Source organism: Sphaerisporangium album (genome assembly GCF_003323745.1).
Classification (GTDB): domain Bacteria; phylum Actinomycetota; class Actinomycetes; order Streptosporangiales; family Streptosporangiaceae; genus Sphaerisporangium; species Sphaerisporangium album.
On sequence record NZ_QOIL01000036.1, the window covers coordinates 1 to 53,732 of the forward strand.

Below are 53,732 nucleotides of genomic sequence, written 5' to 3' on the forward strand. Positions count from 1 at the left end.
TCCGCCTGCGCGGCCCGAGCGGGACCTACTACACCGTCAAGAGCAGCGGCGGCACCTCCTGCACCTCCTTCGGCACCCGCAACTACTCCGTCCCCGTCAGCCAGACGGCCGCCGGAACCTGGACCCTCGAAGTCGCCGACCAGTACAGCCTGGACACCGGCTTCCTGGACTCCTGGAGCATCACCCTCTGAGTCCCGTTCGGGGCGCCTGCCCAAAGCGCCCCGAACCAGGCCATAGGCACACACCCCCCGGGACCCGGCACCTCCGGTCCCGGGGGGTCGCGTTTCCGGGGCGGGCGGCGCGCGGTCCGCTTGTTCAGGCGGGCGGCGCGACCTCGGTGCGCGAGCGCACGCCGAGCTTGCGCAGGACGGTCGCGACGTGGCTCTCGACCGTGCGGGTCGACAGGAAGAGCACGTCGGCGATCTCCCTGTTGGTACGGCCGAGCGCGACCAGCCGGGCGACCTCCGTCTCGCGCTGGGACAGCGCGGTGGCCTTGCCGCGCGGGGAGAGCGCGGCCGCCCTGCCGCGCCGTCCGCGCGGAAGCTGGAACTCCACGCCGATGTCCCGCAGCACGCGGCGGCACCGGGCGGCGTCATGGGTGGCGCCGAGCTCCCCGTACCGCTCCGCCACGTCGGCGAAGGCCGTCGCGGCGCCGGGATCGCCGACCGCGAGCATCGCCCGCGCCTCACCCTCCCCCGCCCGCGCCGCCGCGTACGGCTGGGGGATGACGGCGTACGCCTCGCGGGCGCGGGCGAAGTGCGCGGCGGCCTCGGCGTGACGCCGCTCAGCGGAGGCGAGCGCGCCGCGCGCGGACTCCAGGGCGGCGTGCGCGGCCGGCGAGATCTTGTCGGCGACGCCGGCGGCGTACTCGGCGACCAGGGCGGCCGCCTCCTCCGTCCGCCCGGCCCAGGCCAGCGCGTTGACGGCGGACGGCGCCAGGTAGGCGCCCCACACCCACACGCCCTTGCGGCGCAGCCGGGCGACCGCGCGCTCGGCCTCGGCGACGGCCTCGTCCAGCGCGCCCCTGGCCAGGTGCAGCTCGATCAGCCCTCCGGCGGCGGCGTCCACGACGGGCGCGTACCGGCTGTCGGGCGCGTCGAGCCCGGCGGCGTGGAAGTGCCGGGCGGCCTCCTCCCATTCGCCGGTCGCGAGCGCGAGCATGCCCAGCACCAGCCAGACGTCCACCGCGATCTGCGGGGTGTCCGCGACCAGCTCGCTCATCGCGATGGCGCGCTCGCGCAGTCCGGCCCAGCGTCCGGTCAGCCACTCCATGCGGATCGCCGAGACGTCGACGATGTAGGCGCTGTACTCCGCGCCGGTCTCGGCGGCCAGGCGCCGTCCCTCGCGGGCGATCTTCTCGGCCTCGGGATATAGCCCGAGCGTGATCAGCGAGTCGTAGAGGTTGGCGTACCCCCGGGCGGCCTCCCGGCGGACCGCCATCCGCGTGTCGGCGATCGGCAGCGTGTCCGCGACCGCGAACGCGTCCGGGGCGCCGATCGCCATCTGTAAAGAGGCGCGGTTGGCCAGGACGGCCGCGGCGACCTCGGGGTTGTCCGCGCTCGCGACCAGCTTCTCGGCCCTGGCCATCCATTCCGTGTGCTGGGCCAGCGACTCGGTGCCCCACGCGGGCATCGCGAGGCAGGCCAGGCCGCGCGCGGCCAGCGTCGGCTGGTCGGTGAGCTCCTCGACGGCGGCCTTGATCTCCGGACGGCCGCCGACGGTGTCGCCCGCCTGGTTGGACAGCAGGAGGCCCAGGTGCAGCCGCGCCTCCGCGCGGGCGTCGGGCGACAGGAAGTCGTCGCGCAGCACATGGCGCAGCAGCCGTACCACCCGCTGGTGAGACAGGCCGCTTCCGGCGAACTTGCTCAGCTTCAGAGCCAGCGGCCCGCGCTCGGGCTCGGGCAGGTCCGGGTCGTCCAGCATGCCCTCGACCACCTCGATGGCCAGGGCCGTGTCGCCGAGCGCGGCGGCGCGGTGGGCGGCGGCCGATCCGTGACGCAGCCACGCCTCGATGTCGCCGGCCTGCCGGGCGTGGAAGGCGAGCTGGACGAGCGGCGGCGAGTCCATGGCGGCGAGCGCGCCCACCACCCGCTCGTGCGCCGAGCGCCGCTCGGGCCCGGGGATGGCGTCGTACACCGCCTGCTCGGCCAGCGCGTGGCGGAAGCCGTACCGGCCGCGGGAGTCCTCGTGCAGGACGCCGGCCCGCAGCGCCTCGCCGAGCCCGGCCGAGTCTCCCCCGGCCGCGGCGATCAGTTGCTCCCCGGCGGGGACCCGCAGCACGGCCGCCACCTGCACGGTGCGCACCGCCGCCGCGGACAGGGACGCCATGCGCTCGGCCATCGCCTCGCGCAGCAGCAGCGGCACCCCGGCGCGGTCGAGCGCCTCCGGCTCCCCCGGGTCGCGCAGGGACCGCACGACCTCCTCGACCACGAACGGGATGCCGGCGGTGCGGTCGTGCAGCCGGGCGACGAAGCCCGAGGACAGGTCCGAGCGGTTCAGCAGCGCGCCGGCCAGGTTGCCGACGTCGGTCACGTCCAGCGGCACCAGCGGCACCACCACGCTGGTGGTGTCCGGGTGGTGCCGGTAGGCGCGGCCCAGGGACGCCCGGGTCGCGCCGTGGTCCTCCCTGCGGTAGGTGATCACGAGCGCCAGCCCGGCGGGAGGCTGGTCGATGAGGAAGCGCAGCAGGTCGCGGGTGCCGTCGTCGGCCCAGTGCAGGTCCTCGATGACGAGCACGGCCGGTCCGACGGCGGCCAGCAGGGCACGGATCGCCCGGAACACCCGGTGGCGCTCGGCCCGGGGGTCGTTGAGCGGCGGGGGCGCCGGGGGAAGAGCGCCCGCCAGCTCGGGCAGGTAGCCGGCCAGCGCCCCGGTCACCGGGTTGAGCGTGCCGGGCTCGGGGAGCCGGCCGCCGACGTCCCGGAGCGCCTCGAACACGGGCCCGTACGGGAACGGCTCACGGATCTGATGGCAGTAACCGAGGAGGACCGCCCGGTCGCCGGGCACGTGGCCGAGCGCGGCGCGAACGAGACGGGTCTTCCCTATGCCGGCCTCCCCCTCCACCAGCACGACCGCCGGAGGGCGGGCTATCACATCGATCACTGTCCGTAGTTCCGAAGCACGTCCGACCAGTGCGAGCGAAGGCACGCTGCTCATCGACAGCTCCCAGGGTAGGGATTTCGGGACTCCCCGGGACAGTTATCCCCATACCTTCGGCGAAGGTCAACCCTTCCCTGTAACAGCCTTGTTGCGGATCACGTCAAGTCGGGCGCGGAGGTGTAAGACATCCGGACACGGAGGGTGGCGCCACGTTCGGCCGCCGCCCCGAACGGGTCAGGCGCCGGGCGTGAAAACGTGGTCGACGAGGCGGGCGGTCGCCTTGCCGTCGTCGCGGGGGACGTAGGTGCGGACGAACTCCTCGTAGCGGTCGGTGTAGTCGCCGGCGAGGGCGTCGATCAGGCGGACGGCCTCGATGACGTCGGCCGCCTCGGCCAGCAGGGGGCCGGGCGCCTCGGTGCGCAGGTCGAGGTAGAGGCCGCGCGAGTTGCGGTAACGCTCCAGGTCGTAGCCGAAGAAGATGATCGGGCGGCGGGTGACGGCGAAGTCGAAGATCACGGAGGAGTAGTCGGTGATCAGGACGTCGGCGATCAATAACAGGTCCGCCATATCCGGATAAGTCGTGACGTCGATGGCGAACGGGTACTCGTGGGTCATCGGCCCCGGACGCACCAGCGACGCCGGCCCCGGAACCACCAGCCCCGTGGACGCGGGCGCCGCCTGCATCGTGTGCCCCCGGACCAGCAGCACATGATCACGGCCGAGCACCCGCCTGGCCTCCGCCAGGTCGAGGCGCACCGAACTGTTCCTGCGGTCGTGGTCGCGCCACGTCGGCGCGTACAGCACGACCCGCTTGCCGGCGGGCACGCCGAGGTCACGCCGCACGGCCGCCGCCAGCTCGGCCTGGTCGGACGAAACCAGCACGTCGTTGCGCGGGTACCCCGACTCCAGGATCTCGCCCCCGTACCCGAACGCCCGGCGCAGGATCTGCGACGCCCACGGGCTCTGGGTGACCAGAAGATCCCAGTTGGCGACCTCGGCGGCCTGCCGGTACCACGCGGGCGGCCGCGGCTCACGGGTCATGTGCCGCTGGTCGCCGCCCACGCGCTTGAGCGGGCTGCCGTGCCACATCTGGACGCACAACTGGTCCTCGCGGGCGCGAAACCACTGCGGCATCAGCGTGTTGGTGAGGATGTGCCGCGACCGGGCCAGCGCGGTGTAGTGCTCGCGGCTGCCCTCGCGGACCACCCTGGGCGTGATGCCCGGGCCGAGGCCGAGCGCGGCCGAGTCCGGCGGGACGAAGGCGCCGTCCTTGACCACCCAGATGTGCTCGCGGTCGTCGCCCCGGCGCAGCCGCTCCTCGTACACCGCCCGCGCGCTGTCGGAGTACGACCTGCCGTCGAAGGAGACGTACACCGTGGCGTCGCGCAGCTCGCGGCGGCGCTCGGCGGGGTAGTGGACGCGGCGCATCGACCACAGGCCGACCGCGCCCTTCTCGTCGTCGGGCACGTGCTCGGCCGCGACCAGCACGGGCACGTCGAAGCGGGTCGCGACCAGGCGGTACTCGCGGTCGCCCACGATGTGGACGCCCTCGTCCAGCGTGTCGAGCAGGCGGTGGTCCACCCGGAGCGGGGCCGTGGTGCCCTTGCCGCCGGCCACCGACAGGCTCCAGGCGCCGGACGCCAGCGCGACGGTCGTCCCGAACCTGGGCATCTCGCCCGGTGCGACGCGCACGGAGAACTCCGGCCCGGACCTGGTGAGCCGGAGGCGGTAGGTCAGGCCCGCGCGCTGGCGCAGCACCAGCTCGCGCGGCCCCGGATCGGGGTCGTGGTAGGTGCCCGCGAGGGTGAGCGCGCCGTCCTCGCCCCACTCGGCCGAGGTGATCACCGGCCAGACGCGGTGCGCCGACACCACGGCCCGGTCGCGGCGGTCGCGCAGGACGGTGACCTCGCTGCGGTCCAGGCCGATGCGCGTCTCGGCGTCGTCGTCCATCATCACGGGGGCGGCCGGGTCGCCCTTGGGCTCGATCCACAGCCGGCGGGCGTCGCGCTCCTTCATCAGCGCGGGGACGGCGAGCGGCACCGAGAAGCTCGTGCCCCCCTCGGCCGGGGTGAAGTCGGCCGCGATGCGGTGGCCGCCGAGACGGGCCCGGCCCTTGGTCGCCGTGGTGCCCGGCAGGAAGCCTTTGAGCTCGATCTGGTCGCCCTCGTGGACGACGCCGGTCAGCTCGGCTCGGGTGGGCTGGAGCACGATCTGCAGCACGCGGTCGGACGTCCAGGCCGGGCGCACCCACCAGCCGGGACGGACGCGCAGCCCCGCAGGGCGCTCGGTGCGGCCCATGACCGGCCCGCGCACGGCGCCCGTCGCGCGGGCTCCCCGGCTCCAGATGACGATGTCGGCGCGCCAGGTCGTCGTGTCCGGCACCGCGGGCCGGCGCCGCAGCAGCCGCTTGGCGCCGTGGTAGGCGGCGCGGATGGACGCCCGCCAGCGCAGCGACCACGGCCGCACCTCGGCCACGAACCCCGCCCAGTCGTAGTTACAGCCCGGCTCGGCGGCCCCGTACGTCGCCTCGGGCCGGTAGACGCGGCGGGTGCGGGCGGTGATCGGTGGCACCCAGCGCGGGCCGCGCAGCACCACCGTCGCGCGGTTCAGGCGGCGGCTGCGCACCGAAAGCCCGACGAGATAGGCGTGGCCGGTGACGCGGAGCCGCCCGTCGTGCCAGGACACGTCCGACACCTCGGTCACCGGGACCAGGTCGGACCTGCGCAGGCGGAACAGCGACGCGGGCGCCTCGACGGGCAGGTCGGCGTACCAGGCCAGGCCCCTGCGGACGCGCTTGACCGGCTCGCCGGTGGCCGCCACCAGCCCGGCCAGCTCGCCGCCCTCGGCGAGGGCCGCCGGGTCGCGGTTCTCGACCAGGTGGTAGGCCAGACGCCGGGCCACGGGCAGGGCGCGCTTGACCGCGGGGTCGACGCCGGCGAGGTAGTCGCGCAGCAGGTCGATCGCCTGCCGCAGGCGGGTGGCGTCCCTCTTGGCGGCGGACTCCAGGCGCAGGGCGAGCGGCCCGTTCAGCGCCTCGGCGTGCAGGCGCCGGCGCTCCGCGCGGGAGAGCCCGTGGGAGTTGACGGCCGCGATCAGCGCGTCGAGCGGCTCTCCCCTGTCGTACAGGTCCTGGGCGGCCCGCAGTCGATCGGCGACGACGTCGACACCGTCGACGCTGTCGCCGGCCTGCGCGGGCGTGGCACCGGTGGCCATCAGGGAGGCACCGCCTTTCCAGGTCTACCGCAAAGGGCGTCCCTGGAATGGTAATGCGCATTCTTGAGAACTCACTGGTGATCACCGAGCCATCGGGCGTGGCGCATGTCGGCGCGCTCGCCCCGCAGCGGCGTGCCCTCGTCCCGCCAGAGGACCAGGCACTTGTCCTCGTGGCCGGGAGGCGCGGTCCCGTCGGCGTGGACGACCCGCCACCACGGGACGCCGCCGCCCCAGGTGGACATCACCCGGCCGACCTGCCGGGGGCCGCCCTCTTCGAGGTATTCGGCGATGTCGCCGTACGACATGACCTTGCCCGGCGGGATGCGCTCGACGACGTCGAGCACCCGCTCGGCGAAGGGTGTCGGATCGCTCACGTGTTCCTTCCGGGCTTCCTCTCGGGCGCGGGCGCTCCCGGCGGGCGGACCGTCAGGCGGCCCACTGGACGGGGCCCCGGGAGAGGATCTCCTCCAGCTTGCCGAACTCGTACGCCGCGGCGCCGTTGACCTGCTCGACGATACCGTCGCGGATGACGTAGGCCTCGCCGTCCTCCCCGACCAGGCTGCCGCCGAGCAGGGCGGCCAGACGGGCGAGCTGGGCGACGTTCCAGTCGGACGTCGGCTCCCCGTAGAGGCGCCCCTGCCAGATGGCGACGCGGTGCTCGGCGTCGCCGTGACGGGCGATCACCTCGGCGTCCTCGGGCGTTCCCCGCAGCTCCAAGCCGGCGTCGGCCGACGCCGTCGCTCGCGTGAGCTCGGCGTAGGCGAGCGGCGATTCACGTTGTACGCGCAACTCGTATCCCACGAGACGGGAACCATAGCGAACCTTTACCGATCATCGGTACGAGATCGCGCGGGATCGGTATGACCGCATCCGAACTGCCGCCGAAAGGCGTCCGAAAAGCATTCGAATCGCGGCCATCACGTGATCATCGACGCTCCGAGCGCCGCGTGAGCACCACCACACCCGCGCCGAACCCGGCGAGCCCGAGCAGCACGCCGGCGCCGAACACCCACAGCCGCACGGGATCGGGGCCGGGGCGCACGGGCGGGGGCGAGGTCGCACCCTTCCCGAAGTGCAGGCCGCTCTGGACGGGAACGGCGGCACGATACCCCGTCAGGTCCCCGGCCTTGCGCAGCGCGGCCGCCGCGTCGACCACGCCGAAGCCGATCTTGTCGTCGTAGCGGCCCGCGGGTACGCCGCGCGTGGTGGTCGCGAGGGCGCGGGAGACCAGCTCGGGGCCCAGTTGCGGATATTTCGCCTTTATCAGCGCGGCGACTCCGGCGACCAGGGCCGTGGACACGCTGCTGCCCTCCATCAGGACGTACCCGCCGCCCGCCTTCACCGCCGGGACCGCCACCCCCGGCGCGCCCACCAGCACCGACAGGTTGTCGCTGCTGAAGGCGGCGTGCCTGCCCAGCCGGTCGACCGCGGCGACCCCGATGACCCCCGCGAACCCCGCGGGAAAGCTCCAGAACGACGTCCCGTACCTGCGCGCCGCCACCGAGTCGCCGTCGTTGCCCACCGCCGCCACGAGCACCACGCCGCGCTCCAGCGCGTACGCGACCGCCTGGCGGTCGGCCCGCTGCGGGACGTACTCGCCCAGCGACATGCTGATCACCCGCGCGCCGTTGTCGGTCGCGTAGCGCATGGCGCGCGAGATCGGCGTCTCGACCGGGGCGCCCAGCCCGTCGTCCGGCTCGATCAGCCGGTACTCGGGCTCGTCGGTGAGCACCGGGATCGACAGGATCTTCGCGTCCGGCGCCAGGCCCGTCAGGCCGCCGTCCCGGCCCGAGCCCGCGACCAGGGAGGCCATCGCCGTGCCGTGCACGCCCGCCGGGGGCACGACACCGTCGTAGGCGTCCGAGCGCAGGTCGGGCCCGACGGTCACCTTGCCCGCCAGTTCGGGCACCTTGGGGTCGACCGCGCTGTCGATCACCGCGACGGTCACGCCCGCGCCGCGCGTGACCTGCCAGGCCTGCTCGGCGTTCAGCGCGTCCAGCACCCAGCGCTGGGCGCCGCGCACGTCGTCGGACGGCACCGACGGCCCGGCCACGGCCGGCGGCGCCGGCAGCAGGCCCACGAGCACCAACGCCCCCACGGCGGCCGCCGCGCGGCGCGGCCGGCCGGCCTTCACGCGCCTCAACACACGTTCCCCTGGGTGCAGCGCGGGATGTCCGGAGGCGCCGAGAGGCCGCGGCCGATGTGGCCGGCGATGGACTGGGCGGTCGGCCACAGCTCGCTGTGCGGGATCTCCCCCCGGGGGATGGCCTCGCGGGTGCGCCCGTCGCTGTAGCCCGCGGTGGTGAAGATGATGTACGGGCCCGCGCCCACCCAGCCCGTGCGCTGGCGCTGCGCCGCCCCGAACGACTCGGTCACCGTGCCGGGGAACGCCACGGGGCGCACGCCCACCCGGTCGTCCACCGGCAGTTGGCCCGCCGTCCGCACCCGCGTCTCCTCGTCGGCCAGCACGGCGACCCCCACGGTCACAACGAACGAGGACGTCTGGTCGACGTAGGTCGCCCGCAGCATCGTGCGGCAGCCGAACTGCCGGAGCACCGAGCCGACGGGCGCGTCCACGACCGACGAGCACGACGCCTCCGGGGCGATGCCGACCCGCTTGGCGTACTGCCGCACCCGGGACAGGCCGATGTACTCGATCTGCGGAGGGAACACGGCGTCGGCCGGCCACGCGTACCAGCGCCGGGCCACGTCCTGCTCGACGTACCGGGCCCGCTCGGCCACCGTCAGCGGCCGGGACCGCGTCTCCCGCAGCGCGCCCACGACGCCGAGCAGCACGTCGGTGGCCGCGACGGCGAGGAGAATCCCCATGATCAGCAGGAAGAGGGATCGAAAACGGACCCCGCGTTCGAGCGCCACGCGCTCCTGGAACTCACGCAGCCCCGCGGCCCGTGCCCGTGAGCCCATCCACGGCCGCGACGTCCCGGGGGCCGCCCCGTGCGAGGCGCCGCCTGAAGGGAGCCGGCCTCTGAAGGACGTGCCTCTGCCACGCGCGGGCCAGGGCGCCGGCCGCGCCCGTGGCTCTTCAGGCGACATACTACGATGCTACGTCGGTGTCCGCTTCCGGCGTTCCGCACGCGCCCTCGCCACCCCTCGTGTTCCGTCGGCGTCGCCCCCTCATCGTGATGCGGATCCGGGGCCGGATGCCTTTCGTCCCACGTGAACGCCTTCCCGCCCCTCTTCCCTCCACGGCGTGTCCCATTCCGGGATCGGTGGGTTTTCCGTCATGTGCGCGGACTTTCCGGCGGCAGGGGCAGGCCGGGGAGCCGGGGTGACGTCGGGGCGACGGGTCTCGTGGGGCCGTGGATCATGCCAGGGCGGCCGGGGGCGTGTGGGGCTCGGGCCACGTCCGGCCTGGGGTCACGTCGGGGCACGCTCCCACTGGCGGGCCGTCCAGAGGTCCGCTTCCTCGTGCGCGCGGCGGCGCCTGGCCCGGCGGACCATCACGATCATGGCGGCGAGTCCGCCGCACGCGAGAAGGCCCGCGGCCAGCGCGATCGTCCCGTACATCGTGATCAGGTGCGGGTCCCTGCGCACGACCCGCACGGGGGCGAGGGCGGCCTTCGCGCCCGAGGCCATCGGCAGGGCGGGGTCCTGGACGCCGGCGCCCGTGGCGGCGAGGCGGTGGTGGGAGAGCCGGGCGGCCTCGGCCAGCGCGCGTGCGGCGTTGACGACGCCGAAGCCCATGCCGGGGTCGTAGCCGCGCGAGGGACGGCGGGTGGCGCCGGTGGTGAGCGCCTGGGCCACCAGGGCCGGGGACATGCGCGGATATTTCGCCTTTATCAGTGCGGCCACCCCGGAGACCAGCGCCGTGGCCTGCGAGGTCCCCCTGCCCACCCAGTACTGGTCGCCCGGACCGGCTCCGTAGATGTCCACCCCCGGCGCGGCCACGAGCACCAGCGAGTTGCGGTTGGAGAACGACGCCTTGCGCAGGCCCCGGTCGGCCGCCGCGACCGAGATCACCCCGGGCAGCGACGCCGGGTAGGAGTACGGCCCGGTCTTGCGGCCCGCGCCCTCGTTGCCCGCCGCCGCCACCAGCACGACGCCCTTCGACACGGCGTAGCGGATCGCCGCGCGTTCCTGGCGCGTGGGCTGGTCCTTGGAGATGGACAGGTTGATCACGTCCGCCCCCCGGTCCACGGCGTAACGGATGCCGCGCGCGACGACGTTCTCGAACTTCGGCTCGGAGTTGAAGTCCCGGAACCCCGGCTCGTCGTCCTCCAGGATCACCCGCACCGACAGCACCTTGGCCTCCGGCGCCACGCCGATCACCCCGTCCGCCCCGCCCGGCCCGTGGCCGTGCCCGGCGATCAGCGACGCCATGTAGGTGCCGTGCAGGCGGCGGGGCGGGACGCCGCGCGGGTTGGCGCCGGTGGTGAAGTCGGGGCCCGTGACGACCGAACCGGCGAGGTCGTGGTGGCGGGGATCCACGCCGGAGTCGAGGACCGCGACCTTCGCCCCGGCGCCGCGCGTGATCCGCCACGCGGCGTCGACGTCGAGCGTGCGCAGGACCTGGCTCTGGCTGCCGCGCACCTGGTCGGCGCGCGCCGGAGGCGTCGTGACGAGGGCCACGAGGGTCAGGGCGAGCAGGGTCGCCAGGAGGGTGGGACGGGCCGCGCGGCGTCGGAGCGCGGGAGTGGGTGCTGCGGCTTTTGCGGGTGCAAATGGTGAAATATCCGGCATGCCGGAGGGGGGTCGGGTCAGCACTGCCAGTCCTTGCCCGCGCAGTCGGGACGCGCCGGCGTGGCGAGCGTCCGGACGATCCGCTCCTCCAGGTCGGCGGTGAAGGAGAAGATCGTCGACCGCTGGCGGCCGACCGAGCGCGCCGGCCTGCCGTCCACCTGACCCGCCGTCGCGATCACCAGGTATGGCCCCGCCTGCGCCACCGAGGACGTCTGCCGGGCCGCGGCCGTGAAACGGTCGGCGACGGTCCGCGGGAACGCCAGCGCCCGCAGCCCCGGGGACGGCGTTCCCCCGGGCGGGAACGCCGCCCGGGCCGTCAGCGCGGACGCCTGGTCGGGGAAGGCCGCGACGCCGATCGTCACCACCACGCCCTGGAGCGCGTCCAGGTACGTCGCCCGCAGCACCGCCCGGCACCGGGCCGCCTTCAGCGCCGCCCTCAGCGCGGCGTCCACGGCCGCCGAGCAGTCGGTGCGCGAGGAGATGCCCACCCTGCGGGCGTTCTCCTCGCCGCCCTGCTCGGCGACGTACGGCAGCAGCGGCGGGAACACCTTGCCCGCGGGCCAGGACCGCCAGCGGCGCGCCATCTCCTCGTTGGACGCCTGCTGGACCTCCGCGGCGTTAGGCCCCCGGGTGAGCTCGGCCCCCGCCGCCCCACCGGCGATGCCGGCGACAACGGCACAGATCAGCGCCCCCAAGCCCACAGCGCTGTACCTACCGCGCGACCTCCGGTCGCGCGGCGCGAGCGCGCCCTCGATCCGGTGCTCTTCCGTCGCCACTCGGAAGGGCTCGTTTCTCACCCTTCCTCCCTCCTCCAGAGCACCGGCGCGCCCTCACGCGGTGTGGGCGCCGTTCGGGCACCTCGTGCGCTCGACCTTAACGCGGTGGGTGGTGAGGGGGCCGGGGTTCATACGGATAGACCGGATGGAGGGGACTTCCTGGGCCGCAAGGTGACGGTTTGCTTACTAAATGGACAGGGTCGGGCAGGGTGTCCGGGCATCAGGGCGGAAATGCGACGGCCCGCTCGTCCTGGGACGGGCGGGCCGTGGGTGCGATCGGGCGTCAGTAGGTCGGCAGGGAGGGGTCGACGGTCTTGACCCAGCTCAGGACGCCGCCGCCTACGTGGACGGCGTCGGTGAAGCCGGCGTTCTTCACGACCGCCAGCGCCTCCGCCGAGCGGGCGCCGGACTTGCAGTGCAGGACGATCTTCTTGTCGTGCGGCAGCCGCTCCAGGGCGACGCCGCGCAGGAACTCGCCCTTGGGGATCAGCACGGCGCCCGGGATGTTGACGATCTCGTACTCGTTCTGCTCGCGGACGTCCACGAGGAAGATGTCGTCCCCGCGGTCCTGCATGTCCTTGAGCTCCTGGGCGGTGATCGTGGAGCCCGTGGCCGCCTGCTGGGCCTCGTCCGAGATGGTGCCGCAGAACGCCTCGTAGTCGATCAGCTCGGTGATCGTGGGGTTCTTGCCGCAGAGCGGGCACTCCGGGTCCTTGCGGACCTTGACGTCGCGGTACTTCATCTCCAGCGCGTCGTAGATCATCAGGCGCCCGACCAGCGGCTCGCCGATGCCGGTCAGCACCTTGATCGCCTCGTTCACCTGGATCGAGCCGATGGACGCGCACAGCACGCCGAGGACGCCGCCCTCGGCGCAGGAGGGCACCATGCCGGGAGGCGGGGGCTCGGGGTACAGGCAGCGGTAGCAGGGGCCGTGCTCGGCCCAGAACACGCTGGCCTGGCCGTCGAAGCGGTAGATCGAGCCCCAGATGTACGGCTTGCCGAGCAGGACCGCCGCGTCGTTCACCATGTAGCGCGTGGCGAAGTTGTCGGTGCCGTCCACGATCAGGTCGTAGGAGGCGAAGATGTCCATCACGTTGTCGGTCGTGAGGGCCACGTTGTGGATCACGACGTTCACGTAAGGGTTGATCTCGCGCACGCTCGCGGCGGCGCTCTCGGCCTTCAGACGGCCGACGTCGGACTGCCCGTGGATGATCTGCCGTTGGAGGTTCGACTCGTCCACGACGTCGAAGTCGACGACGCCGAGCGTGCCGACTCCGGCGGCGGCGAGGTACATCAGGGCCGGGGAGCCGAGGCCGCCCGCGCCCACACAGAGCACCTTGGCGTTCTTGAGCCGCTTCTGCCCGGCCATCCCCACGTCGGGGATGATCAGGTGGCGAGAGTAGCGGCGCACCTCGTCAACGGTCAGATCGTCGGCCGGCTCTACCAGCGGTGGCAACGACACAGTTCTACGCTCCCGTTTCGGGGGATCTTCCCAAATGGCGGCTTGCCGTCAGGCTACGCGTCCCGCCGTCTGTCACAACCTAACCCGGTCGCCCCCGCATTCCCGAATCGGTGATCTTACCCGACGCGCGCCCTTTCCCTGGTGTTCTTCGCGTTGTTCACGTACTTGCAGTCTTGTGTGCTTTGAGCGCTCTGGGCATCAAAGGCATCCGCCGGGCCGCCGGCGCCCGCGCCGGGACGTCCGTGGCGACCGTCGCGGCCTCCCGCAGCAGGGCGCGGACGTGGAGGGCGACGAGCGAGGGGTACTCCATCTGGGCGACGTGCCCGGCGTCGTGCAGCAGCACCAGCCGGACGTCGGGGAACACGCGCCCGGCCCGCGCGGCCATGCGCGGGTGGACGAGGCGGTCGTGCCGCCCGTGGACGACCAGGGTGGGCGCGGTCACCTGGGCGGCCAGCCGCCACAGGTTCTCCTCACCGCGCCGGAAGTACTCGTTGACCAGGGCGCGCGCCGAGTAGATGAGCGCCGGGCCCGCCCATGGCAGCTCGTCGCGGCGGCGCTGTTCGAGGACGGCGTCCTCCAGGCGCAGGGGGTGCACCCGGCCGGTGTCGGCGAAGCACATGGCCATGGTGGCGCGGATGCGGCGCTCGGCGGGAAGCCCGCGCAGCCGGCTGAGGGCCCACTGGCCGAGGCCCGGGGTCGCGGACAGCACGACGCGCGCGGGGCCGTACCGGGGAAGGAGGTCCGGCATGGCGGGCGAGATGAGCGTCAGCGTGCGGACGAGGTCGGGGCGCGTGGCGGCGACCCGGACGGACACGGCGCCGCCGAGCGAGTTGCCGAGCAGGTGGACGGGGCCGCCGCCCAGGTGCTCGACGAAGGCGATGACGGCGTCGGCGTGCGCGGCCAGCGAATAGTCGCCCTCGGGGTGCTCGGGCGAGAAGCCCGCTCCCGGGAGGTCGAGGGCGTACCCCCGGACGTCGTCGCGCAGTTCCCCCATCAGGTCGGTCCAGTTGGTCGCGGACCCGGCCAGGCCGTGCACGAACACGGCGGTCTCGGCCGGCGCGGCCGTCTTCGGCTCGGGCGTGGACCGGACGTGGACGGTCAGCCCGCCCAGGTCGACGAGTTCCCCCGGCCAGTGCGGAATCGGTTCCACCGTCTCTACCTCCACCGTCCCTCTCCCCTCCCGTTCACCCTCCGTTCTGACCATAACCCGGCGGCGTACACCTGGCGCGGCCGTCCACGCCGGGCTCGGGGGCTCCTTACGAGTCCGGAGACCACACAAGATCACGGGAAATATCGGACAAATCAGGAAATATTGAGCTGAAAGACATAAGGGCAGGTTAAGTAGATGCCAAAAGGCAGCGATCCCCGTTTGTCGTATGCGTGCCTCGGAAAACAACACAACTGGGAAGACTTACTCAGAGTCACCCGGCATTCAGCGGAGAAAAGCCGCTAAATGCATCCGCTGGGCAACCCGATGCGTCAAGGGGGAAAACGCAATGCCCGACGTCAAGAAATACGCCGCCATGCTGACCGTTACGGCGGCACTCACCGGTGGTCTCGTCGGCCTCGGTGCCATGACGGCCACGAGCGCCAACGCGTCCGCCGCGATCGGCACCTTCGACGGCTTCGATGGAGGGGGCTTCGGAGGCTTCGGAGGAGGCGGCCACGAAGGCGGCCACTGCCACCACCACGGGGGCCACCACGGGGGCCACCACGGTCACCACGGCGACTTCGGCGGCGACTTCGGCGACGACGGCGGCTGGGGCGGCAAGGGCCACCACCACGCCCGTCATCACCGTCACCACCACAGCCACGGAGGCGGCCACCGCAACTGCTTCTTCAAGATCGTCGAGGCGCGCTTCTACCGTGCGATCATCGGCCACCACCACCACGGCGGCGGGCACCACAACTTCTGGCGCGACGACCGCCACCGTCACTTCAGGCCGGAGCATCACCACCACTTCCACGGCAAGAAGCACCACCGCCACCACGGGAACGACGAGCGCTGATCCACGTCAAGTCCATACCGAATCTAGGCGGTACGACCGGACGGCATCCGGTCCGGTGACCACGACCGCCTAGCCCGACACGGGATGCCCCGGAGCGAATTCCGCTCCGGGGCATCCTTAATGCCCACCCTCAATGTCCCAGGCGAATTCCCGTCCAGGCCGCTTCTCCGCGCTTGCCGAAAAATAAACCCTCATCGCCAAGCCCATACCATTCGCCGAACCCTCCAATGCCCATCGCGCCGCCATTCCCGGCATTTCCGCTCTAGGCCCGAGACGGCCCGGCGGTCACGCGGTCTTGCGGGGACGGCGCTTGGCCGGTTTCTTCTCCCCCTTCTCCGCCTTCTCGTCCGCGCGGGCCTCCTCGCCGCCGGCGGCCTTCGCCGCCTTCCTCCTCGGCGCCGGGGCCTCTTCGCGTCCGCCCTCGCGTTCCCGCTTGGCCGCGTCCACGCTGGCGCGCAGCGCCGCCATCAGGTCGACCGCGGGCCCCGCCTGCTCCGGCGCCTCCGGCCGGGCCAGTTCCTGACCCGCGATCTTGGCCTCGATGACCTGCTGGAGCGCCTCGCGGTAAGTGTCGTGGTACTGAGTGGGGTCGAACTCCCCCGCCATGGTCTCGATCAGCGATTCGGCCATCCGCAGCTCCTGCGGCCGCACCTCGATGTCCTCGTCCTTGAAGTCGAACCCCGGCTCGCGCACCTCGTCCGGCCACAGCATGGTCTCCAGCACGAACACGCCGTCGCGGATGCGCAGCGTCGCCAGCGACTCGCGCTGCCGCAGCGCGACCTTCACGATGGCCACCTGCCCGGTGCGCTCCAGCGCCTCGCGCAGCAGGATGTACGGCTTCACGCCCGTGTTCTCGGGCTCCAGGTAGTACGATTTGTTGAACAGGATCGGGTCGATCTGGTCGGCCGGGGTGAACTGAAGGACGTCGATCCGCCGCGAGGTGCTCAGGGGCAGCTGGGCGAAGTCCTCGTCCGTCAGCACGACCACCTCGCCGCCGGGCAGCTCGTACCCCTTGGCGATCTCCGAGTAAGGCACTTCCTGGCCGTCGATGGAGCACACCCGCTTGTACTTGATGCGGCCGGCGTCCTCGCGGTGCACCTGGTGGAACGTCACATCCTTCTGCTCGGTGGCGGAATAGAGCTTCACCGGGATCGTGACGAGCCCGAACGAGATGGCACCCTTCCAGATGCTACGCATGGCCTCTCCTCACCTCTGCTACCACTATCGAACGCATGTTCGGTAGTGGCAAGGGCGCAAAGCAGTATCTAAATGGGCAGATACCCAGTGTGGATTGCCGTATCCGGTCAAGCCACCGCTGATAGACCCGTGACGGGCACGACAGAGGACGTCCGCACGGCGGAAGAAACTCCGGGCGGAGACCTGCCCCGGGGAGGCTCCCGGAACACAGGGAAGAAGTGATGGCGTGGCGGACAAGGTCCGGGTCAGGGTCGACCACCGGGAGCTGGCGCTGACCAACCTCGGCAAGGTGCTGTACCCGCGGGCCGGGTTCACCAAGGCCGAGGTGATCGACTACTACACCCGCGTCGCGCCGTACATGCTGCCGCACATCCAGGGACGGCCGCTCACCGTCAAGCGCTACCCCGAGGGCGTGGACGGGCCGTTCTTCTTCGAGAAGAACCGTCCCCCGCACACTCCCTCCTGGGTGCGGACGGTCCGCCTGCCCGCGCCGGGCAGCACCAAGGGGCGCGACACCATCGACTACGCGATCGTCGACGACCTGCCCACGCTGGTCTACTTCGCCGGCCTTGCCGCCCTGGAGTTCCACACGCCGATGTGGCGGGTGGACGACCAGGGGCGGCCGCTGGACCCCGACCTCATGGTCTTCGACCTCGACCCGGGCCCGCCGGCGACGATCGCCGAGTGTTGCCGGGTGGCGCTGCGGCTGCGCGAGGCGCTGCGCGAGGACGGCCTGGAGGGATGCCCCAAGACCAGCGGCAACAAGGGCATGCAGGTGTACGTTCCGTGGGCCGGCCGCAGCGAGAGCCCCTCCGGCTACGCCAAGGCGCTCGCCCAGCGGCTGGAGAAGGAGCGCCCCGGCGAGATCGTCAGCCAGATGGCCAAGAAGCTGCGCCCCGGCAAGGTGTTCATCGACTGGAGCCAGAACAACCCCGCCAAGACGACGATCGCGCCCTACTCGCTGCGCGCCAACCCGACGCCCACCGTCTCGACCCCGCTGACCTGGGAGGAGGTCGGGAACGCCCGCCCGGAGGAGCTGGTGTTCACCGCCGGGGACGTGCTGGCGCGCGTCGAGCGGTTCGGCGATCTGATGGCGACGCCGGAGCGCTGCGGGGGCGAAGAGGGGCCTTAGGCTGGACGCATCGGGGTATGGAGCGGGCGAGCCAGGCTCGCCGTCGACGGAGGGTGCCGCACATGTCGGAGATGGATGTGCACGGGAACGAGGTCCCGCTGGACGAGCTGGAGCCCCTCGACGACGTCGCGGACGAGCTCGACACGGAGGTCCCCGAGGCCGACGCCGTGGAACAGCACCGGATCATCGGCGGTGAGCGGCAGGAATGGACGCTGGAGGTTCCCTACGACGCCGATCCCGCCGACGCCGCCGACCAGTGGCGGACGGTCGATCTGGGTGACGACGAATATCGCTGACCCGGATTACCCGCGCGTAGGATGTGAACCCCGGACCGGATCCTGGGGGCGAGGGGCAGGCAGGCGCCTGACCGGCGGAGATCCGGCGTTGATCCGTTCAGCACCGACCGGAGCGCGCTCGACGACCGCGCGACGGCGAGACCGTCCAAGGAGAATCCCGTGACCGCTACCCCGGACGCCAAGCCCCGGGGCACCCGCCTGCCCCGGCTGGCCCGCCGCCGTCAGTTGCTCAACGCGGCGCAGGAGGTCTTCGTGGAGAACGGCTACCACGCGGCCGCGATGGACGAGATCGCCGAGCGGGCCGGTGTGAGCAAGCCGGTGCTCTACCAGCACTTCCCGGGGAAGCTGGAGCTGTACCTCGCGCTGCTGGACGTGCACGTCGACGACATGGCCAACCGCTGCCGCGAGGCTCTCGCCTCGACGACCGACAACAAGCAGCGCGTCCAGGCGGCCATCGGCGCGTTCTTCGACTTCGTCTCCAGCCAGGGCGAGGCCTTCCGCCTGGTCTTCGAGTCCGACCTGCGCAACGTCGCGCCCGTGCGCCAGCGCGTCGAGCGCTCCCTGCGCGAGAGCGCCGAGATGATCAGCCAGGTGATCCAGGAGGACACCGGCTGCTCCAGCGACGAGGCCCACCTGCTCGGCGTCGGCCTGGTCGGCATGGCCGAGGTCAGTGCCAGGTACTGGCTCGCCAGCCACGGCACCATCCCCAAGGACGTCGCGACCCAGCTGATGGCCCGGCTCGCCTGGCGCGGCATCGGCGGCTTCCCCCGGACTTCCTAGCCTCCCGAAGGCCTAGCCTCCCGAAGGCGCCCGGATTGTTCGCTTGCCGCGATCAGCCGGCGCCACGCGGCCCGCGAAGGGCCACGATGGGACCAGCACATCTGGTCGTCGAAAGGGAGTCCGATGGAAGTCAAGATCGGCGTACGCTCCGTGCACAGGGAGATCATCGTCGAGACCGACCTGTCCACCGAAGAGGTGGAGCAGGAGCTGCGGAACTCGCTGGCGGCGGATCGTGGCGTCTTCTCCATCACCGACGTCAAGGGGCGGCGCGTGGTCGTGCCGGTCTCCGCGCTCGGCTTCGTCGAGATCGGCGAGGACGAGTCGCGTCCCGTCGGCTTCGGCGGCACGCTCTGAGCCCGGCGCTTTGGGGGGCTCCTGGCGGCCTCCCAAAGCGCCCGGGTCCGCGCGATGCGAGGCATCGTTTCGCCGGACATCAGATCTCTCGCGGTGCGGACCCTAGACTCCCGCGCATTCCTCGCGCGAGGGGAGTGAGCAGCCGCAGGGGCGGCGTGACCTCCGGACTTCGTCCCGTTTGTGACCGAAGGCCGGGCAGTCCGCGCCTCCTCTTCTCAACACGGGCCGCGAGGTCCAGCGATTCGGTCCACATCTCATCAAGGAACTGCCGTAGCGGCGCGAGGCCCTCATGTCTCGAACGGTACAACCGCCGAGGGCGTTCGCGCCCCTCGATCACGGGACCGAATTGGCCAGAAGTCCGAAACCTTACCTTTGGGGGCCCACGCGTCCCTCCGCTTCACGGACCCGGGACCAGACCGAGGGCCGCCATGCGCTTCCCGTGCTCCTCGGTGAGGCGGGCGAACAGCCGGCCGATGCCGATGAGGTCGGCGTCCCCCTCCCCCGCCCCCGCGGACTCCGAGACCAGCAGCAACGCCAGCTCGGGACGGGCGAGCGCGAGCCGGTTGCCCTGGCTCAGCGCCTCGCCCACCATGCGCCGGGCCCAGAGCGCGAGCCGCCCGGCGACCTGCGGGCTACCGGCCAGCGCCGTGCGCACCCGGTCGACCACGAACTCCGACCGGACCTCCTCGGCCAGCACCTCGTCCACGAGCTCGCGGGTGTCGGCGTCCACGTGCCGGGCGGCCTCGCGGTAGAAGTCCCCGGCGATGCCCGTGCCGACGTACGCCTTGACCAGCGCCTCCAGCCAGTCCCCCGGCCGCGTCTGGGCGTGCCAGTCGTCGAGCGCCTCGACGAACGGCGCCATCGCCTTCTCCGGATCCGCGCCGAGCGAGGCCAGCCGGTCGCGCAGCAGCCGGAAGTGGGCGTACTCGACGGCGGCGAGGCCGCTGAGCGCCGCCCGGTCGGTGAGCGAGGGGGCGAGGGTGGCGGCGTCCTCGGCGAGCCGCAGGAAGGCGGTCAGCTCGGCGTAGGCCAGCACGCCGAGGAGATCGACGACACCGGTGCCGCCGCCGGCGCCGGCAGGGGAATCACTCATGGATGCAGCGTACGAGCTTCGGGACGGCCCCCGGACCCGGACGCCGGGAGCGCCCGCTCCTCACGGCAAGGCACACGGTCGGCATCGAATCGGCCGCGACTTACCGGATGGAACGCCAAGAAATCGGCCCGCAGTTGTGGTATCGAGTACACTGACCTGTAAGAGTGCGACCGCAGTATGTTATTCAGGGCGAATATCGCCTGATAGCCCCCATACGCGCCATGTCGCGGCGGTCGCCGAGACGGATGAGGGTTGGCTTTTCCGCGCGGACCCGGCACCAGGCCGGCGGTCCCGGAGGCCCGCCTTCGCAGGAGACCTAGGCAGGCCGAGCTGACCACGTTCCGAGACCTTGGAGTCATAGCGGAGATCGCTGATGCCCTCGAGACCGAGGGCATCATCTCACCCTTTCCCATTCAAGAGATGGCCCTTCCCCTCGCGATCAGCGGGCAGGACGTCATCGGCCAGGCGCGCACCGGCACCGGCAAGACCTACGCATTCGGCGTGGCGATGCTCCAGCGCGTCGGCAAACCCCGCAAGAACCGCAAGAAGCCCCGCGGCCTCGTCGTCGTCCCGACCCGTGAGCTCGCGCTGCAGGTCACCGAGGACCTGGTCGTCGCCGGGGGCAAGCTGGGCTCGCGCATCCTCACCGTGTACGGCGGGCGGGCGTACGAGCCGCAGATCGAGGCGTTGAAGCAGGGGGTCGACGTCATCGTCGGCACTCCGGGCCGGCTCCTCGACCTGGTGAAGCAGAAGCATCTCGACCTCACCCAGGTGTCCATGCTGGTCCTGGACGAGGCCGACCGCATGCTCGACCTGGGCTTCCTCCCGGACATCGAGCGGATCATGAAGCTGATCCCGGCCGAGCGGCAGACCATGCTGTTCTCCGCCACGATGCCCGGCGAGATCGTCGGCCTGTCGCGCCGCTACCTGTCGCGCCCCACCCATGTGCGCGCGGAGAACGCCGACGCCGACGCCGACGACGTGTCGAAGACGACCCAGTTCGTGTACCGCACGCACCGCATGGACAAGATCGAGATCGTCGGCCGCCTGCTGCAGAGCGAGGGCCGCGGGCTCACGATGGTGTTCTGCGAGACCAAGCGCGCCTGCGACATGGTCTCCGAGCAGCTCAAGGAGCGCGGCTTCGCCGCCGCGGCCGTGCACGGCGACCTCGGGCAGGGCCAGCGCGAGCAGGCGCTGCGGGCGTTCCGCAACGGCAAGATCGACGTGCTGGTGGCGACGGACGTCGCGGCGCGCGGCATCGACATCGACGACGTCACCCACGTCGTCAACTACGACTGCCCGCAGGACGAGAAGGCCTATATCCACCGCATCGGCCGCACCGGCCGGGCGGGGCGCACGGGCGTGGCGGTGACCTTCGTCGAGTGGGAGGAGCTCACCCGCTGGAAGGTCATCAACAACGCCCTCGGCCTCGACTTCGCCGAGCCCGTCGAGACGTACTCCACCTCGCCGAACATCTACGCGGAGCTGCACATCCCCGAGGGCACCAAGGGCGTGCTGCCGCGCGCCCAGCGGTCCCGCGCGGGGCTGTCCGCCGAGCACGTCGAGGACCTCGGCGAGACCGGGCGGCACCGCTCGCGCCGCGAGCGCGACGAGCGCACCGAGCGGGCCGAACGCACCGAGCGCCGCGAGCGCCCGGCGCGCAACCGGCAGCGCAGGCGCACCCGCGGCGGCCAGGAGACGATCTCCCCCGAGACCGTCACCGAGGCCGTCGTCGCCGGTGACGTCCTGGCCCCCGAAGCCGGGCCCGTCGTCCAGGAGGCCGCCGAGGTCGCGGCGCCGCGGCGTTCCCGCAGGGGCGCCAACCGGTCGGCGCTGTCCGAGGCGCTGGCCGACGTCCCCGCCGCCTCCGCGAAGGACGGCGGCGCGGCGCAGGAGCCGCTGTTCGACGCCGAGGCCGAGGAGGACGTGGTGATCTCCCGCGGCATCGCGAACCTCGGCGACTTCGAGGACACCGAGAACTTCGACGACTCCGGATCCGACGACTTCGAGGACACCGAGGACACCCAGGAATTCGGGGACTTCGACGACGCGGACGACACCGAGTACGCAGAAGACACCGAAGCGGCGGCGTACAGGCCCGCCGCGCCCGAGGCGCCCGTCGCCCGCCCCGAGCCGGAGCGGATCATCCCGCCCTCTCCGTTCGCCATCATCTTCCGCTCGCCCGACCTGGCGGTGGACGACGATGATGTGGCCCCCTCCGCGGCCTCCGAGCGCGTCCAGCAGCGCCGCAGGCCGTCCCAGCAACGCCCCCGGAGGGGATGAACAGGCGGCGCGTAAGACATCGCGGCACGACACCGGTGATCGACCGGTGAGAGCCGCCGGGAACGGCGGACGGCCCTCGCGGCGGGCCGTCGTCCCCGGCGGTCCGCCCGTGCCGTGGTGAGGCGCCATCCGACCAGGTGGGAAAGTGCTGAAGCAACCACGCGACCGACATACGGCGTTCGACGGTGTCGCCGGAATGAGTCCTCAGTATCGTGGTGCCACGTGAGCACGCCGCGCTTCCTGAGTCTCCCGCCCGGTGTCCGCGCGCAGCGCATCGAGACACCGGTGGGCTCCTTCGCCGCCCTTGAGGCGCTGCCGGTCAGCGGCGTGCCCGAGCGCTGGCCCGCCCTGCTGATCCCCGGGTACACCGGCAGCAAGGAGGACTTCCTCGCGATCTTCCAGACGCTCGCCCAGGCCGGGCGCCGCGTCGTCGCGATCGACATGCGCGGCCAGTACGAGACCAAGGGTCCGGACGACCCGGCGGCCTACAGCTGCGAGGCCCTCGGTGAGGACATCGACGCCGTGGCCGAGGCCGTGGGCGGCGGCGAGCCCGTCCACCTGCTCGGCCACTCCTTCGGCGGCCTGGTCACTCGTGAAGCGGTGATCGGCGGGGTCATCAAGCCCGCGTCGCACACGCTGATGAGCTCGGGGCCGGCCGGCATCATCGGCGCGCGCGAGCAGGCGGCCCGGCTGATGCTGCGCACGCTGCCCGAGGTCGGCCTGGAGCACATCTGGGCGCACCGGCTGGAGCCCGAGGCCATCGCCGCGGGCGTTCCCGACCACATCGTGGCCTTCCTGCGGCGGCGGCTGTTCGCGAACTCGCCGACGGCGCTGGTCACGATGGCCGAGCAGGTGCTCGGCGCCGTCGACCGCCTCGACGACCTCTGCGAGCTCGACGTGGCCACGCTGGTCCTCTACGGCGAACACGACGACGGCTGGCCGCCGCCCCTCCAGGCCGAGATGGCCAAGCGGCTGGAGGCCGAGTGCGTGGTCGTCCCGGGGGCGCTGCACTCCCCGGCGGTCGAGGCCCCGGAGACGACGGCCCACGCGCTCACACGCTTCTGGAACGCCGCCGAGCAGCGCCTGATGCACAACGCCTGAGCCGCGCTCCGCGCGGCGAACGGGTTAGACGCGTATCCCACGGCGGACAAGCGAGGCGCGCCCCGCGCGGCGGACGGGTGAGGCGCGTATCCCACGGCGGACAACTGAGACGCGTACCCGCGACGGACGGGCGAGGCGCGTACCGGGTCCGGCCGACACGGCCCTCGTCGATCCCGGCGTCAGTCCCCCTGATGGTCCCGTCCATCCCGGTCCCGTCCGTCCCGGTGACGGCTTCCGTCCCGGTGGCGGTTCGGGTGACGGTCCCGTCCGTTCCGGTCGCGTTCTGGTGTCAGTCCACGTCGGGCAGGCCGTCCCAGGGCTGGTGTGGGGTGCCCGCGGCCTGGCCCTCCGGGCAGTGGCGGCGGTAGTCGCACCACGAGCACATCGGCCCCGGCTTCGGCGGCAGGCTCGCGTCCAGGTCGGGCGGGAGCGGCGCACGCGGGCCGTCCCGGTCACCGGCGTCCGCGCGCCACGCGCGGTAGCGCTCGTCCGCCTCGGACGCCTCCCGCGCGATGTCCTCGGCCCGGCCGATGTGGCGGGCGAGGGACTCGTCGGTGTGCTCCCACTGGACGATCGACCCGGTCGGCACGTGGTGGAGTTCGACCGTGCGGCAGGCGCGGCGCATGACCCGCGAGGACGCCACCGCGTAGATCGCCAGCGCCAGCGACGAGCGGGCGTCGTCCTCGGTGAGGGGACGCCTGCCGGTCTTGTAGTCGACGATGACCAGCTCGTCGCCGCGCCGGTCGATGCGGTCGACGCGCCCCGACACCGCGATCACCGACGTGCGGGTGGCGACGGTGCGCTCGACCCCGACGGGCTCGTCGGAGGGGTCCAGCGTCGAGGCGTACCCCGACACCATCGCCCGCGCGCGGTCACGCCACAGCGTCGACTGCTCCTGATCGCGGAACCCCTCGGTGATCCACCCCTTGCTCAGGAGGATCGCCGCCATCGCCGGGGTCCTGCGTTCGTACGGCTCGCGCCACCAACCGGCCAGGGCGTTGTGCACCGAGGCGCCCACGCTGTTGTGCGCCCAGGGCGGCCCCTTGGGCGGGGCCGGGCGGTCGAGATACGTGAAGCGGTAGCGCCTCGGGCAGTCCAGCCAGGTGTTCAGCCGGGACGGCGTGCACGTGTAGAGCCGCTTGGGCATGCCGTCCAGCGGGAGTTGCCCCTGGGGGGTCACTCGTCGTCGAGCTTGAGCTTGATGCCCGACGCCTTGGTGCCGTCCGTCAGAAGGCCCTCCGTGGTGTCCTCGGGCGCGCGGTCGCCGGTCAGCGAACCGGCCAGCCAGTCGTCGAAGTGCTGCTCCTGCTCGGCGATCGTCGTCTCCTCGCCGTGGGCGGGCAGGACGCGGGTGTCGCCCGGCAGGGTGAACAGCCGCTCGCCGATCGCGGTGAGCTGGTCGGCCAGCGCGGGGTACTCACCGCCGATCTTGCCGGGGCCGTCGGCCAGCAGCGTCTTGCCGGTGAACACCACGCCGAGCGCCTCGACGTAGAGGGAGACTCCGCCCTGGGTGATACCGGGGGTGGCGATGACCTCGATCTCGACGTCGGCGACGCCGAAGACGCCCTCGTCCTCCATGTCGATGTCGGGGTAGGTCTCCTCCCACGTCTCGCGCCAGAGCCGGCGGTCCTTGCGGTTGAGGGCGACGACCGCCTCGTCGCGCGCCGCCACCTCGATGGCGCCGCCGACGTGGTCGGGCAGGCCATGGGTGCAGATCACGGCGAGGACCTCACGCTCGCCGACGTTCTCGAGGATCGTCTCCGCGTCACGCGCGGGGTCGATGACGATGACCTCTTCGTCGTCGCCCACGATCCAGGTGTTGTTCTCGACCTTGTATTCGGAGCCGTCGACGGTCACGACTCCCTCGGTCACCACTCGCTCGATACGCGCTGTCACGGCCACGACCTTACCGAACGGGGGAACCGTTCAGGATACGTCGCGACGAAAGGATCGGCGAAGATCCGGCACTCGCCGCCGTGCGGGGGGCGCCGGAGGTCACGGCTCGTCCCCGAGACGCGGGGAGAAGGCCCCGAACGGCAGGTCGAGCTCCTGGTCGTGCTCCCTCAGGTCACGCAGGGAAAGGTCGGAAAGCGCCACCAGGCACCCGGCCTCGGCGGGCCAGCCGATCAGCCACAGCCAGTCGCCCATCGCCTCGCCGACGTAGACGGCGCGGTCGGGCAGGCCCTCGACCCACCACAGCGGCGTGGGGTGGCCGAGCGCCTCGACCTTGGCGTTGGGCGGACCGTCGTCGAACCCCGGCCCGGGGTCGGGGCCGTCGAGCCCGGCGAAGGCGGCGCCGAGGCCCATGCCGGGCTCCTCAGCGACGATGACCAGGTCGGCGGGCCCGTGGGTGACGGACGGCCCGGACACGGCCACCACTCCGGCGCGGGCGCCGGAGCGCTCGTCCCCGGCGTCGCCGAAGCCGGTCACCAGCCAGCCGGCGGGCAGCGGCCACGGCAGCCAGAAGGGGACGAGCGAGTCCTTTCTCACCACGTCGAGCGACTCGCCGGAGGGGCGTCTGGCCTGGAAGGGCAGGACGGCGCCGTGCACGCCGCAACGCCATGAGCTTGACCAGGCGCTGGGCGGGCGCAGCGTGCCGAAACACCTTGGACAGGTGGGCGCGGCTCTCACAGTTATCCACCGTGCTTCCGTCAGCGCGGGAAAGTCAAGGGGAATCCCGTTATCCCAGCGTAATCTTGGTGTATGCGCGTGAGGTGCGTGGGTGGCATCGTCCTGGACGGCGCGGGACGCCTCCTGCTGGTCCGGCGGGGGCGCCCGCCCGGCGTGGGGTCGTGGTCGCTGCCCGGCGGCCGCGTCGAGCCGGGCGAGTCCGACGCCGAGGCCCTCGAACGCGAGCTGCTGGAGGAGACCGGTCTCGCGGTCGCGACGGCGGGCCTGGCCGGCACCGTGGAGCGTCCGGGGCCGGGCGGTGTCGTGTACGAGATTTACGACTATTTTGCCACACCACGGGCGAGCGCCCCGGCCCAGGAGGACGGCGCCCGGACGGACGCGGCCCACACGGACTCAGCCCACACGGACTCAGCCCACACGGACTCAGCGCTCCGGGCCGGGGACGACGCCGCCGAGGCGGGCTGGTACGGCCGCGACGACCTGGCCCGGCTGCCGCTCACCTCCGGGCTGCTGGAGGTGCTGGACGCCTGGCGGGTGTTCCGGGCCGAGGTCGGCGGCCCGGTCGGCGGCGAGGTCAGCGGCTGAAGGACGTCCGCCACAGGGTCAGGTGGTCGGCGGTGTAGGTCGTCGAACGGCCGACGGCCACCACCGTGTCGCCGACGACGGCGATGGCGCCGAGCCACTGGGCGCCGTCCCCGGCCATGCCGTCGCCGGTGAGGGCGTGGCGCTGCCAGTCCAGGCCGTCGTGCGAGGTCCAGACCGCGCTGTCCCCGGTCGCGGGCGGCCCGTAGGAGCCGACCGCGACCAGCCCCGACTTCGAGGCGGTCATGTCGAGCACGACCGCGGTGTCCTCGGCCGGCAGCCAGGCGTAGTCCCAGGTGACCCCGTCGTCGGACGAGACGGCCGCGAACGGCCGCTCGGCCCCCGCGTCCGTGGTCGCGCTCCCCACGGCCACCACGCCGCCCTCGTGGACGACCACCCGGCGCAGCGCGGCCGAGCGGGCCCCCTCGGGGACCACCCGCTTGCGCGCCGTCCAGTTCAGCCCGTCCTTCGACACCCAGACCACGCCGGACGTCCGTCCCGTCGTCCCGGAGGCGCCGACCGCGAGGTAGCCGCCCGGCGTGGCGACGACGTCCTCGATGCGCACGTCGGCGCCGCCGGCGGGCAGGCTCTGCGGGGCCGCGCGCGAGTAGCGGCGAAGGTCGGCCGAGAACCACAGCGCGGCGACCACGCCGCCGGGGCCGCTGTCGTCGCCCGCGATCACGTACCCCTCCGGCCCGGCCGCGACCACGCGCGGGACCACGGCGTACCGCCCGGACCCGCCCAGGGCGGGCGATTCGGGCGCGGGCCGCCAACTGCGCCCGTCGCCGGAGGTGGCCAGCAGGGGCCGGATGAACGCCGAGTCCGCCGTGGTGCTGCCGACCGCGAGCCACCCGTGGGGGCCGTGGGCGACGTCGTTGAGCGACTGCCTGCCCGCGCCGCCGAGCGCCGGGGAGTTGACGGCCTTCCAGTTCTGGCCGGTCGGACTCGTCCAGATGCCGGCGTCCCCCTTGACCGACCCGACGGCCACGAAGGACTCGCCCGCCGCGACCAGTGCGGCGGTGTCGCGGGCCGAGCGGGACAACCCGTCGATGTCGCCGAGCGCCACGGGGGCGGCGGGCTTGCCCTTGCTCGCCGTCATCAGCACCGGGAGGTTGTCCAGTCCCCCGGCCCGCTGGTCGCCCGCCGCCACGAGCGTGCCCGCGTCGGTGATCGACAGGCCGCGCAGGGTGCCGGGGATCTGCCCGAGGGCGGTGCTCTCGGTCCACTTCTTGCCGTCGCCGCTGGTGTAGACGGCGTAGCGCTCCCAGCCGGACTCGGCGACCGCCGCCACCCCGGCCGCCGAGGACGCCAGGCCGCGCACGCCGGTCGCCTCGCGCCCGAGGCCGCCGATCATGCCGCACTGCTGCCACTGGTCGCCGAGTTCTGAGCAGTAGACGCGGACGTCGCCGGCGTCGGACTTCTGCAGGGTCGGGACCAGCAGGAACCCCTTGCCCGCGACCGCGAGCGCGCCCGGCTCCGGCCGCACGCCGGGCAGGGCGGCGGCGGTGCGCAGCCACGTCCTGCCGCCGTCGGGGGAGCGCAGGATGACCGAGGTCGTGTCGCCCGTGCCGGGGTCGGCCAGCGCGACCACGGCGTCGCCCTTGGCCACGACGGCGCGGATGGCCCGCACCTTGTCGGTGGTGCCGATCTCTCCGGTGTCCACGCGGCTCCAGCTCTGCCCGTCCGGCGAGACCCAGGCCACCGGGCCGTAGCCGCCGTCCTGGAGGGTGGTGGAGCCGACGGCCACGAAGCCGCTCGCCGTGCGGGCGAGGTCGGTGATGCGGTCGCCGCTCCAGAAGACCGAGAGCCGCGCGGGGGCGACGGCCGTCCAGGAGCGGCCGTCCGTGCTGGTCCACAGGCCGCGTGCCGACCCGGCCGCGCCCGGTGCCTCGGTTCCGGCGGCGAGCCAGCGGCCGTCGCCGCCGGTCACGCGCCCGGCGGATCCGGCGGGCTGGTATCCGGCGGGCCCGGTCACGCGGCCGAGCTCCCAGGACTTGCCGCCGTCCGGCGAGACCAGGAAGAGCGGGCGGGGCACGGGGCTGGTCGTGTCGCTGCCCACGGCGACGACGGTGGAGCCGACCGAGGTGACGGCGTTGAGCACCTGGCTGGACCCGGTGCCGCTGACGCCCGGCGGCGCGGCGAAGGCCTGGTCGCCGGACCCGCCGTCGCCGGCGGCGAGACGCAGGCCCGAGCTGACCGGGGAGTTCACCCAGTTGACGATGACGAGGCCCAGCCCGGCGGCCAGCAGGACCGCCACGGCCACGATCACGGGGGTCAGCACGCGGCGGCGGCCGAGGACGTAGCGGCGCGGCGGCGTGGGGGTGCGGCGGGGCCGGGGGACGGGCTGGTCGCGGTGGTGGCGTCCCCTGCCGGTCCCGCGCGGACGGGGCGGGCCGCTGGCCACCAGGACGTCGGGGCGGGGGGTGGCGGGGCGGCCGGGGGGCGGCCCGCCGATGCGCCGACCGACGGGGACACCAGGGTCGTCGAAGTCGTCGTGGTCGTCGTAATCGTCGTCGGGGTCGTAGGTGACCTCCGGCTCGGCGGGGATGTGCGGCTCGACCCGGATGCCGGGGAGCTCCGGCGCGAAGGCCGCGGGAGGAGCTGTGGGGGGCACGTCCGGTAAGGGATCGTCGTCCGGTAAGGGCACGGGAGCGGCGGGGCGCGCCGACGGTGTGCGCGGGGGGCCGGTGGCGACCAGCTTGTCCGGACGGGTCACCAGGCGCCGGGGCGGGCGCGCCGGCTGCGTCGGCTCGCTCGCGGGGTAGTCCTCCCCCGAGTAGTCGGTGCCGTAGTCGTCGCCGGAGTAGTCGTCGCCGTAGTGGTCGTTGCCGTAGTGGTCGGCGGCGGGGTGGTCCCCGGCGGGCGTGCGATCCTGCGGCCGGGGCTGTTCGGGGCCGGGACGGCCCGCGCTGTGGCGGGGCTCGGCCGTGCCGCCGTACGGCCGGGCGTAGGGGTGGCGACCCGGCGACGGCTGCCGGGGAGGCTCGTCCTCGGCGTCTCCGGGACCGTTGCCGGTGGGCGCGCCGATGGGGGCGCCGAAGGGCGGCAGCGCCCATGGCGAGTCCAGGGGCAGGCCGCGCGAGCGGACCTCCGAGGGATCCGGCGGGGTGTGGTGCAGGGCCGGAGGAGGCCTGTGGGTCTGGTGGGACCCGGATCGGCCGGGAATGCGATCGCGGTCGGCGTCGTCGTCGGCCGACCACCATGAAGAGCGCGGGTCGTGGGGGCCCGAGGCCACGCTCAGCACCTCCTCGTCGGCAGCCTAACCCAGTTTGATGGCGGTGACTCAGGACCGTTCCACCGAGGTCCCGCGAATCCGTCGCGTCGACTACAGATCACTCGCGATCGTACCGATACCCACGCAATGCCCAGTGATCACCTGACCGGGCACGGCCATGCCAGGCCTCGCCCCTCGCCCTCGCCGTCAGCGTGCACCTCCCTGGGGCCGCCCGCCGGCCCGCACACCTTCCAAGGGCAACACGAGGAGGGCCCTTCTGGCGAGACCTCTCTAGTCAGATTTATCTAGAGACAGTCTGAATTGCCCGTTTTTGGGCGATTATTACGACCACTACGGCGAAGAAGCCCAACTGCACGACCGTCCCGCTGATCGCCTGCCACGGCACCGCCCCCTGACGCAGTGCGTCCCCGAGGTCGCCGGAGGCGGCCGCCGGCAGGAAGCTCACGACGTTGTTGATCACATGCAGCGCGATCGGCGCCTCCAGCCCGCCCGTGCGGACCGCGAGCCAGCCCATCAGCACGCCGAAGCTGAAGACGTCCACGATGCCCCAGTCGGTATAAGCGTGCAGCGAGGTGAACACCGCCGCCCCGAACAGGATGCCCGGCCACGGCGTCCTGAAGTACGCGCCGAACGCCTGGATCACCCACCCGCGGAAGACGTACTCCTCGGTCGCGGCCTGGAACGGCACCAGCAGCACGATCACGATGAGCCCCGGCAGGAACCGGTCCCACCCCACCCAGCCGAAGAGGTCGCCCATGTCCGCGCCCGTCGCCGCGTACGTCGCGGTCATCGCGAGCTGCCCGAGGATCAGCGCGACCAGGGCCACGCCCGTGCACAGGAACAGCCACCCCCAGCGCAGCCGGCCTGCGACGGACGACAGCGTGCCGGGCGGGCGCCGCTGGACCAGCCAGGCGGTCAGGAACACGAAGGGCAGGACCGCCGCGATGGACAGCAGCATCACGGCCAGCTCGAAGACCGGGTCGGCGAACAGCCGTCCGACCTCCATGACCACCGGGACGCCGGCGAGCCCGGCGACGATCACCCCGGCCAGCAGCACCACGAGCGACACACCGACGAAGGCGACGGCGATCACGGCCGTCCCCGCGAGCGGACGCCACCAGCGGTGCACCGGCGTGCGCGCCAGGTGGTCGTAGCGCGCGCCGGGCGGCGGCGGGACCGTCCACCGCGCCGGCGGCGGAGGCGCCTGCCAGGGCTGGGGGCCCGGGTAGTACGGGCGACCCGCCGGGCCGCCCACCGCCTGGTGTTCGGCCTCTGAGGGCCACCCAGAGGGTTGCGGCTGGTGCGGCTGCGACGGATCGTGCATACCTCACATTCTCCCCGCCACGGCGGACGGCCCGGCGGTCGGGCCGCACGTACGCCGGGAACTCGCCGTCGTGCGCATTTCTTGTTGGACGGGTGCGCAGGCTGCTCCCGGAACACCGACAGCCACAGGAGAAGATCTTGAAACGACCAGGCGTCCTGCCCGGCGGCCGCCAGGTCGGGCTGCGCGGCGGGGTGGCCCCGGCGGGCGCGGAGGCCGGGAGCGCGCGGGCCGGGGGCTCAGGCGGGCGGCCGGAAGCCCTTGGTCCGGGTGAGCCCGGCCGCGCGTCCCTTGGCGGCGACGACCAGGGCCATCTTGCGGGAGGCCTCGTCGATCATCTCGTCGCCAAGCATCACGGCGCCGCGCCGGTCCACCGTCGTGGCGTGCTCGTAGGCGTCCAGGATCAGCTCGGCGTGGTCGTAGTCGTCCTGCGTGGGCGAGTAGATCTCGTTGGCCGACTCGATCTGCGTCGGGTGGAGCACCCATTTGCCGTCGAACCCGAGCGCCGCCGACCTGCGCGCCACCTTGGCGAACCCGTCCAGGTCCCTGATCTGCAGATACGGCCCGTCGATCGCCTGCAGGTCGCAGGTCCGCGCCGCCATGAGGATGCGCATCAGCACGTAGTGGTAGGCGTCGCCCTCGGTGTACCCGGGCGGCTGCTGCCCGACGACCAGCGTCCTCATGTTGACCGACGCCATGAAGTCGGCCGGGCCGAAGATCAGCGTCTCCAGGCGCGGGGAGGCGGCGGCGATGGCGTCGACGTTGACCAGGCCGCGCGCGCTCTCGATCTGCGCCTCGACGCCGATGCCGCCGGCGGGCAGGCCCACGGCCTTCTCGATCTGGGTGAGCAGCGTGTCCAGCCAGGCCACCTGCCCGGCGTCCTCGACCTTGGGCAGGATGAGGCAGTCCAGCGCGTCCCCGGCCCCCTCGACGACCTCGATCACGTCGCGGTACGTCCACATGGTCGACAGGTCGTTGACCCGGACGGCGCGCGTCCTCCCGCTCCAGTCGCCGGTGCGCAGCGCGTCCACGACGTTCTTCCTGGCCTGTTCCTTGGCCTGCGGCGCGACGGAGTCCTCAAGATCGAGGAAGACCTCGTCGGCGGGCAGAGCCTGGGCCTTTTCCAGGAAGCGGGGGTTGCTGCCGGGCACCGCGAGACAGGAACGACGGGAGCGCATGGCGACCACCGTAGCCCGCTGACCGGCTCCGGCACGCCCGCGGGGTACCTGTGGAGGCGTCACAAAGGCCGCCGCCGGTTCTTGGCGGGGATCTCGTACAGCCATAACAGGTGCATTCCCGACAATGGACTACAAGCATAGGTAAAGGGAGTAAGACAATGAGTGATGCGTCCGTGGCGGTTCGTCCCGCCGTACTGTCCGATCTCATCCCCGGCAGGCTGGTGAGGGACGTCGCGCTGGTCGTCGGCGCGGCCGGGCTCGTCGGGCTCGCCGCCCAGGTGAGCATTCCCCTGCCCGGCACTCCCGTCCCGCTCACTCTCCAGACCTTCGCCGTCCTGCTGTCCGGCGCCGCGCTCGGCCTGCCGCGCGCCTTCTTCGGCATGGCCTTGTACATGCTGATCGGCCAGCTCGGTGTGCCGTGGTTCGCGCCGGACGCCGGCAACGTCACGCTGGGGTACGTCGTCGGCTTCATCCTCGCCGCCTCGGTGGCGGGTGCGCTCGCCCACAGGGGCGGCGACCGCACTCCGCTGCGCACCGTGGCGACCATGACCTTCAGCACGGTGCTGATCTACGCCGTGGGCCTGCCGTGGCTCATGGTGGCGACCGGCACGGACTTCGCGACCGCCTTCGACCAGGGCGTCGTGCCGTTCCTGATCGGTGACGGCCTGAAGGTCCTGGCCGCCGCCGCCCTGCTGCCCGCCGCCTGGAAGCTCGCCCGCCGCTGACCCGCCGTCCCCGATCGCCCGGCGGCACGTCCCGTGCCGGGCGATCGGGCCGTACATTGCTCCTGTGAGCCTGTCGCTGATAGAAGAGGGCGCGAAGAAGTCGAGCGTGCTGTGGGTCTCCCTGCCCGGGGGCGACCGGCTGGCCTGGCACGTCTGGCACGACGGGGCCGTCTACGTCGTCACCGGCGGGGGCGAGCAGGAGCTTCCCGGGCTCGTGGAGGCCTCCCGGGTCACGGTGACGCTGCGCAGCAAGGACAACGGCGCGCGATTGATCGCCTTCGAGGCGGACGTGCGCGTGGTCGATCAGGCCTCGCCGTCGGAGGCCGGGGCCGTGGCGGCGCTCGCCAAGGAGCGGCTCAACGCCGTCGACTCCGCCGGGCTGACCGCCCGCTGGGCCGCCCGGTCCTCGGTGGTCCGGCTCGCCCCCGCCGTGGCGGTCTGAGCCAGCAGGGCCCCCGCGAGCACGATGGCGCCCCCGGCGATCTGCGCCGCGCCGAGGTGCTCCCCCAGCAGGAACCACGCGATCACCGCGCCCGTGACGACCTCCAGGGAGGCCACGGTGGCGCCGACGGCGGCCGACAGGCGGCGGACGGCGGTGACCCCGGTGATGTAGGCGGTCACGGTGGCGACGGCGATCAGCCACAGGGCGGCGGCGAGCACGGGCAGCGTGTGGCCGCCGATCGTGGCGCTCGTCCCGAAGGCCGTCCAGGCGATCTCCCACGGCCGCGCGAGCGGGAGGAGCACCACCGCGGACCCCGCCAGGCTCCACCCGATCAGGCCGAGCGCGTCGACCTCGCCGCCGGAGCCGTCGCTCATGAGGAAATAGCCGGCGCAGCAGGCGGCGGCGACCATGGCGAGCGCCACCCCGAGGCCGTCCAGCGCCATCCCGTGCCAGACCTCCACGACCACGCACAGGCCCAGCAGGACGATCACCGACCCCGCGTACGCCGAGCGCGGCAGCCGTACGCCGCGGACGAACCGCACCCAGAGCACGACGAGCACCGGCGCGGTGTACTCCAGCAGGAGCGCCACGCCGACAGGCAGCCGCGTCAGGATGATGAAGAACAGCGCCTGCACCCCGGCGACGGCGACCAGCGCGTACGCGGCGTAGAAGCCGATCTTGTCCCGGGGGACGCGCAGGGCCTTCGGGCGGAACACGGCGAGGACGACGAGGAGCAGGATCGCGGCGCCCGCCATGCGCACCCAGACGGCCTGCAACGGGGTGAGGCCGCCCGCGCCGACGAACTTCGCCATGGGGCCGGAGAACCCGAAACACCAGGCGGACAGGACCGCCACCCCCAGCGCCGCGCCCTTCATGCCGCACTCCATCCCTGTAATGAGTGTTAGATGGTTTTGATCCTGTCATGCGGCCTTTGGTGGGATCAAGGAGCTATCCCGCATGCCGAGACCGGTTGAGAGGGCTTTTACGGGGGCCCGGCGTGGAACATCCCCTCTGACCTCGTACGCTGCGGTAGTGAGGATCTTCGTCGCCCGGCTCGCCGGAACCCCGGTGTTCGACCCGGCGGGTGACAAGGTCGGGCGGATACGCGACGTCGTGGTCGCCCTGCGCCCCAACGATCCTCCGCGCGTGCACGGGCTCGTCGTCGAGGTCCAGCCCCGCCGCCGGGTGTTCCTGCCGATCACCCGCATACGCAGCATCGAGGCCGACGCCGTGATCTTCACCGGCGCCATCAACCTGCGGCGCTTCGAGAAGCACACGACCGAGTCCCTGGTGATCGGCGAGCTGCTGGACCTGGCCGTGGAGGTGAACGGCGAGCGGGCGACCGTCCTCGACCTCGCCATGGAGCAGGCCAAGGGCGGCGAGTGGCTGGTCACCAAGGTGGCGGTGCTGCGGGGCGCCGGACGCGGCCTGCGCCGCCGCCGCGGCGAGACGCTGATCGTGGACTGGGCGGACGTCGCCGGGGTCGGCGCCGTGCAGACCGACCAGGGCGCGGCCGGCCTGCTCGCCGCCTTCGAGGAGACCCGCCCCGCCGACCTGGCCAACGCCCTGCGCCACCTGCCCGACAAGCGCCGCGCAGAGGTGGCCGCCGCGCTGGACGACGAGCGCCTCGCCGACGTCCTGGAGGAGTTGCCCGAACGCGACCAGATCGGCATCCTCAGCCGCCTCGACGCCGAGCGGGCCTCCGACGTCCTCGCGGCCATGGACCCCGACGACGCCGCCGACCTGCTCCAGGACCTGCCGCCCGCGCAGGCCGAGGCGCTGATCGCCCGCATGGAGCCCCGCGAGGCTGCGCCCGTCCTGCGCCTGCTGCCGTACGAGGAGAACACCGCGGGCGGCATGATGACCAGCCGCCCCATCGTCCTGCCGCCGCACGCCACGGTCGCCGAGGCCCTGGCCGAGATCCGCCGCCAGGACATCACCCCGGCGGTCGCCGCCCAGGTGTACGTCGCGCGGCCGCCCGTCGAGACGCCGACGGGCAAGTACCTGGGCGTGGCGCACTTCCAGCGGCTGCTGCGCGAGCCGCCGTCCTCGCTGCTCGGCGCGGCGATCGACAACAGCGTCGACCCGATCCGGCCCGATCTGCCGCTGCGCGAGGTGACGTCCTACCTGGCCATCTACAACCTGGTGGCCGTCGCGGTGGTGGACGAGCTCGGGCGTCTCGTCGGGGCCGTGACCGTGGACGACGTGCTGGACCACCTGCTGCCCGCCGACTGGCGCGAACGGGACGAGCACGCCACGGGCGCGCCGCCGATCGACGCCGCCGGGCGGCCGGAGGTCAGCGGTGGCGCCTGACCGGCTCGACCAGCCGCGCGAGCTCCGGCGCACCCTGCGCCCGCACTACGACCCCGAGGCGTTCGGACGGCTTTCCGAGCGGTTCGCCCGGTTCCTGGGCACGGCCCGGTTCCTCGTGTACATGACGGTGTTCATCGCGGTCTGGGTGCTCTGGAATGCCCTCGCCCCGAGAACCCTGGCGTTCGACCCCTATCCGTTCATCTTCCTGACCCTGATCCTCTCGCTCCAGGCCTCCTACGCCGCGCCGCTGATCCTGCTCGCGCAGAACCGCCAGGCGGACCGCGACCGCGTCCAGGGCGAGCAGGACCGGATGGCGGGCGAGCGCAACCAGGCCGAGGTGGAGTACCTCACCCGCGAGCTCGCCGGGCTCCGGCTGGCCATCGGCGAGCTGGCCACCCGCGACTACATCAGGAGCGAGCTGGAGCACCTGCTGGACGAGATCCACGCCTCGCCGGACGGCCGGGGACGGCCGGAGACCCACTCCCGGGACGCCTGAGCGGAGGCGGATACCGGCGGGCCCCATGGAGGAACGGCGGCCTGTGGAGGAACGGGGGCCGTGGCGGACGACCCGGCTCAGTCCGAGGCCGGAGGGAAGAGCTTGGCCAGCATGGCGGCGCACTGCCGGAGCTCCTGGTCGTCCAGCAGGCCCAGGAACCGCCCGTGGACGGCGCGCAGGTAGGTGGGGGTGGCCTCCGACAGGCGCGCCTCGCCCGCCTCGGTGAGCACCGCGTAGAGCCCGCGCGCGTCGCTCGGGCAGGCCTCGCGCTCCACCAGCCCGTCCCGCTGGAGGCGGTCGATCAGCCGCGTCAGCCCGCTGCGCGACAGCAGCACCCGGTCGGCCAGGTCGTTCATGCGCAGCCGCCGCCCGGGGCTCTCGGCGAGCTGGCAGAGCACGTCGTAGGCGGCGGGCGCGAGATCGTGCTCGCTCACCAGCGCGACCTCCAGGCTCCGGGTGATCTGCACCTGGGCCCGCTGCAGAATGCGCCAGACGATGAGTTGCTGCGGGGTGATCTCCGCCGTCATGGACGTCACGCGGTCATCCTAGAAGGTCGCATAACGACACACACCTCACTGTGGCCGTCTCTTGGCCGTACGGCAAGGGGTCGTGATTAGTAGGATCGGCCCTGGGTTCGTAGCATGGATCCATGGCACCAACCCCAGAAGTGGTGACGGCTGCGCTCGCGACGGTCAACGACCCGGAGATCCGCAGGCCGATCACCGACCTTGACATGGTCAAGAGCGTCGATATCTCCCCGGACGGGGTGGTGCGGGTCGGCGTCTATCTCACGGTCGCCGGCTGCCCGATGCGCGACACGATCACACGCGACGTCACCGCCGCCGTCTCCAAGCTCGACGGCGTCACCCGCGTCCACGTCGACCTGGACGTCATGAGCACCGAGCAGCGCAAGACGCTCCAGACCAAGCTGCGCGGCAACCGCGGCCCCGAGAAGGAGATCCCCTTCTCCAAGCCCGGCTCGCTGACCCGCGTGTTCGCCGTGGCGAGCGGCAAGGGCGGCGTGGGCAAGTCGTCCGTCACCGTCAACCTCGCCGCGGCGATGGCCACCTCGGGCCTGAAGGTCGGCGTGCTCGACGCCGACATCTACGGCCACTCCGTGCCGCGCATGCTGGGCGTGAGCGAGCGCCCCACCAAGGTCGAGGACATGATCATGCCGCCGGTGGCGCATGACATCAAGGTCATCTCGGTCGGCATGTTCAAGCCGCCGGGCAACTCCCCCGTGGTGTGGCGCGGGCCCATGCTCGACCGCGCGCTCCACCAGTTCCTCGCCGACGTCTACTGGGGCGACCTGGACGTCCTGCTCATGGACCTGCCCCCGGGCACCGGCGACATCGCGATCTCGGTGGCGCAGCGCATGCCCGGCGCCGAGATCCTGATCGTGACCACCCCGCAGCAGGCCGCCGCCGAGGTCGCCGAGCGCGCCGGTTCGATCGCCACCCAGACCCACCAGCAGATCGCCGGCGTCATCGAGAACATGGCCTGGCTGCCCTGCCCGCACTGCGACGAGCGCATCGCGGTGTTCGGCGAGGGCGGCGGGCAGAGCGTCGCCGACGGCCTCACCCGCGCCCTCGGCGCCCGCGTCCCCCTGCTCGGCCAGGTCCCGATCGACCTGCGCCTGCGCGAGGGTGGCGACAACGGCAAGCCGCTGGTGCTCACCGACCCCGACAGCCCCGCGGCCACCGAGCTGCGGCGCATCGCCGAGGGCCTCGGCAGGAAGTCCAGCAGCCTGAAGGGCCTCCAGCTCGGGCTTTCGCCCGCGGGGCGCTGAGACGCCGCTCCAGGCGCGCCTGGAGCACCCGTACATGTGAGAAGGGGACCCGCCCTGAGGTGGGTCCCCTTCTTCGCGTCTTCAGGGCCCTTCGCGTCTACGAGGCGCACGGCCCGGCGTACCCGGCGCCGTGCCGCCTGGCCCCTCGGTGGCGTACGGCCCGCCCGTACCGACCCGTCAGGTGGCCTCGGAGTCGTACGGCGGGATCTCGCCGTACGCGAGCTCGCCGCCGGCCCCCGCCATGGCGTACGGCTCGTCGTAGGACGACGGCGGGTCGTCGACGTCGGCCGCCGGGCGTTTCCAGTCGTCCTCGAGATCCTGCAGAAGGTGCTTCCTGACGAAGTTCTTCGGATGCAGGTCGGTCGGGTCGAAGTTCGCGAACTCCGGCCCCAGGTTGTCCTGCAGGTCGCTCCTCGCGTTGTTCGCCATCTGACGGACCTGCCGCAGCATGCGGCCGGCCTGGGCCGCCGCGCCGGGAAGCTTGTCCGGCCCGAAGACCAGCAGGGCGATCACCACGAGCGCCAATATCTCCGGCCACCCGAGTCCGAACACTGTGATCTCCTAGGCTCTGCTACGCCGAACGCCTGCCGCCCGGCCTGGAGCGGCCGACGGCGACCCCGGCTAACCCCAGACTAATGCCACGGCCGGCCGGAGGCACCATGCGAGGGGCGTATATCACGACGGCTGTGGGGTCGGCACCGGAACGGCGTCGATGGTCACGCTGGCGGTCATGTCCCGTCCATCTCGGCGGAACTTCAGCGTCACCGTGTCCCCGGGCGCCTTGCTGCGGATCGCGACGATCAGCTCGGCCTGGTCGCTGACCGGGTTCCCGTCGATCGCCAGGATGACGTCGCCGGGCTTCATGCCCGCCTTGTCCGCCGGACCGCCCGGGACCACCGGCGGCTGGCCCTGCTCGGCCGTCGTGGCGATGCGCACGCCCTCGCCCTGGTAGTCAGGGTCGAGCTGGACGCCGATGCGGGACTTCTTCGCCGAGCCGGTGGTGATCAGCTCTTCGGCCACCCGCCGCACGTGGTTGATCGGGATCGAGAAGCCGAGCCCGATGCTGCCGCTCTGCGAGCCCAGGGAGCTGTTGCCGAGCGTGGCGATGGCCGAGTTGACGCCGATGACCTCGCCGGCCCCGTTGACCAGCGGGCCGCCCGAGTTGCCTGGGTTGATCGCCGCGTCGGTCTGGATGGCGTTGATGAACGACGACTCGCTCCCGCTCTCGCCTCCGGCCGTCACCGGGCGGTTGAGCGAGCTGATGATGCCCGTCGTGACCGTGCCGGTGAGCCCGAGCGGGGAGCCGATCGCGATGACCGGGTCGCCCACGACCACGCGGTCGGAGTTGCCGAGGGTGATCTCCGGGACGCCGAAGGTGTCGTCGGGCTTGACCACCGCGATGTCCGAGCTCGGGTCACGCCCGACGATCTTGGCCGCGGTGGACTTCTTGTCGTTGAAGGTGATCTTGATGTTGCCGGTCTGCGCCGCCGCGGCCACGACGTGGTTGTTCGTGACGACGTACCCGCCCTTGATCACGAAGCCCGAGCCCGTGCCGGCCTCGCTGTTGCCCCGGACGTCCAGCGACACCACGCTCGGCAGGACCTTGGAGGCCACGCCCGCCACGGAGTCCGGGGCCCGGTTGACGATCGCGCCCGTGGGCGTGCCGAGCGAGTACGCCGGGTCGACGCCGTCGCCGTTCGATCGGGTGAGCAGGTAGGTGCCGACGCTGCCCGCGGTCGACGCCACCAGGGCGATCACGACGGCGAGCGCGGCCAGCACGCCCGTCCTCGGCCCGCGGGAGCCCGCGGCGCCCGTCTCGGTGCGGGGCGCGCCGGGCGGCGGCGCCCACCCCGGACCCATGCCGTACGGGTTGCGCGGCGGGGGCGGGCCGTACGGGCCGCCGGGACCGCCTGGGTAGGGACCGCCGGGCGAGCCGTACGGGGCCTGACGCGGCGACGGCGGGACCGGGCCGGAGGGGTTGCCCCAGCCGGACGCCCCCTCGCCCCCCGGCCGCCGCCCGGTGTCGTCGCCGGACTCGGCGGCGAAAGGGACGAGCGTGTCGGTCATGGTGTCGCGCGGGGCGTACGGGCCGGGCGCGAACGGGTCGCCGCCCTCATACCCCTGCCCTCTCGCCGCGAACGGGTTGGGGCCGGTGAAGGCGTCCGGCCCCGACACGGGCGCGCCCGCCGGGCGGCCGTCGGACGCGGGCAGGAACTCCGGCCGGACGCGCATCACGCCCGGCTCCCCCGGCGGCGAGCCCTCACTGGAGCGCTGGGATGAAGCGGCCACGTCCCCGGCATCGAAGGTACGTGTCTCGTCGGTCATCGAACGCTCACTCCCGGGGCTGTCGGCGGCGGCTACGTCAGATTGTCTCTCCGACCGCATACGAACGCCGTAAACGCCGCCCGTCAAGGGTCCATCCGATCGTATGCCCGCCCCGGCGCGAACGGCACGGACACCCGCCCGCCCCGGCCCGCGTCACGTTCCGGAAGGTCAGGGCTGCCGCGCGGGGGTGCCCATGCGCCCCGGCACGAGCTGACCGGCCGGTGGGGTCGTGCGGTGCTGGTTGGCGAACATCTCGACCGGCGGCGACGTCGGCCTGTCGCCGGTGCCGCCCACCATGAAGAGCGTGCCGAGCGCCACGGCCGCCGAGGCCACGCCGACGGCGACGTAACCCGCCCGGCGGCCCCCCTGCGAGCGACCCGGCCCGGAGAAGCCTCCTCCGCGCCGCGGCCTGTTGTCCGACGGCGAGGTCATCGAATAGGTCGTACTGGGAAACGGGCGCACCCGCGGCGGGATCGGCCCGCCCGGCTCGGACATCCGAAGCAGCGACATCGTCAGGTCCGCCGGGACGGCCGGCGGGTCCAGCGACCGCAGGCGGCTCTTGAGCGCCCGGATCGAGTCCAGCTCCGCGCGGCAGTCCGCACAGAAGGTCAGATGCGCCAGGGCCCGTTCGCGCTCGGCGTGACCGAGCTCACCGTCTATGAGCGCTGAGGCGCGCTCTCCGAGATGGCTCATGCTCCCTCCCTGGTTACGGTCGGGGGGAGTTCGTCGCGGCGGGGCGCCCGGTGCTCGAGCGCCTCGCGCAACTGGCTGCGACCGCGGTGGATACGGCTGCGGACGGTGCCCAGCTTCACGCCGAGCGTCGCCGCGATCTCCTCGTAGGACAGGCCCTCGATGTCGCACAGCACGACGGCCGCGCGGAACTCCGGCTGGAGCGAGTCGAGCGCCGCCTGGATGTCGGGTTCGAGCTGGGCGTCGTCGAACACCTGCGCCGGCGAAGGCTCGCGCCCCCGCAGGCGCTCGGCGGCGTCGTCGCCGAGCCCCTCGAACCTGATGCGCTGGCGACGCCGCGCCATGTCCAGGAAGAGGTTGGTCGTGATGCGGTGCAGCCAGCCCTCGAAAGTGCCCGGGGTGTAGCTGGACAGCGACCGGAACACCCGGACGAAGACCTCCTGCGTGAGGTCCTCGGCGTCGTGAACGTTGCCGGTCAGTCTGTAGGCCAGCCGATAGACGCGCGCGGAATGCGCGCGCACGACCTCCTCCCAGGTGGGAGGCGTCCACGCTCCGTCGGCCGACCGGGGGTCGCCCCCCGCCAACGCGTCATCTGGAGTATCAGCCTGGTGGTAGTCGTCCACCAGCACTCCTCTCTCCGGGACCACCGCTACAGCCATAGTGCCTGCTTTCGTCCCCTCCTGCGTACCCACGGCCCAACCTGGCCGCGCCGTGGTTTCCCCGCGTGCGCCTCGCACACGACCTTCATAACGTTCATGAGCGTTCGCGAACTTCCCCGAACTCGAGTGAACCTGGTTGAACAAAGGTCGTTCAAAGCGTGCAACGTACCCGTTGTGGCGTGAGTTCCCGTTCGGCCCCGACTCCCCTAGGCTGCGACCAATACGTGCGTCCGGCGAAAGCGGGGAGGAGAGGCCGATGGCCCCGACGCCGACGAGTCCGGTGGAGGCCACACTGGCCTACGCGGAGGAGTTCCACTACGAGGACGAGGTGCTACAGGTCGCGAGGCGGCGCGGGCTGGAGGTCGGGGCCGTCCCGATCCTGCCCGGCGGCGGCGCGGCGCTGAGCTTCCTCGCCACGGCGATCAACGCCAGGGCCGTGGTCGAGGTCGGCACGGGCTGCGGCGTCTCGGGCCTGTGGCTGCTGCGCGGCATGCGCGCGGACGGCACGCTGACCAGCGTCGACGTCGAGCCGGAACATCAGCGGCTGGCCCGCCAGACCTTCGCCGAGGCCGGGTTCTCCGGCAGCAGGGTGCGCCTGATCACAGGCCGCGCCCTGGACGTCCTGCCCCGCCTGGCCGACGGCGGGTACGACCTCGTCTTCTGCGACGCGGCCAAGCAGGAGTACGGCGACTACCTGGCCGAGGCCGTCCGCCTGCTGCGGCCCGGCGGCATCGTCGCCTTCGACAACGCGCTCTGGCACAACCGGGTGGCCGACCCCGCCCAGCGCGACCCGGACACCGTCGCGATCCGCGAGCTCGGCAAGCTGGTCAAGGGCGACGAGCGGCTGCGCGCGCTGATGATGCCGCTCGGCGACGGCCTGCTGGCCGCGGTCAAGACCGCCAACTGAGCCGGCGGGCCCCCGCCCGCCGCGAGCGCGCGGGCTACGAGGACAGCCACTCCAGCAGCAGCCGGGTGCCGAAGCCGGTGGCCCCCTTGGTGAAGATGCCGTCGTCGGACGTGCTGCGGGCGACTCCGGCGATGTCCAGGTGGGCCCAGCGGCGGCCGCCGGCGAACTCGCGCAGGAACAGCGCCGCCGTGATCGCCCCGCCCCCGTACGTGCCCTCGGCGTCGATGTTGGACAGGTCGGCCACCGGCGAGTCCAGCGCGGGGCGGTACTCGTCGATGAGGGGCATGCGCCACAGCGGGTCACCGGACGCGGTTCCGGCCTCCACGAGCTCCTTGACCAGGTCGTCGCTCGGGGAGAACACCGCTCCGATGTCGCGGCCGAGCGCGATGCCGATGGCCCCGGTGAGGGTGGCGACGTCGACCACGGTGTCGGGCTCCAGGACGTCGTCGGCGTACGCCAGGGCGTCGGCCAGCACCAGCCTGCCCTCGGCGTCGGTGTTGAGCACCTCCACCGTGCGGCCGCCGTAGTGGGTGATCACGTCACCCGGGCGCTGCGCGGAGCCGGACGGCATGTTCTCGGCCGCGGCGACCAGGCCCGTCACGCGGGTGCGCACGCCCAGCGCGCCCAGCGCCCCCAGCACGGAGATCACCACCGCGCCGCCCGCCATGTCGGTCTTCATGAACTTCATGCCGTCGGTGGGCTTGAGGGACAGGCCGCCGCTGTCGAAGGTGATGCCCTTGCCGACCAGCACGACATGCGTGCCGTCGGGGTCGGCGGGCTCGTAGGCGAGCTGGATCAGCCGGGGCGGGCTGACCGAGCCCTGGCCCACCGCGAGGATGCCCCCGAAGCCGCCGGCCACCAGGTCGTCCGGCTCCCACACCTTGGCCTCCAGGCCGGAGCGCCCGGCGACCTCCTCGGCGCGGGCGGCGAGCCAGGCGGGGTTCTTCTCCGAGGACGGCGTGTTGGCGAGATCGCGGGTGAGGGCCACGGCTCGGGCCACGACCTCGGCGCGCTCGATCGCCGGACGGGCCTCCTCGGGTCCGGACAGGAGGATCTCCTGGACGGCCTTGCCGCGGCTCGCGCCGATGCGCAGCCCGTAACCCGCCAGCAGGGCAGCCTCGGCGAGCGCCGACCACGCGCGCTCGCCCGCGTCGTCCGGCAGTCGCACCTCCAGCGACCGGCGTCCCCTGGCCTTGCGCGCCAGGACCGCTCCGGCCTTGCGCAGCGCGGACGGCGAGGCGTCCCCGACGCCGTACAGCAGGACCCGGCGCACGGCCTCGTCTCCCTCGCCGCCTTCGGCACGGTAGGCGACCGGCGCCTCGACGACCTCACCGGCCTCGCCCTTGACCTCGTGGTGGGCGAGCAGGGCGTGGACGGGCACGGGAAGCTCGACGTCGGCGGTGAGGTCCCTCCCGAAGGGCACGGCCAGCAGGTCGGCGTCACCGACGGGTGTGGCGGTGAATCGGAGCGAGGTCTCGATGGGCATGGTGGTCCTCCCCGGGCCTGGGCGGGATGGCCGGCCTGAATGTGCGACAGCCCCGGCATGGGGCGCGCGGCCCGGCCGCCGGGGCCGTCAAGTCGCCTGTGTCGATTGGTCGGGTCAGGGGTATGTCAGCCGACGACGTTCTTCAGAGCGTCGCCAAGGGCTCTGGCCTCGTCCGGTGAGAGTTCGACGACAAGCCGGCCGCCACCCTCCAGAGGGACCCGCATGACAATGCCCCGTCCTTCCTTGGTGACCTCCAGCGGACCGTCGCCGGTCCGCGGCTTCATCGCCGCCATGCGTGTATCCCTTCCTGCCTCGGCCTGCGCGATTCCGGGCCGCGCACTCCACGCCCGGCCGCCCGCCGCTTTCACGTCTTCTGTGACGTCCCATTATCCCGCCTCGCGAGCGCACATGGGTAACGATCTCCTCCCAGAATGCGTTGTCCAGGGCCCTTGCGCCGACCAAACTGGTCCGTGTGAACGCCCGTGCCGCCCTTTTCGATCTTTACGGAGATCACTTGCGGATTCGCGCCGGACGCGCGTCCGTGGCCGCGTTGGTCCGGCTGCTCGCCCCGCTCGACATCGCCGCGCCGGCCGTGCGGACCGCGATCTCACGGATGGTACGGCAGGAGTGGCTCAAGCCCGTCCGGCTCCCGCAGGGTCCTGGGTACGCGCTGACGCCGAAGAGCGTCCTGCGCCTGGACGAGAGCGCCGTGCGCATCTACCGCACGGTGGCCACCGCGTGGTCCGGCCGCTGGCACGTCCTGGTCTTCGAGCCGGTCCGCGACCGGGCGAAGCGCGAGCGGCTGCGCGCCGACCTGACCTTCCTCGGGTACGCCTGCCTGTCGGAGACCACCTGGATCGGCCCCCGGGCCTCCCCGGAGCTCGCCGGGCTGCTGGAGGAGCAACGGGTGCGCGCCGACCGGTTCGAGAGCACCCTGGACGGCGACCCGCAGGAGTTGGTCGCCCGCGCCTGGGACCTGGGCGCGCTGGCGAGGGCCTATGACGCGTGGATGCTCCAGGCCATGGATCTGGTCGGGGGGCTGCCATGCGACGCCCCCGACGACCGCGTGTTCGCCGCGCGTAGCAGACTGGTCCACGGATGGCGCAACTTCCTGTTCCGCGATCCGGGCCTCCCGCCTGAGCTGCTGCCGCCGGCCTGGCCCGGTGAGAAGGCCCGCGCCTTCTTCGAGCAGGAGGCCGCGCGGCTGCTGCCGGCGGCCGCCGCCTTCGTCGACCGCAACCTGGACAAGGGAGTCCACTGATGGATCAGCCGGACACGCAGCCGGACACGAAGCCGGGTACGGCCTCCTCCACGCCGGAGGCGTCCCCGACGGCCGACGAGCACGGCCACGACCACGTCCTCTACGCGGTGCGGGACGGCGTCGCCACGGTCACGCTCAACCGCCCGGAGGCGATGAACGCGCTGACCGTCCAGATGAAGGCGAGCCTGCTGGAGGCCCTCGAACGGGCCCGTGACGACGCCGCGGCGCGGGCCGTGCTGCTCACCGGGGCCGGGCGCGCCTTCTGCGCCGGGCAGGACCTTCAGGAGCACGCGGCCAACCTCGCGGCGGGCGTCGGCCTCGACAACACCGTGCGGGCGCACTACAACCCGATCGTCCTCACCATCGCGGGCATGGGGAAGCCGGTCGTCGCGGCGGTCAACGGCGTCGCCGCGGGCGCGGGCGCCTCGCTGGCCTTCGCCTGCGACTTCCGGGTCGCCGCGGACTCCGCGAAGTTCGCGATGGCCTTCGGCGCGATCGGCCTCGCGCCCGACTCCGGCGCGTCCTGGACGCTGCCGCGGCTGGTCGGCCCCGCCAAGGCGCGCGAACTGCTGCTGCTCGGCGACACGGTGGGCGCCAAGGAGGCGCTGGAGCTCGGCCTGGTCACCTCGGTCGCCCCGGGCGCCGAGCTCGGCGAGCGGGCCCGTGAGCTGGCCGTCCGGCTCGCGCAGGGGCCCACCCTGGCCTACGGGGCGATCAAGCAGGCCCTGGACTTCTCGGCGGCGCACCCGTTGGAGGACTCCCTGGAGGTCGAGGCCGACCTCCAGGACTTCTGCGCCAAGACCGACGACCACGCCGCCGCCACCCGCGCGTTCCTGGCCAAGCGGCACCCCGTCTTCGAAGGGCGCTGAGCGGCGGCTGTGGGCCGGGGCTCAGACCGCCCTGGCGCGCACCCAGCAGTCGGCGACGTGGTCGTCGACCAGGCCGATCGCCTGCATCAGCGCGTACGCCGTGGTCGGGCCGACGAACCGGAAGCCATGACGCTTGAGCTCCTTGGCCAGCGCCTTGGAGCCGGGCGTCACCGCGGGCACGTCCGCGAGCGTCTTCGGCGTCGGCGCGGCCGGGTCGGCGTACCGCCAGACCAGCTCGGACACCCCGCCAGGGACCTCGGCCGCGACCCGGGCGTTGGCGATGGCCGCCTCGATCTTCGCGCGGTTGCGGATGATGCCGGCGTCTGCCAGCAGGCGCTCGACGTCCGCCTCGCCGAACGCGGCCACCGCGGGGATCGAGAACCCGGCGAACGCGGCGCGGAAGTTCTCGCGCTTGCGCAGGATGGTCAGCCAGGACAGGCCGGACTGGAAGGCCTCCAGGGTCAGCCGCTCGAACACCAGGTCGTCGCCCCGGACGGGACGGCCCCATTCTTCGTCGTGGTACCGGATGTAGTCGGGGGCGGAGGTCACCCAGCCGCACCGCACAAGCTCAGGGGTCACGAAGTCCGAGGTTACAAGCTTCCGGCCGCCGCGCCGACCCGCCGCGGAGCCGTCCGGCGGGCGTGCGGCACGGCGTGCGGCTCCTCGCTCGCGACGGTCACGCGTCCTCGGGGCCGGGACGCTCGCCCGCCGCGCCGCCGTTGGACGCCGCGTGCTTCCCGGAGGACCCGCCGGGCGTCTCGAACGCGCCGCGCTCCTTGCCCGAGCCGTCCACGTTCTGGGCGTCGAAGGCGGAGGTGTCGAAGGGGCCGCGCTCCTTGGGGTCGAGCGCGTCGCGGTCGCCGACGGGGGCAGCCGACAGGGCCCGCTTCGGGGGCGGCTCGGTGGCGGCCTCGAACGGGCCGCGCTCCTCCGCCGAGGGCTCCGCCGAGAGGCCGCGCCGGCCCGTGCCGGACTCGGAGGGAGGCGTGGCGGAGACGCCCTGCACGGGCGTGACCTGGCCGATCACGCCGAACAGCGCCTCGGCCGACTCGTGCTCGGCGATCGGCGGCCCGGGCTCGGGGGTGGCGATCGGCGCCCAGGAAGGCCGCGCGTACGACTCCTGGCGCGCCGCGATGCGCCCGGCGAGCAGCTCTTCGAGGCGCTGCTCCAGCACGGCGATGTGGGTGTCGCGCTGGCCGATGGCCGTCGCGGCCCGTTGCAGCGTCTCGTCCACCGTCTGGGTGTGGTAGCCGACCAGGCTGACCGGCAGGTGCAGGTCCATGAAGTCGGCGGCGGTGAGCTGCCCGGGCGCGGGAAGCTCCAGCGGCGGCACGTCGGGCGCGAACTCGACGAGCTCCCCGCCACGTCCCTGCGAGACCACCACCACACAGGAGAGAACGGCCAGCGCGGCGACGGCGAGTAGGACCAGCACATACGAATCGTGCCACATCGACCCCGACCGGCGCGCCTCGTTGCCGTGGACGAGCGATCGCACGCCCGCACTACGACCAACCGGCCTCCCGGTCGCCCGATATCCCGATATGCCCGAGATATGGCGATCGACCAGGAGAGCCACCTCACCGGCCATGGGAGAAGCCGTGTGAGAATCGGCGTATGGCTACCGTCCAGGTGATCGGCCCCATGGAGCCCCTCGATCCCACGTGGACGGAGGCGCGCTCGGCCGCCGAGGTGGAGCGCCACGCCGCCGCCGGTCGTACGGTCGCGGTCACCCTCTCCGGCGACGAGACCACCCAGATCGCCGCCGCCGCCGTCCTCGCCTGGCTGGGCGCGCGCGTCTTCCGCACCCCCTACCAAGCGCCGGTCCGCCAGGCGATCGACATGGCCGAATCCCTCGCGGGCAGACGCCCCCCGTCCCTCACCCGCCGCGGCCTGGCCTGACGTCGCCCGGCCGGCGAACCGCGGCGACCACCCGTACCGCGCCGCCGGCCTCAACCGGTCGCGGACTCGCCGATCTCCTCGCCTGTGGGGGTCACGGGGTGGGCGGGTCGTTCCAGGTGGGTCAGGGCTTCTTCGACCGTCGTGGTCCAGGCGATGGCGTCGTAGACGTTGGGGCGGGTGAAGCCCTGGTCGTACATGTCGTCGACGAGCCGGCGCAGAGCGCCGTACAGGCCCCACGGGTCGAGGATGACCAGGGGTTTGTCGTGCAGGGCCAGCACGCGGGCCGTCCAGATCTCGAACAGCTCCTCCAGCGTGCCGATGCCGCCGGGCAGGACGAGGAAGGCGTCGGAGCGCGCGTCCATGAGGCCTTTGCGCTCGCGCATGTCCCCCGTGATGATCAGCTCGTCGGAGTCGGTGTCGGCGATCTCCAGGTCGACCAGGGCCTGCGGCATCACGCCGACCGTCCGCCCGCCCGCCGCGCGGGCCGCGCGGGTGACCGCTCCCATGCAGGAGACGGTGGCGCCGCCGCTGACGAGCGTGTGCCCACGCCGGGCCAGCTCCGTGCCCACCTCGGCCGCGAGGTCGATGTACTTCTGGTCGATCTTCTGACTGGACGAGCAGAAGACGCAAATCGCCATCGTCACATCGGCAACCCTATACAGATCGGCATCCCCTCCCCGGCCACCACCACAGCCGGCGCCCGCGACACCATGGCCGCCGGGCGCGGTCGCACCCGGTATTTTCCGAACCGTCCACCCGGCGACCACCGCCACGAACGGCGATCCGGCATTTCGAAGGTGACGGCCGCGTCCCGTTCATGCCTACGGCCCGTGGCCGCAATCCTCCGACGTTAGCGTCCGTGCCGGTCCCGGTGCCCCGTGTGGGCCAGGGACGCAGGACAGGTTCGCTGGACCCTGGCCGGCCACCGCGCCAGGGCCGGGCTCGCTCGGAGGTCTCTGTGCGTCTCACTCGTCGTCAAACCCTCGCCGGCCTCGGTGCCGCCGCCGTCGCCCCCCTCGTCGAGGGCACCGGCGCCCACGCCGCCACGCGGACCGGGTGGCCCTCCCTGCCGCCGCCGCGTTCCGGCGCCGCCGGGAACGAACGCTACTGGGCCCGGGTGGCTCGCGAGTACGACGTGTCCGACGACGTCGTCAACCTCGAGAACGGCTTCTTCGGCCCGATGCCGCGCGGGGTCGCGAAGTCCTACGAGCAGATGATCGAGCGCGTCAACGACCGCAACTCGTACTACCTCCGCACGACGTTCAACACCGATTTCGACGCGGTCGTCGCCCGGGTCGCCGAGACGGCGGGGGTGTCGCCGGAGGAGATCGCGCTCACCCGGGGGGCCACCGAGGCCCTGCAGACGCTGATCGCCGGGTACAACCGGCTTTCGCCCGGTGACACGGTCGTGTACTCCGACCTCGACTACGACTCGATGCAGTACACCATGAACTGGCTGCGCGACCGCCGCGGCGTGAACGTCGTGACGTTCGCGATGCCGGAGCCCGCGAGCCGGCAGGCGATACTCGACGCGTACACGCGCGTGCTCGACGCCAACCCCAAGACGCGCCTGCTGCTGCTCACGCACCTGTCGCACCGCACCGGCCTCGTGATCCCTGTTCCCCAGATCGCCGACCTCGCCCGCGCGCGCGGCGTCGACGTGATCGTCGACGCCGCCCACTCGTGGGGGCATCTCGACTTCTCCGTCCCCGGCCTGCGGTGCGATTTCGCGGGCTTCAACCTCCACAAGTGGATGGGCGCGCCGCTGGGCGTGGGGTTCCTGTACATCAAGAAGGACCGGCTGGCCGACATCGATCCCGCGTACGCGGACCCCGGGACCGGCGTCCGCGCCCGGGTCCACACGGGAACGACCAACAGCGCGAACGTGCTCGCGGTCCCCGCGGCGCTCGACTTCCACGACTCGATCGGCCCGGCGAACAAGGAGGCCAGGCTCCGCTTCCTACGTGATCGGTGGGTCTCCCAGGTCCGCGGGCTCGACCGTCTGCAGATCCTGACCCCGGACGAGCCCGGCATGTACGGCGCCATCACGTCGTTCCGCCTTCGGGGGCGCACCAGCGCTGCCGACAACACCGCCATCCAGACCTGGCTGCTGAAGCGGCACAACATCTTCACGGTGCGCCGCGGGGGCGTGGCGGCCGGGGACTGCATCCGGGTGACACCGGCGCTTTTCAGTTCCCCCGCACACTGCGACCGCCTGGCCGAGGCTCTGCACGAGCTCGTACGGACGTTCTGACCCCACGGCGGAGCCGCGCGTCCTCGCATCGGACGCGCGGCGCCCGGGCCGGCGGCCTACTCGTCCGGACGCTCGCCTCGGCGAAGAGGATTCCGAGCCGGCTCATCCAATGTTCATGAGGACGACACACTGACGCGCCTAAGATCGCCCGAACCGCGTGTTTACAGCTCATCCCGACCCCCAGTAAGGAGGTCCGACGATGCGACGCCGTAATTTCCTGCGCGCCTCGGTGCTCGGTGCGAGCACTGTGGCGTTCACCGGGAGTCTCTGGCAGGACGCCTTCGCCGCGCCCGCCCAGAACGCCACCGGTCCCTACGGTCCCCTGCAGGCCGCCGACGCCAACGGAATCCAACTACCCAGCGGTTTCACCAGCCAGGTCATCGCCAGATCCGGCCAGAGCGTGCCCGGCACGTCGTACACCTGGCACAGCGCGCCGGACGGCGGCGCCTGCTTCGCGGACGGCACGGGCTGGATCTACGTGTCGAACTCCGAGGTCAGCCCGAACGGCGGCGCCTCCGCGATCCGCTTCACCTCCACCGGCGCCGTCGCCTCGGCGTACTCCCTGCTGTCGGGCACCCGGCAGAACTGCGCCGGCGGGGCGACGCCCTGGAACACCTGGCTTTCCTGCGAGGAGGTCAGCCTCGGCTACGTCTACGAGACCTACCCGTTCGGCGGCGCGGCCGTGCGGCGCCCCGCGATGGGCGCCTTCAAGCACGAGGCCGCCGCCGCCGACCCCGTCCGCAAGGTGATCTACCTCACCGAGGACGAGACCAACGGCCGGTTCTACCGCTTCATCCCGACCACGTGGGGAAACCTGTCGTCCGGCACCCTCCAGGTCCTCGTCGCGGGCTCGGCCACCTCGGGCTCGTTCAGCTGGGCCAACGTCCCCGACCCCGACGGCTCGCCGACGGCGACGCGCAGCCAGGTGTCCGGTTCCAAGGCGTTCAACGGCGGCGAGGGCTGCTACTACGCCAACGACACGGTGTGGTTCACCACCAAGGGCGACAACCGCGTCTGGCAGGTCAACCTGGGCAACAACACCTATGAGCTCGCCTACGACGACAACCTGGTCAACCCCGGCCCCGCGCCGCTGACCGGCGTGGACAACATCACCGGCTCCACCTTCGGCGACCTCTACGTCGCCGAGGACGGCGGCAACATGGAGATCTGCGTCATCACGCCGGACGACAAGATCTCGGCGTTCCTCCGGATCAACGGACAGAGCGCCTCCGAGATCACCGGCCCCGCCTTCAACCCCGCCGGCAACCGCCTCTACTTCTCCTCCCAGCGCGGCACCTCCGGCTCCTCCTCCGGAGGCATCACCTACTGCGTGACCGGCCCCTTCCGCACCTGATCCCGGACGCGGCGCCCGGTGCCCCCGGGTGTCGCGGGCTGACGCCGGCCGTCGTTCACGACGGCCGGCGACCGGGCCCGCCCGCACGGGCCTCCAGGACCTCCCGCACCGCGTCCAGAACGAGGCGCGGCTCGGCGTACTGCACGTAGTGCTCGGGGGACTTCACCACCACGAGCCGGCCCCCGGTCGAGAGGGCGGCGAGGCTCCGGTAGCGGTCGAGCGCCGGCGCCGGGTGTCCCCCGGCCGCGATCACCACCGTGGGCAGGTCTCCCCACGCCCGCGGATGTACGGTGGCGCTCACCTCGGCCGCGCTGTCCAGCTCGGCTCCCCGCTGACGGAGCCTGTGCCAGTAGTGTCCGAGGTCCTGGAGCTCGGATCCGCATTCGCCATCATCAGGGTGGCCTTGGCGACCGAGCGGGCGTAGGCCTCGCGGTCCGGGCCCTCGTAGTGCCAGATCATCCGCACCAGCACAGCGGGGGTGGTGGCGTGGATGACCAGGGCCTCGCGCCGTTCCTGGGACAAGGTTTGGATCACCTCGGGAGGGAGAGTCTTGGGATCATGCAGGGTGGATTGGACGGTGTGCCCCGTGCTGCCGTGCTGATGAGTGGTGAGGAGTTCGCGGTACTCACCAGCCAAGGCGGACAGGTCCCGCAGTTCGTCACCGGACAGACCGCCCAGGGCGATCTTCACCGTGGAGGCGCCCCAGAGCATGGCCGCGCCTTCGCGGCCCCACCGGTTCTCGGCCTGGCCATGTTCTGGAGCACGGCGACAAGGAAGATTCCCGATCCACCCGCGTACGACATCAGGGCGGGCAGGTGCGGGAGTGGGACGACGTTGGCAACCTCATCGCACAGCAGGGCAAGCGGCGGGTCGAGCCGGCCGCCGGGTGAGGCGTCGGCGAGCTTCTTGGCGGTCTCGGTGAGCTCGTCGATGAACGCCGAGATCAACGGCGCCAGGTCGGTGGCCTGTTTCTCCGAGACCAGCAGGTAGATCGTGCCCCGGGCCTTGAGAAAGGCCTCCGGGTCGACCCCCTCCCCCGCCGCCGGGGTGAAGGTGGCGCGGGCGGTGGGGCCAGCAGCGGCGCCACCGCCGTCTGCACGGTGGTCCACAAATTGGAGCGGGTGCCTTCGGGTGAGCGGTAGGCGGCGTTGCGACCCTCGGTCGCCCGCGGAGGCGACCGCCACAAGAACCGGCACTCGCCGTTGTCGCGCTTCCCAACGTTGCGACCCTCGGTCGCCCGCGGAGGCGACCGCCACGTTCGACCATGAGCTTGCCGTCGTAGTCCCGGTGGTTGCGACCCTCGGTCGCCCGCGGAGGCGACCGCCACGTTCGACCATGAGCTTGCCGTCGTAGTCCCGGTGGTTGCGACCCTCGGTCGCCCGCGGAGGCGACCGCCACAAGGGCACCCTTCGCACGTACGCCGAATTTCTTTTCGTGTTGCGACCCTCGGTCGCCCGCGGAGGCGACCGCCACCTGCCGGCCGACGCCGTCCATGACGCGGACGGGGGTGTTGCGACCCTCGGTCGCCCGCGGAAGCGACCGCCACACACAGGCACAATCGACTTCGCAAACCTGAGTGAGGAGGTTGCGACCCTCGGTCGCCCGCGGAGGCGACCGCCACCACGTCGTCGGGGTCGATCCGGTCCGCGGTGTGCTGTTGCGACCCTCGGTCGCCCGCGGAGGCGACCGCCACTGAGAGCGGTCACGTGGAACTCTTGATCAGCGGACAGAAAAGTCGAGGCTGACGGACAGCGGTTCCTGGTCGGCGGCCATCAAAAGTCCTGGTCAATGGCCAGGTTGATCTCCTGATCCTGTCCGTG

49 protein-coding genes, 1 pseudogene and 1 CRISPR repeat array are annotated in these 53,732 nt (G+C 72.5%); of the genes and pseudogenes, 18 read left to right on the top strand and 32 right to left on the bottom strand.

The window, feature by feature from the left end; genetic code table 11:
* Nucleotides 1-191, top strand: a 191-nt coding sequence (locus DQ384_RS38730; protein ID WP_181871671.1) for a proprotein convertase P-domain-containing protein, incomplete at its 5' end; no start/stop codon positions are given.
* A gap of 124 nt (nucleotides 192-315) precedes the next feature.
* Here DQ384_RS38730 and DQ384_RS38735 read toward each other — a convergent pair.
* The 12 genes from DQ384_RS38735 to ku form a co-directional block, all read right to left on the bottom strand.
* Nucleotides 316-3,156 (bottom strand): AAA family ATPase, encoded by a 2,841-nt coding sequence (locus DQ384_RS38735; protein WP_114033871.1) that lies wholly within the window; start codon nucleotides 3,154-3,156, stop codon nucleotides 316-318.
* A gap of 177 nt (nucleotides 3,157-3,333) precedes the next feature.
* A complete protein-coding gene (locus tag DQ384_RS38740; protein WP_114033872.1) occupies nucleotides 3,334-6,312 on the bottom strand; it encodes a CDP-glycerol glycerophosphotransferase family protein in 2,979 nt (992 codons plus the stop codon).
* 71 nt (nucleotides 6,313-6,383) lie between these two features.
* On the bottom strand, nucleotides 6,384-6,686 hold the full coding sequence (locus DQ384_RS38745; protein WP_114033873.1) for an MGMT family protein: 303 nt from the start codon (nucleotides 6,684-6,686) through the stop codon (nucleotides 6,384-6,386).
* A 52-nt stretch (nucleotides 6,687-6,738) separates the two neighbouring features.
* Nucleotides 6,739-7,101: a hypothetical protein gene (locus DQ384_RS38750; RefSeq protein WP_245967077.1), complete on the bottom strand. Its 363-nt coding sequence runs from the start codon at nucleotides 7,099-7,101 to the stop codon at nucleotides 6,739-6,741.
* A gap of 136 nt (nucleotides 7,102-7,237) precedes the next feature.
* Nucleotides 7,238-8,446, bottom strand: a complete 1,209-nt coding sequence (locus DQ384_RS38755; RefSeq protein WP_245967086.1) for a S8 family serine peptidase — start codon at nucleotides 8,444-8,446, stop codon at nucleotides 7,238-7,240.
* 5 nt (nucleotides 8,447-8,451) lie between these two features.
* Entirely contained in the window at nucleotides 8,452-9,237 is a 786-nt protein-coding gene (locus tag DQ384_RS38760; protein ID WP_114033876.1) for a hypothetical protein, read from the bottom strand.
* 453 nt (nucleotides 9,238-9,690) lie between these two features.
* On the bottom strand, nucleotides 9,691-11,037 hold the full coding sequence (locus tag DQ384_RS38765; protein ID WP_245967078.1) for a S8 family peptidase: 1,347 nt from the start codon (nucleotides 11,035-11,037) through the stop codon (nucleotides 9,691-9,693).
* On the bottom strand, nucleotides 11,031-11,810 hold the full coding sequence (locus tag DQ384_RS38770; protein WP_245967079.1) for a hypothetical protein: 780 nt from the start codon (nucleotides 11,808-11,810) through the stop codon (nucleotides 11,031-11,033). Before DQ384_RS38770 ends, DQ384_RS38765 begins: the two co-directional genes overlap by 7 nt.
* 262 nt (nucleotides 11,811-12,072) lie before the next feature.
* Nucleotides 12,073-13,251: an adenylyltransferase/sulfurtransferase MoeZ gene (gene moeZ, locus DQ384_RS38775; protein ID WP_114033878.1), complete on the bottom strand. Its 1,179-nt coding sequence runs from the start codon at nucleotides 13,249-13,251 to the stop codon at nucleotides 12,073-12,075.
* Between the two features lie 157 nt (nucleotides 13,252-13,408).
* On the bottom strand, nucleotides 13,409-14,401 hold the full coding sequence (locus DQ384_RS38780) for an alpha/beta fold hydrolase (protein WP_245967080.1): 993 nt from the start codon (nucleotides 14,399-14,401) through the stop codon (nucleotides 13,409-13,411).
* 271 nt (nucleotides 14,402-14,672) lie between these two features.
* Complete coding sequence (locus DQ384_RS40730) at nucleotides 14,673-15,242, bottom strand: hypothetical protein (RefSeq protein ID WP_147269073.1); 570 nt, start codon at nucleotides 15,240-15,242, stop codon at nucleotides 14,673-14,675.
* A 303-nt stretch (nucleotides 15,243-15,545) separates the two neighbouring features.
* Nucleotides 15,546-16,457 carry a non-homologous end joining protein Ku gene (ku, locus tag DQ384_RS38790; protein ID WP_114033881.1) on the bottom strand — a complete coding sequence of 304 codons (912 nt, stop codon included), beginning with the start codon at nucleotides 16,455-16,457 and terminating at the stop codon, nucleotides 15,546-15,548.
* A 226-nt stretch (nucleotides 16,458-16,683) separates the two neighbouring features.
* Between ku and ligD the strand changes: the two genes are divergently transcribed.
* The 4 genes from ligD to DQ384_RS38810 all read left to right on the top strand — a co-directional run bounded on the left by ligD (nucleotide 16,684) and on the right by DQ384_RS38810 (nucleotide 19,019).
* On the top strand, nucleotides 16,684-17,589 hold the full coding sequence (gene ligD, locus DQ384_RS38795; protein ID WP_114033882.1) for a non-homologous end-joining DNA ligase: 906 nt from the start codon (nucleotides 16,684-16,686) through the stop codon (nucleotides 17,587-17,589).
* Between the two features lie 62 nt (nucleotides 17,590-17,651).
* A complete protein-coding gene (locus DQ384_RS38800; protein WP_245967081.1) occupies nucleotides 17,652-17,885 on the top strand; it encodes a hypothetical protein in 234 nt (77 codons plus the stop codon).
* 159 nt (nucleotides 17,886-18,044) lie between these two features.
* The gene (locus DQ384_RS38805; protein ID WP_114033883.1) at nucleotides 18,045-18,665 is read left to right on the top strand and encodes a TetR/AcrR family transcriptional regulator; all 621 of its coding nucleotides are present in this window, start codon (nucleotides 18,045-18,047) and stop codon (nucleotides 18,663-18,665) included.
* Between the two features lie 123 nt (nucleotides 18,666-18,788).
* Nucleotides 18,789-19,019: a DUF3107 domain-containing protein gene (locus tag DQ384_RS38810; protein ID WP_114033884.1), complete on the top strand. Its 231-nt coding sequence runs from the start codon at nucleotides 18,789-18,791 to the stop codon at nucleotides 19,017-19,019.
* A 397-nt stretch (nucleotides 19,020-19,416) separates the two neighbouring features.
* Here the strand turns inward: DQ384_RS38810 and DQ384_RS38815 are convergent, their stop codons facing one another.
* The gene (locus tag DQ384_RS38815; RefSeq protein WP_114033885.1) at nucleotides 19,417-20,112 is read right to left on the bottom strand and encodes a ferritin-like fold-containing protein; all 696 of its coding nucleotides are present in this window, start codon (nucleotides 20,110-20,112) and stop codon (nucleotides 19,417-19,419) included.
* Between the two features lie 420 nt (nucleotides 20,113-20,532).
* On the opposite strand from DQ384_RS38815, the gene DQ384_RS38820 reads away from it, so the two are divergent.
* Complete coding sequence (locus tag DQ384_RS38820) at nucleotides 20,533-22,395, top strand: DEAD/DEAH box helicase (protein ID WP_114033886.1); 1,863 nt, start codon at nucleotides 20,533-20,535, stop codon at nucleotides 22,393-22,395.
* 222 nt (nucleotides 22,396-22,617) lie between these two features.
* On the top strand, nucleotides 22,618-23,496 hold the full coding sequence (locus DQ384_RS38825) for an alpha/beta fold hydrolase (RefSeq protein ID WP_114033887.1): 879 nt from the start codon (nucleotides 22,618-22,620) through the stop codon (nucleotides 23,494-23,496).
* Nucleotides 23,497-23,785: 289 nt separating this feature from the next.
* On the opposite strand, the gene DQ384_RS38830 is transcribed toward DQ384_RS38825, so the two are convergent.
* The 3 genes from DQ384_RS38830 to DQ384_RS38840 all read right to left on the bottom strand — a co-directional run bounded on the left by DQ384_RS38830 (nucleotide 23,786) and on the right by DQ384_RS38840 (nucleotide 26,127).
* Nucleotides 23,786-24,676, bottom strand: coding sequence for a RecB family exonuclease (locus tag DQ384_RS38830; protein WP_342769497.1), 891 nt, complete (start codon nucleotides 24,674-24,676; stop codon nucleotides 23,786-23,788).
* The gene (locus tag DQ384_RS38835; protein ID WP_114033915.1) at nucleotides 24,673-25,392 is read right to left on the bottom strand and encodes an MBL fold metallo-hydrolase; all 720 of its coding nucleotides are present in this window, start codon (nucleotides 25,390-25,392) and stop codon (nucleotides 24,673-24,675) included. Before DQ384_RS38835 ends, DQ384_RS38830 begins: the two co-directional genes overlap by 4 nt.
* Nucleotides 25,393-25,491: 99 nt before the next feature.
* Nucleotides 25,492-26,127 carry a DUF6758 family protein gene (locus DQ384_RS38840; RefSeq protein ID WP_114033889.1) on the bottom strand — a complete coding sequence of 212 codons (636 nt, stop codon included), beginning with the start codon at nucleotides 26,125-26,127 and terminating at the stop codon, nucleotides 25,492-25,494.
* A 72-nt stretch (nucleotides 26,128-26,199) separates the two neighbouring features.
* On the opposite strand from DQ384_RS38840, the gene DQ384_RS38845 reads away from it, so the two are divergent.
* Complete coding sequence (locus DQ384_RS38845; protein WP_114033890.1) at nucleotides 26,200-26,712, top strand: NUDIX domain-containing protein; 513 nt, start codon at nucleotides 26,200-26,202, stop codon at nucleotides 26,710-26,712.
* Here DQ384_RS38845 and DQ384_RS38850 read toward each other — a convergent pair.
* The 3 genes from DQ384_RS38850 to DQ384_RS38860 all read right to left on the bottom strand — a co-directional run bounded on the left by DQ384_RS38850 (nucleotide 26,702) and on the right by DQ384_RS38860 (nucleotide 32,443).
* Nucleotides 26,702-29,944 (bottom strand): hypothetical protein, encoded by a 3,243-nt coding sequence (locus tag DQ384_RS38850; RefSeq protein WP_114033891.1) that lies wholly within the window; start codon nucleotides 29,942-29,944, stop codon nucleotides 26,702-26,704. The genes DQ384_RS38845 and DQ384_RS38850 overlap by 11 nt on opposite strands.
* A 280-nt stretch (nucleotides 29,945-30,224) precedes the next feature.
* The gene (locus DQ384_RS38855) at nucleotides 30,225-31,268 is read right to left on the bottom strand and encodes a CPBP family intramembrane glutamic endopeptidase (RefSeq protein WP_114033892.1); all 1,044 of its coding nucleotides are present in this window, start codon (nucleotides 31,266-31,268) and stop codon (nucleotides 30,225-30,227) included.
* Between the two features lie 236 nt (nucleotides 31,269-31,504).
* Nucleotides 31,505-32,443 carry an HpcH/HpaI aldolase/citrate lyase family protein gene (locus DQ384_RS38860; protein WP_114033916.1) on the bottom strand — a complete coding sequence of 313 codons (939 nt, stop codon included), beginning with the start codon at nucleotides 32,441-32,443 and terminating at the stop codon, nucleotides 31,505-31,507.
* A 158-nt stretch (nucleotides 32,444-32,601) separates the two neighbouring features.
* On the opposite strand from DQ384_RS38860, the gene DQ384_RS38865 reads away from it, so the two are divergent.
* Nucleotides 32,602-33,168, top strand: a complete 567-nt coding sequence (locus tag DQ384_RS38865) for a biotin transporter BioY (protein ID WP_114033893.1) — start codon at nucleotides 32,602-32,604, stop codon at nucleotides 33,166-33,168.
* Nucleotides 33,169-33,471: 303 nt separating this feature from the next.
* On the opposite strand, the gene DQ384_RS38870 is transcribed toward DQ384_RS38865, so the two are convergent.
* Complete coding sequence (locus tag DQ384_RS38870) at nucleotides 33,472-34,485, bottom strand: EamA family transporter (RefSeq protein ID WP_114033917.1); 1,014 nt, start codon at nucleotides 34,483-34,485, stop codon at nucleotides 33,472-33,474.
* Nucleotides 34,486-34,642: 157 nt separating this feature from the next.
* Between DQ384_RS38870 and DQ384_RS38875 the strand changes: the two genes are divergently transcribed.
* Nucleotides 34,643-35,923 (top strand): magnesium transporter MgtE N-terminal domain-containing protein, encoded by a 1,281-nt coding sequence (locus DQ384_RS38875; RefSeq protein WP_342769498.1) that lies wholly within the window; start codon nucleotides 34,643-34,645, stop codon nucleotides 35,921-35,923.
* Nucleotides 35,913-36,419 (top strand): DUF1003 domain-containing protein, encoded by a 507-nt coding sequence (locus DQ384_RS38880; RefSeq protein WP_114033895.1) that lies wholly within the window; start codon nucleotides 35,913-35,915, stop codon nucleotides 36,417-36,419. The genes DQ384_RS38875 and DQ384_RS38880 overlap by 11 nt, the downstream gene beginning before the upstream one ends.
* Nucleotides 36,420-36,496: 77 nt before the next feature.
* Here the strand turns inward: DQ384_RS38880 and DQ384_RS38885 are convergent, their stop codons facing one another.
* Nucleotides 36,497-36,946, bottom strand: coding sequence for a MarR family winged helix-turn-helix transcriptional regulator (locus DQ384_RS38885; protein ID WP_114033918.1), 450 nt, complete (start codon nucleotides 36,944-36,946; stop codon nucleotides 36,497-36,499).
* A 122-nt stretch (nucleotides 36,947-37,068) separates the two neighbouring features.
* On the opposite strand from DQ384_RS38885, the gene DQ384_RS38890 reads away from it, so the two are divergent.
* The gene (locus DQ384_RS38890; RefSeq protein ID WP_114033896.1) at nucleotides 37,069-38,208 is read left to right on the top strand and encodes an Mrp/NBP35 family ATP-binding protein; all 1,140 of its coding nucleotides are present in this window, start codon (nucleotides 37,069-37,071) and stop codon (nucleotides 38,206-38,208) included.
* Nucleotides 38,209-38,385: 177 nt separating this feature from the next.
* Here the strand turns inward: DQ384_RS38890 and DQ384_RS38895 are convergent, their stop codons facing one another.
* From DQ384_RS38895 to sigE, 4 genes are all read right to left on the bottom strand, one after another.
* Nucleotides 38,386-38,760, bottom strand: a complete 375-nt coding sequence (locus tag DQ384_RS38895; protein ID WP_114033897.1) for a sec-independent translocase — start codon at nucleotides 38,758-38,760, stop codon at nucleotides 38,386-38,388.
* Between the two features lie 123 nt (nucleotides 38,761-38,883).
* On the bottom strand, nucleotides 38,884-40,533 hold the full coding sequence (locus DQ384_RS38900; RefSeq protein ID WP_245967083.1) for a S1C family serine protease: 1,650 nt from the start codon (nucleotides 40,531-40,533) through the stop codon (nucleotides 38,884-38,886).
* Nucleotides 40,534-40,701: 168 nt separating this feature from the next.
* Nucleotides 40,702-41,226: an anti-sigma factor family protein gene (locus tag DQ384_RS38905; RefSeq protein WP_114033899.1), complete on the bottom strand. Its 525-nt coding sequence runs from the start codon at nucleotides 41,224-41,226 to the stop codon at nucleotides 40,702-40,704.
* Entirely contained in the window at nucleotides 41,223-41,882 is a 660-nt protein-coding gene (gene sigE, locus DQ384_RS38910; RefSeq protein ID WP_114033900.1) for an RNA polymerase sigma factor SigE, read from the bottom strand. The genes DQ384_RS38905 and sigE overlap by 4 nt, the downstream gene beginning before the upstream one ends.
* Before the next feature lie 256 nt (nucleotides 41,883-42,138).
* Between sigE and DQ384_RS38915 the strand changes: the two genes are divergently transcribed.
* Complete coding sequence (locus tag DQ384_RS38915) at nucleotides 42,139-42,789, top strand: O-methyltransferase (RefSeq protein ID WP_114033901.1); 651 nt, start codon at nucleotides 42,139-42,141, stop codon at nucleotides 42,787-42,789.
* Between the two features lie 34 nt (nucleotides 42,790-42,823).
* Here the strand turns inward: DQ384_RS38915 and DQ384_RS38920 are convergent, their stop codons facing one another.
* Both DQ384_RS38920 and DQ384_RS38925 read right to left on the bottom strand, forming a co-directional pair.
* Entirely contained in the window at nucleotides 42,824-44,275 is a 1,452-nt protein-coding gene (locus DQ384_RS38920; RefSeq protein WP_114033902.1) for a leucyl aminopeptidase, read from the bottom strand.
* Between the two features lie 125 nt (nucleotides 44,276-44,400).
* The gene (locus DQ384_RS38925; protein WP_114033903.1) at nucleotides 44,401-44,568 is read right to left on the bottom strand and encodes a DUF3117 domain-containing protein; all 168 of its coding nucleotides are present in this window, start codon (nucleotides 44,566-44,568) and stop codon (nucleotides 44,401-44,403) included.
* A 179-nt stretch (nucleotides 44,569-44,747) separates the two neighbouring features.
* Between DQ384_RS38925 and DQ384_RS38930 the strand changes: the two genes are divergently transcribed.
* Nucleotides 44,748-45,536, top strand: a complete 789-nt coding sequence (locus DQ384_RS38930; protein WP_114033904.1) for a PaaX family transcriptional regulator — start codon at nucleotides 44,748-44,750, stop codon at nucleotides 45,534-45,536.
* Nucleotides 45,536-46,405 (top strand): enoyl-CoA hydratase-related protein, encoded by an 870-nt coding sequence (locus DQ384_RS38935; RefSeq protein ID WP_114033905.1) that lies wholly within the window; start codon nucleotides 45,536-45,538, stop codon nucleotides 46,403-46,405. The genes DQ384_RS38930 and DQ384_RS38935 overlap by 1 nt, the downstream gene beginning before the upstream one ends.
* Before the next feature lie 21 nt (nucleotides 46,406-46,426).
* Here the strand turns inward: DQ384_RS38935 and DQ384_RS38940 are convergent, their stop codons facing one another.
* Together DQ384_RS38940 and DQ384_RS38945 are read right to left on the bottom strand one after the other, a co-directional pair.
* Complete coding sequence (locus tag DQ384_RS38940; RefSeq protein ID WP_114033906.1) at nucleotides 46,427-46,984, bottom strand: DNA-3-methyladenine glycosylase I; 558 nt, start codon at nucleotides 46,982-46,984, stop codon at nucleotides 46,427-46,429.
* Between the two features lie 97 nt (nucleotides 46,985-47,081).
* Nucleotides 47,082-47,900, bottom strand: coding sequence for a hypothetical protein (locus DQ384_RS38945; RefSeq protein ID WP_114033907.1), 819 nt, complete (start codon nucleotides 47,898-47,900; stop codon nucleotides 47,082-47,084).
* 119 nt (nucleotides 47,901-48,019) lie between these two features.
* On the opposite strand from DQ384_RS38945, the gene DQ384_RS38950 reads away from it, so the two are divergent.
* Entirely contained in the window at nucleotides 48,020-48,304 is a 285-nt protein-coding gene (locus DQ384_RS38950) for a hypothetical protein (RefSeq protein WP_114033908.1), read from the top strand.
* 50 nt (nucleotides 48,305-48,354) lie between these two features.
* Here DQ384_RS38950 and DQ384_RS38955 read toward each other — a convergent pair whose 3' ends face one another.
* Nucleotides 48,355-48,942: an LOG family protein gene (locus DQ384_RS38955; RefSeq protein ID WP_114033909.1), complete on the bottom strand. Its 588-nt coding sequence runs from the start codon at nucleotides 48,940-48,942 to the stop codon at nucleotides 48,355-48,357.
* A 320-nt stretch (nucleotides 48,943-49,262) separates the two neighbouring features.
* On the opposite strand from DQ384_RS38955, the gene DQ384_RS38960 reads away from it, so the two are divergent.
* Together DQ384_RS38960 and DQ384_RS38965 are read left to right on the top strand one after the other, a co-directional pair.
* The gene (locus tag DQ384_RS38960) at nucleotides 49,263-50,558 is read left to right on the top strand and encodes an aminotransferase class V-fold PLP-dependent enzyme (RefSeq protein WP_220183376.1); all 1,296 of its coding nucleotides are present in this window, start codon (nucleotides 49,263-49,265) and stop codon (nucleotides 50,556-50,558) included.
* 199 nt (nucleotides 50,559-50,757) lie between these two features.
* Nucleotides 50,758-51,912 carry an alkaline phosphatase PhoX gene (locus tag DQ384_RS38965; RefSeq protein ID WP_114033911.1) on the top strand — a complete coding sequence of 385 codons (1,155 nt, stop codon included), beginning with the start codon at nucleotides 50,758-50,760 and terminating at the stop codon, nucleotides 51,910-51,912.
* A gap of 55 nt (nucleotides 51,913-51,967) precedes the next feature.
* Here DQ384_RS38965 and DQ384_RS38970 read toward each other — a convergent pair whose 3' ends face one another.
* Entirely contained in the window at nucleotides 51,968-52,213 is a 246-nt protein-coding gene (locus DQ384_RS38970) for a hypothetical protein (protein WP_114033912.1), read from the bottom strand.
* A pseudogene (locus DQ384_RS44030) lies at nucleotides 52,210-53,021 on the bottom strand (type IV secretory system conjugative DNA transfer family protein). The gene DQ384_RS38970 and the pseudogene DQ384_RS44030 overlap by 4 nt, the downstream one beginning before the upstream one ends.
* Before the next feature lie 38 nt (nucleotides 53,022-53,059).
* Nucleotides 53,060-53,605: direct repeats of the CRISPR family, unit length 37 nt; unit sequence GTTGCGACCCTCGGTCGCCCGCGGAGGCGACCGCCAC.
* The last annotated feature ends 127 nt before the right edge of the window (nucleotides 53,606-53,732 follow it).

Bases quoted from the DNA above. Each gene is read 5' to 3' on its own strand.
- DQ384_RS38735 (WP_114033871.1), bottom strand. From the start codon at position 3,156: ATGAGCAGCGTGCCTTCGCTCGCACTGGTCGGACGTGCTTCGGAACTA.
- DQ384_RS38740 (WP_114033872.1), bottom strand. From the start codon at position 6,312: ATGGCCACCGGTGCCACGCCCGCGCAGGCCGGCGACAGCGTCGACGGT.
- DQ384_RS38760 (WP_114033876.1), bottom strand. From the start codon at position 9,237: ATGGGCTCACGGGCACGGGCCGCGGGGCTGCGTGAGTTCCAGGAGCGC.
- ku (WP_114033881.1), bottom strand. From the start codon at position 16,457: ATGCGTAGCATCTGGAAGGGTGCCATCTCGTTCGGGCTCGTCACGATC.
- DQ384_RS38800 (WP_245967081.1), top strand. From the start codon at position 17,652: ATGTCGGAGATGGATGTGCACGGGAACGAGGTCCCGCTGGACGAGCTG.
- DQ384_RS38810 (WP_114033884.1), top strand. From the start codon at position 18,789: ATGGAAGTCAAGATCGGCGTACGCTCCGTGCACAGGGAGATCATCGTC.
- DQ384_RS38815 (WP_114033885.1), bottom strand. From the start codon at position 20,112: ATGAGTGATTCCCCTGCCGGCGCCGGCGGCGGCACCGGTGTCGTCGAT.
- DQ384_RS38820 (WP_114033886.1), top strand. From the start codon at position 20,533: ATGGCCCTTCCCCTCGCGATCAGCGGGCAGGACGTCATCGGCCAGGCG.
- DQ384_RS38845 (WP_114033890.1), top strand. From the start codon at position 26,200: ATGCGCGTGAGGTGCGTGGGTGGCATCGTCCTGGACGGCGCGGGACGC.
- DQ384_RS38855 (WP_114033892.1), bottom strand. From the start codon at position 31,268: ATGCACGATCCGTCGCAGCCGCACCAGCCGCAACCCTCTGGGTGGCCC.
- DQ384_RS38860 (WP_114033916.1), bottom strand. From the start codon at position 32,443: ATGCGCTCCCGTCGTTCCTGTCTCGCGGTGCCCGGCAGCAACCCCCGC.
- DQ384_RS38865 (WP_114033893.1), top strand. From the start codon at position 32,602: ATGAGTGATGCGTCCGTGGCGGTTCGTCCCGCCGTACTGTCCGATCTC.
- DQ384_RS38870 (WP_114033917.1), bottom strand. From the start codon at position 34,485: ATGAAGGGCGCGGCGCTGGGGGTGGCGGTCCTGTCCGCCTGGTGTTTC.
- DQ384_RS38885 (WP_114033918.1), bottom strand. From the start codon at position 36,946: ATGACGGCGGAGATCACCCCGCAGCAACTCATCGTCTGGCGCATTCTG.
- DQ384_RS38890 (WP_114033896.1), top strand. From the start codon at position 37,069: ATGGCACCAACCCCAGAAGTGGTGACGGCTGCGCTCGCGACGGTCAAC.
- DQ384_RS38900 (WP_245967083.1), bottom strand. From the start codon at position 40,533: ATGACCGACGAGACACGTACCTTCGATGCCGGGGACGTGGCCGCTTCA.
- DQ384_RS38905 (WP_114033899.1), bottom strand. From the start codon at position 41,226: ATGAGCCATCTCGGAGAGCGCGCCTCAGCGCTCATAGACGGTGAGCTC.
- sigE (WP_114033900.1), bottom strand. From the start codon at position 41,882: ATGGCTGTAGCGGTGGTCCCGGAGAGAGGAGTGCTGGTGGACGACTAC.
- DQ384_RS38915 (WP_114033901.1), top strand. From the start codon at position 42,139: ATGGCCCCGACGCCGACGAGTCCGGTGGAGGCCACACTGGCCTACGCG.
- DQ384_RS38920 (WP_114033902.1), bottom strand. From the start codon at position 44,275: ATGCCCATCGAGACCTCGCTCCGATTCACCGCCACACCCGTCGGTGAC.
- DQ384_RS38925 (WP_114033903.1), bottom strand. From the start codon at position 44,568: ATGGCGGCGATGAAGCCGCGGACCGGCGACGGTCCGCTGGAGGTCACC.
- DQ384_RS38935 (WP_114033905.1), top strand. From the start codon at position 45,536: ATGGATCAGCCGGACACGCAGCCGGACACGAAGCCGGGTACGGCCTCC.
- DQ384_RS38950 (WP_114033908.1), top strand. From the start codon at position 48,020: ATGGCTACCGTCCAGGTGATCGGCCCCATGGAGCCCCTCGATCCCACG.
- DQ384_RS38955 (WP_114033909.1), bottom strand. From the start codon at position 48,942: ATGGCGATTTGCGTCTTCTGCTCGTCCAGTCAGAAGATCGACCAGAAG.
- DQ384_RS38965 (WP_114033911.1), top strand. From the start codon at position 50,758: ATGCGACGCCGTAATTTCCTGCGCGCCTCGGTGCTCGGTGCGAGCACT.